We start from the raw sequence: 56,336 nt of genomic DNA on the forward strand, positions 1-56,336 counted from the left end.
GGCGACAAGCCCGAGCGCTGGGTCCGGCAAACCGACTTCACCAACGCCGAGGCGACCGGTTACCTGGCCGACCGGCTGAACCGGCTCGGCGTCGAGAAGGAACTGCTCGAGCGCGGCGCGATGGCCGGCGACGCCGTGATCATCGGCGACGGCCCGAACGCGGTCGTGTTCGACTTCGCGCCCGAGGTCCAGGCCGGCGCCGAGATCCTGGCCCGCCGCGGCGAGGACCACCGGCTCGAGGAGGACCGTCCGGCCGCCCAGCGCAAGAAGGCCAAGGACGAGCTGTACCACGCCCGCCGGGCCGGCGAGATCGAGCCGTCGACCGACCTGTCGGAGTACGGTGCGGGCTGGACCGAGGACGAGGTGGACCTGTCCCCGGCCGAGGCGAAGGCGGCCCAGAAGGCCGCCGAGAAGCTGGCCCGCAAGCAGGCCCGTGAGCTGGAGGCCGCGCAGGAACTGCAGGCCGAGCTCGCGTACGCCGCCGGTCAGGACATCGACGTCGAGGCGGAAGACAACAAGAACGCATAAGCAGTTGCCTTTGGCCCGCAATGGCGCCGGTCGGGGGACTGCGATCCCTGCTGGGAGAGCTGATGAAACGCCGCACGGAGGTCGTCAAGGCTTCCCGCATCGTCGTGAAGGTCGGGTCGTCGTCACTGACCCAGCGCGGCCGGATCGACCTGGACCGCCTCCGCCTGCTCGTCGACGCCCTGGCCGCCCGGCGCGTCGAAGGCACCGAGGTGGTGCTGGTGTCCTCCGGCGCGATCGCCGCCGGTTTGGCTCCGATGGGCCTGCGCTCGCGTCCCCGCGACCTCGCCACCCAGCAGGCCGCCGCGTCGGTCGGACAAGGCCTGCTGATGGCCCGCTACAGCGACGCCTTCGCCGCGCACGGCCTGCGCGTCGGGCAGGTGCTGCTGACGGTGGACGACGTGACTCGCCGTTCGCACTACCGCAACGCCTACCGCACCTTCGCCCGTCTGCTGGAGTTGGGCGTCGTCCCGATCGTCAACGAGAACGACACCGTCGCCACCACCGAGATCCGCTTCGGCGACAACGACCGCCTGGCCGCGCTCACCAGCCATTTGGTGCACACCGATTTGCTTGTTTTGTTGTCGGATGTGGACGGCCTGTACGACGGTGATCCGCGCAAGCCGGGCACGACGATGCTCACGGATGTGCGAGGGCCGGATGACCTCGTGTCGCTGCAGATCGGTCGTACTGGTTCCTCCGGGGTGGGCACCGGAGGCATGCAGACCAAGGTCGAGGCCGCGGCAATTGCTACTGCTGCAGGGATTCCCGTCGTACTGACGTCCGCCGGCCGAGTCGGCGAGGCTCTCCGTGGTGACCCCGTCGGCACTTTGTTCCACCCCACGGGTCGCCGCCGCAAAACCCGTCTCCTGTGGCTCCAGCACGCCACCTCGGGCCAGGGCCGCCTGCAGCTCGACGAAGGTGCGGTCAAGGCCGTGACTGAACGCCGTACGTCGTTGCTGCCTGCGGGCATCAACGCGGTGGAAGGGACGTTCTCCGCGGGCGATCCGGTGGATCTGGTCTCGCCTTCGGGAGTGGTAGTTGCCCGAGGCCTGGTCAACTACGACGCCACCGAACTCCCCAGCCTGCTGGGCCGCTCCACCCGAGACCTGGCGCGCGAACTCGGCGCGGCGTACGAGCGAGAAGTGGTCCACCGAGACGACCTCGTCCTGCTCTGAAAGTTGCCAAGAGCAAAGAACAAGAGCAAAGAACAATTGTAGATAGATCATGGCTGAGGCCGCGACGAACGGCTGAGGTGGGCGTTGCGTCGGAGTCGGAGCCCGAGTTGAGCCAGTGACCGTGTCGGCGCCTGCCGCTACTGCAGCAACCCGATCGGAACCGCCATGCCCAGGAACAGCACGAGCTGATAGGCGCTGTTGATCACAGTGAGTCGACCAGGCTTCTGCTCGAACCCGTTGTGCTGCGCCAGGGTGGACAGTGAGAAGCCGAGCCACGCCGCGAGGCCGACCGCCAGGGCGACCCAGAAGGAGTCGGTGGCGAAGAAGCCGGATGCGATGGAACTGGCGGCTGCGAGAGCCAGTGCCGTGGCGACGATCGACGCCACCAGGACCAGGAACGGTCGCTTGCCGGCTCTCGCCGAGTCCTCCTTGGTCACCCCGGTCAGTTTCCGCCAGACGCCGCCGGCCAGCCCCCAGTCGCTGTACCAGCCCCAGGCCACCGCCATTCCGGCCACGATCGCGGCCGCGACGGCCGGCCAACTGATGCTCAGCTCCACGGGATCTCCTCTTGGTCGACGCTGGGCTCCGTACTTGATAAAATCAAGCGTGGTGGAAAACGTCAATCAGAACGCGAAGGAATCGCGCTCCTACGGCCAGTTCTGCGCCCTCGCGCGCTCTCTGGACGTCGTCGGCGACCGGTGGACCTTGCTCATCGTGCGCGAGCTGCTGCCGGGTCCGATGCGCTACACAGAGCTGAGGACCTCGCTCACGAGCATCGCCACGAACCTCCTGTCCGCGCGGCTGAAGACCTTGGAGGCGAACGGCATCGTCGAGCGCCGCCTCGAGGACGCGGGTGTCGTCTACGCCCTCACACCGTGGGGAGCGGGGTTGCGAGAGCCGATGGAAGCGCTCGGTCGGTGGGGCGCGCCGCTGCTGGCGACCGGCCAGGGAGACGACGTCTTCCAGCCGCGCTGGCTGACCCTGGCGCTGCCTGCCCTGCTCCGAGGCGCGACCGCCTCTCCTCCCGTCGAGCTCGGCATCGAGACGGACGGCTTCCTGATGGCCTTGCGGGTCGACGAAGACGGTCCGAGCGCGTTCGTGCCCGATCGGGACCCGGACTCGGTCTTCACTGCCGCTCCCGACGTGGTCGTCGCTCTGGCCGCTGGAGCGATCAGCATCGAGCAGGCCGTCGCCGCGGGCGAGTTCCGGGGCGACTCGAACGTACTCCGCACCGCGTTCGGCCGGGTTCGTGCGAGTGTGACTCCGCCGACCAACGGCGACTGACGACAACGGAGAAGCGCAGGGTGCCTCGGATGCAAGCATCCTGTCCTCGGCTGGCTGTTGGTCACCTGTCGCAGGCAAACCTGGTGACGTATCAAGTCGACGCATCGTGTCCCAGGTGATGTCATGCCGTCTGGCCAGTGCTTCGACGTTTCGGTCCGACGCCCTCGGGGACTTCCGTGTGCACGTGCGGGATGTACACGAGCTTCTGGGTACGCCCGTCGAGCACGGTCGACTCGACGAGTTCCAGGTCGAGTTCGGCTCCGCCGTGCAGGAGGGCTGCGTCGCCGGCGCGGCCCGAGACGGCGGGGAACATGATGATCTCGAGCCGGTCGACGAGGCCGGCGGCGAGTAGGGCGCGGTTGAGCGTGATGCTGCCGTGCGATCGCATCGGTACGTGCGTGGTGCGCTTCAGGCGTTCGATCGCCGTCACGGCGTCTTCGTTGAGCACCGTCGAGTTCTGCCAGCCGAGCGGCTCTTCGAGGGTGCTGGAGAACACGATCTTCGGCAGCGCGTTCAGGCTGTCGTAGTAGGGCTCGTCGTACTCGGCCACGAACGTACGGAACTCCCGGAACGTCGTCGCACCGAAGACGAGCACTTGATCCTGCGCGAAGGTGCGCACCCGGTCCTCGATGAGCTCAGGGCCCTCCTTTCCCCAGTAGCCGGGCCAGCCGTGGGCCATGCCGTAGCCGTCCAGGGTGCAGAAGAAGTCGACGGTGAAGGTTGTGCTCATGGTGTTGCTCCCTTGTTCGTGTCACCTCCGGTGGGTGACTTCACAACTGCTACGAACACGACTGGACCGATCCGACACCTGTGACACTGGTGAATGTGAGCTTCGGGAGGCAACAGACGGCTGAGTTGGTGCAGCGGCTCCAGGCCGGTGACACCAGTGCGCAGACCCTGGAGTCCCTGCGGGCGACGGTCGAGGAACTGTGTTGCCAGTACAACCGCCGCGGCGCGTTGGAGCTGCGTCAGGAGGCTCATGCCTGGTTGCAGCATGTTGGAAACCTGCTGCGTCGACCGGTAGGGCTCAAGGTGCATCAAGAACTGCTGGTGACCGGCGGTTGGCTGGCGCTGCTGGCCGGCTGCGTCGAGTACGACCTCGGGATGAGCTCGGCCGCGGAGTCCACGCGGACAGCGGCGATGCAGTTGGGTGGCGAGGCGGATCATCCGGAAATCGTCGGGTGGGCCCACGAGATGACGGCGTGGTTCGCCCTGACGCAAGGGCGGTACCGGCAAGCAATGCAGGCTGCCCAGCGCGGGCAGGCGGTCGCGCGGACCAGCAGTGTGCATGTTCAGCTCATTGCCCAGGAAGCGAAGGCTCGGGCGCGGATGGGGGAGAGCGGCCTGCACAACGTGCTCGAAAGCGGCCGGGAGATGCTCGACCGCCTGCCGTATCCCGACCGCCCGGACAATCACTTCAAGATCGACCCGGCCAAGTGGGACTACTACGCGATGGACGTCCATCGGATCGCCGGCGACAACGACCTGGCGGAGCAGTACGCGAACGCCGTCATCCGCGACAATGTCACCCCCGGCGGCACCGAACTCAGCCCGATGAGGGTCTCCGAATGCCGGCTCACGCTGGGATTCCTGGCGGGGCGCCAAGGCGACCTGGAGCAGGCGGTCGGTTTGGGGAAGGCGGGGCTGAGGGACGGCAGGCAGAGCCGGATCCACCTGAAGATGATCGCGGGCGAACTGGACCGGGAGTTGCGCCGAAAGTTTCCGGCTGAGGGCCTGGTGGGCGAGTTCGAGGACGCGCTCCGCAGTTTCTGACCCGGCTCAGCTGGTGACCGGCTCCGGGACCGAGAGCAGGGCCGAGATCCACTGAAGACGCTCGGGCATCGGCCAGTAGTAGACCCACGTACCGCGCCGCTCGCAGTCGACCAGGCCGGCCTCGCGCAGCACCTTCAGGTGGTGGGAGATCGTCGGGCCGGAGACGTCGAAGTGCGGCGTGATGTCGCAGACGCAGACCTCGTCACCGGCGGAGGCGATGATCGACATCAGGCGCAGCCGGATCGGGTCCGACAGGGCCTTGAACGCCGCGGCGCCCTCGGCGGCCTGGGCCGGGTTGAGTGCGGCGACGGAGATCGGGGCGCAGCAGCCACCGCTGCTCAGGAGAGGAATCTGCTGCTTCGACATGTGTCTATCTTGACTCATGTCGAAACAAGGGGCAAGGTGGACATCGTTGATTAGATGAACTTCAAGACAAGTGAGGGGTAAGCGATGAGCGAAGAGAACGCCGTGCCGCCGGTGGTGGTTGTCGGCGCAGGTCCGGTGGGACTGGCGGCAGCGGCGCATCTGGCCGAGCGGGGCCTGGACTTCGTCGTACTGGAGGCCGGTCCCGGGATCGCGGCGGCGATCGACGAGTGGCGGCACGTGAAGCTGTTCAGCCCCTGGCGGTACGACATCGACGCGGCCGCGAAGCGCCTGCTCGAGCAGGCGGGCGGCTGGAGCGAGCCCGACCCCGGCACGCTGCCGACCGGCGGCGATCTGATCGACGCCTACCTCGAGCCGCTGGCGAAGACCCCGCAGCTGTCCGGCCGGATCCGCTTCAACGCCTCCGTCGCCGCGGTGACGCGGGTCGGCTTCGACCGGATCCGCACCGCCGGCCGCGAGCAGGCGCCGTTCCTGATCAGGCTGGACGACGGCAGCGAGCTCCTGGCGTCCGCGGTCATCGACGCCGCCGGCACCTGGCGCCGTCCCAACGTGCTCGGCGGCTCCGGCATCCCGGCCCGCGGCGAGAGCAATCTCGCCGGCAGCATCTCCCGCGCCCTGCCCGACGTACTGGGCCGCGATCGCGACCGCTTCGCCGGACGCCGTACGGCGGTCGTCGGCGCGGGCCACTCGGCCGCGACCACGCTGCTCGACCTCGGCGAACTCGCCGCCCAGGTCCCCGGCACCGAGATCGTCTGGGTGGTCCGCGGCACCGACCAGGCGCGCACGTACGGCGGCGGCGCGGCCGACGAGCTGCCCGCGCGCGGCGCCCTCGGCTCCCGGCTGAAGCAGTTGGTCCAGTCGGGCCAGGTCGAGCTGGTGAGCAGCTTCCGCATCGAGGCGATCGAGCCGACCGCCGACGGACGGGTTCAGCTGGCTGCCGGTGAGCGGCGGGTCGTCGCCGACACCGTGGTGAACTCGACCGGCTTCCGCCCCGATCACGCCATGGTCGCCGAGCTGCGGCTCGACCTCGACCCGATCCTCGGCTCGACCCGCGCGCTGGCGCCGCTGATCGACCCGAACCAGCACTCCTGCGGCACCGTCCCGCCGCACGGCGTCGACGAACTCGCCCACCCCGAGCCCGGCTACTACGCCGTCGGCGCGAAGTCGTACGGCCGCGCGCCGACGTTCCTGCTCGCCACCGGGTACGAGCAGGCCCGCTCGGTCGTCGCCGCGCTCGCCGGCGACTGGGAAGCAGCTCGCGACGTCCAGCTCAACCTGCCCGAGACCGGCGTCTGCTCGTCCAACCTCGCGTACGGCGACAGCGCCGACGAGGCCGCGGGCGGCTGCTGCGGTCCAGCTCCGCAGGCGGTGGAGATCGCGGCTCCGGCCGGACGCGGCCTGGCCACCGGAATCAGCGGCGGACTGCTGACGATGATCGACCAACCCTCCACCGGGCAGTCGAGCTGCTGCAACTGATGCAGCCCAGGACAGCGGCCACCGCCCGTACCCGGTCAACGGGTCGGCGCGGTGGCCGCTTCGGCGTACCCCGACGGCTCGTCGCGGCGCTGGCCGTCACCCAGACAGTCGGGTACGGCGTGCTCTACTACGCGTTCAGCGCGCTGCTCGGCCCGATGAGCCGTGACCTCGGAATCTCCACGTCCACCGCGGCCGGCGCGCTCACGGCCGCGATCCTGACCACGGGGTTGATGGCGGTCCCGGTCGGCCGATGGCTCGACGCGCGCGGCGGGCACGCCCTCATGACCACCGGATCGCTGCTCGGCGCCGCCGCCGTCGTGGCGTGGTCGCAGGTCCACTCGCTGCCGCAGCTGTACGTCGTGTTCGTGCTGATCGGCGTCGCGTCGGCGATGGTCCTGTACGAACCGGCCTTCGCTGTCGTCGTGGCCGTCACCGCACCCGAGGCCCGCACCCGGGCGCTGCTCGGGATCACCCTGGTCGCTGGCTTCGCCAGTTCGATCTTCATCCCGCTCACCGGATACTTGCTCGAGGCCACGACCTGGCGCGACACCTTGCTGATCCTCGCCGCCGGGTACGCCGTACTCGCGATCCCGCTGCACGCCGTCGTTCTGCGCCGGACCGGCCCACGCCACCGCGCCGCACCAACCCGCTCGTCTCCGACGCGATCGTTCCTGCGCGACGCCGGGTTCTGGCTGCTGGCAGGCGGTTTCGTCCTGCACGCCGCGGCGCTCGCGATCGTCGCCGTACATCTCGTGCTCTACCTGACCGGCCTTGGTCACTCACCAGCTGTCGCCGCGAGCTTGGCCGGTCTGCTCGGTCTGCTGTCCGTCACCGGCCGCGTCGTCGCCAGCCTGTCGGCCCGGTGGTTGCCTATGGCTACCATCACGGCGATCGTACTGATCGCCCAGGGCCTCGCGATCTCGCTGCTCCCGTTCACCGGCCGGCACCTGGCCGGCGCGATCGGTTGCCTGACCCTGTTCGGACTCGGCTTCGGCATCGCCTCGATCGCGGCCCCGGCGATCCTGCTCGACCGCTACGGCTCCGACGGCTACGCCACCACCGCTGGGACCTTGGCCACCCCGGCGATCATCGCCAAAGCCTGCGCGCCCCTCGGCGCCGCCGTACTCGCCGAGACGACCGGGTACCAGCCCGTCATCCTGACGGTCGCGTCAGTCTGTGTCGCCGCGGGGCTGTTGATCGCCGCCTCGCGATGGGTACCGCCGCCGACAGGCCGCCGTCCGAGCACCTGATCACAGGCTGTGGTTGGCCGCTACCGTGATCCTCGCCCACGCGGCCGTCGTCCCGCTGGCCGACGCGATCGCCCGCCTGCCGCGTCTCCGGCGGCGCTGAGACGGCCGCGCGGCGAGGTGGCGCGGCGTCCTACGATGATGGGATGAGCGAGATCATCCAGTTGTGCCGGCGGGCGCGGGAGGCGTCGTACGCGTTGGCTTCGGCGTCGCGGGCGACCAAGGACGCGGCGTTGCACGCGATGGCGGCGGCGTTGCGGGCGAACACCGAGCGGATCGTCACGGCGAACGCCAAGGACGTCGCGGCCGCCCGGGAGGCCGGTACGCCGGAGTCGACGGTGGATCGGCTGGCGCTGGACCCGGGGCGCGTCGACGCGATGGCCGCGGGGCTGGAGCAACTGGCCGGGCTGGTGGACCCGGTCGGTGAGGTCGTCCGCGGGTACAACCTGCCCAACGGGCTGGAGCTCAAGCAGGTCCGGGTGCCGTTCGGAGTGGTCGGCATCATCTACGAGGCCCGCCCGAACGTGACGGCCGACGCGGCCGGGATCTGCCTCAAGTCGGGTAACGCGGTGCTGCTGCGCGGCTCGTCGTCGGCGGCCGAGTCCAACGCGGAGATCATCGACGTGCTGCGGACCGCCGTGGTCGAGGCCGGCCTGCCCGCCGACGTGATCCAGGGCGTGCCGGGGGACCGGGCCGCGGTCAAGGAGCTGATGCAGGCGCGCGGCCTGGTCGACGTCCTGATCCCGCGGGGCGGCGCCGGGCTGATCCAGACCGTCGTCACCGAGTCGACCGTACCGGTGATCGAGACGGGCGTCGGCAACTGCCACGTGTACGTCGACGCGGACGCCGATCTCGACCTCGCGCTGACCATCCTGCTGAACGCGAAGACCCAGCGCCCGAGCGTCTGCAACGCGGCCGAGTCGCTGCTGGTGCACGCCGCGGTCGCCGACGAGTTCCTCGCGAAGGCCCTGCCCGCGCTGGCCGAGGCCGGCGTCACCGTGCACGGCGACCCGAAAGTGGTTGCGTCAGGCAAGGACATTAAGTCGGCCACCGAAGAGGACTACGCGGCGGAGTACCACGGGCTCGACCTGTCGGCCGCTGTCATCGACTCGCTCGAGGACGCCGTCCAGCACATCCGCAAGTACAGCTCGAGCCACACCGACGCGATCATCACCAAGTCGCAGGCGGCGGCCCGGCGCTTCGTCCAGGCGGTCGACTCGGCGGCGGTGGTGGTCAACGCCAGCACGCGGTTCACCGACGGCGGCGAGTTCGGGTTCGGCGCGGAGATCGGGATCTCGACGCAGAAGCTGCACGCGCGGGGGCCGATGGGACTGCCGGAGATGACGTCCACCAAGTACGTCGTGATCGGCGAGGGCCAGATCAGGACCTGAAGCGCAGCACGTCGGCCGCGTCGAAGGTGGTGACCTCGATCGGCTCCTCGGTGAGCGCCGCCAACGCGGCGCGGTGACCGGGAGCAGGGGCGAGGTCGACCAGCTGCACCGGCCCGTTGTGGTCCGGCCACTGGAGGACCGCGGCCGGCTGGTCGGGCGCGCTCACCACGAGCTTGGTCAGATCGGCCCGGATCCCATCGCCGGTCGCCTTCACCACGGCTTCCTTCCGGGTCCAGTACGTCGTGAACGCACTAGGCCGGTCCGCGGCGTCGCGCCGTACGAGGTGCTCGGTCTCCTCCGGCGCCAAGCTGACGCGGGCCAGATCGAGCGGGTCGAGCCGGGTGTCGACCTTCTCGACGTCCAGGCCGACCGGCGTACCGGGGTGCAAGGCGACGCCGACCAGGTCACCGGAATGCGAGACCGACAGCTCGGCGCCCTCGGCGCGGACCTTGCCGTGCGGGCGTCCGCAGTCCGGGCAGCGCCGATCCAGCCGGATACTTGCCGGCGGCAACTGCTGCCTTCGCGCGAGTAGCCGGCGCACGATCGTGCAGCCGAGCAGGAATCGGTCGTTGTCCTCCTGCCGCAAGTACGCCGCCAGCCGCTCGCGCTCCACAGTGTCGAGATCGTCGACCCAAGTGGCGTCGATCGGCTGGGTGCTCAGCCGCGCCCACCAGACTTCGATCATGCGGTGCTCAACGCCCAGTCGACGGCGTCGGGGATGTCGGTGACCGGGTAGCGCACCGCGCGGACCACGCGATCGGCGCCCACGATCAGCACGAAGCGTTTGAGGCGCTCCAGGCCGCCGGCGCGGAAGGTCGGCAGTCGTAGCGCCGCGGCGAGCGTCAGGTCCGTGTCGGACAGCAATGGCTGCGCGATCTGCTCCAGGTCCGCGAAGGCGCGCTGCTCGTCGGGGCGCTGCGTGCTGACCCCGTGCACGGCGATCCCGGCGGCGCGGAACTCGTCGTACTTCTCGCTGAAGAGCTTGTTCTCCAGAGTGCATCCGTGGGCTCCGGCGATCGCTCCCCAGTCGTCGGGCAAGGGCGTCGGCCGCCCGGTCGCGGGGAACCCGAACACGACCGTCGCCCGGGCGTCGGGATCCACCACATCGATCGGCGCGCCGCCGCGGCTGGTTGCTGGCAGCAACAGATCGGGTGGGATCCGCCGGCCGACCAACTCGTGCAGCCGATGAGCCGGCGGCTCCGAGGCGTCGTTGGTGCCGGTGAGCTCGCCGTCGCCGAGCAGCCAGCGATCGCCCCAGTCCTGCAGGGCGACGAGCACCGGCAGGAGGGCCTGCCCCCGAGCCGTCAGTCGGTACGCGTACCGCGTCGGCCTCGCCTGGTACGCCGTACGCTCGACGATCCCGCTGTCCATCAGCCCGACCAGCCGCTCGGTCAGCACCTTCCGGGAGATCCGCAGCGACTCGGCCAGCAGGTCGAACCGGTCCAGCCCGCGGGCCAGATCGCGCACGATCAGCAACTCCCAGGGATCGCCGACAACCGCCAGCGACTGCGCGATCGCACAGTCCGGCTCGGGCGAGAAACTGCTCCGCCGCACCGCGCCCTCCCTCGGTCGAATCCGCTTGCCCTCAACTTAGCCGGGCGACTAAGTTCCTGCCAGGAACTCACCCAGGAGGCAGGCGTGACGACGTACTGGCGCCGAGTCGCCGGCCTCCCCGGCTGGCTGAAGGCCGTGATGCTCGGCCAGTTGGTCAGCGCGGCGGGCGCGCTCGCCTGGATCTATCTGACCCTGTACCTGGTCGGGGACCGCGGGATGACCCCGCAGTACGCCGGGTTCGCCGCCGCCGCGTACGGCGTGGGGCTGCTCGGCGGCAACCTCGGTGGCGGCTGGGTCGGTGACCGCTTCGGCCTCCGGACGGCTGCGGTCGGCAGTCAGCTGACCTGGGCCGCCGCCTGCCTGGCGATGCCTGTCGCACCCACCGCCGGGCTGGCAGTGCTGGCTGCGATCGCCGGACTGTGCGGGGGAGCGAGCAGACCGAACCTCAGCGCCCTCGTGGCGACCGCGATGCCCGCCGATCGGCGTCGCGAGGGCATCGCCCTGTCGCGGACCGCCAGCAACGCCGGCTTCACGATCGGGCCGCCGCTGGGAGGGCTGCTGGCGGCGTACGACTTCTCGCTGGTGTTCGTCGTCGACGCGGTGAGCAGTCTGGTGCTGGCGGTCGTGGTGTGGCGGTGGGTGCCGGCGGCCAAGCGGACTGTCGTGCGGCAGGCCTCAGGTGTCTGGCGGGCGCTGCGGCAGGACAGGGCGACTCTGGTGCTGCTCGGTGCGATCGTGGTGGTCGACACGGCGTACCGACAGCTCTTCGCGACGATGCCGCTGCTGCTGAGAGACGCGGGCTCGCCGGCGGTTGCGTACGGCGTACTGATTGGGCTGAGCTCGGTAGTGATCGTGCTGCTCGAGGCGCCGCTGGCAGTGCGGCTGGCTGGGCACCAGGCGCTGCACGTGGTCGCAGGCGGCTTCGTACTGGTCGGAGTGGGGCTGGCGGTGCTGGGAGTGTGGCCGGCGCTGGCAGGTGCGGCCGTGGCGGTGGCGGTGATCACTGGCGGGGAGATGCTCTACAAGCCGACCGCGACGGCTCATGTCGCCGATGCGGCGCCGGAGGGGATGGTCGGGCGCTACAGCAGCCTGTACGCCGCTGCGTCGATCAGTGGGATGTTCCTGGCGCCAGCACTCGGCGGTACGGCGTACGAGCGCGTGCCGGGTCTGCTGTACCCGGCGGCCGCCGTACTGGCGCTGGGGGCGGCCGCTGCTCTGCTGCTGGTTTGGCGGGCTACTCCGTCGGCAGGGGAGCGGGACGCGCTTCCCAGCGGGTCGACAGCACGACCGTCGTCCGGGTCCTGACCACGCCGTTCACTCTGCGGAGCTGGCCGACGACCGCCTCGAGGTGGGTGACGTCGGCGACCCGGACCTTGACCACCAGCTCCTGGTCGCCGGCGACGAACCAGCAGTCCTCGACGGCCTCGATCTCCCGGACCCCGTCGACGATGTCGTCGGTCTCCACGTCGTCGCGCTGGAACAGCCCGATCAGCGCGCTGGTGCCGAGGCCGACCTTGTCCGGTGCGACGACCGCGCGGTAGCCGAGCAGGACGCCACGCTCCTCCAGCCGCTTCACCCGCTCCTGAACGCTCGGTCCGGACAGCCCGACGACCCGGCCGAGCTCGGCCCAGCTGGACCGCCCGTTGGTCCGCAGCGCCTCGACCAGCTGTCGATCGATCACGTCCATGAATCCTCCCGTTCACCGCAGATTCGTAGGGAGATCGTCTGATCTGCCTTTAATTCGTTTGTGTAGAGCCAGCGTACGGCGTACAATTTCGACTAGCTGGAGATGCCCCTCCAGCGACACCACAACCCTGTGAAGGAATCATGATCACCCCCGAAGTCGCCCGTGCCCACATCCACGAGCTGCGCCGCGTCGCCGAGCTGCACAACCGTGTCGCCGCGCGCCCGTCGGCTCTGCGCAGGCTGCTGACCCGCAAGCACTGACCCACCCGGCGCGACCGGCCGGCCCCTCGAAGGCCACCGGTCGCGCTTCCTGGGGGTGGGGCGAGATAGGCTCTGCCCATGGCTCTTCAACTCCTGCCCCAGCTGGCGCCGCTGTCCGAAGCCGCCGGTGAGGCGTCGCACATCTCGCCGTGGTGGTACGGCGGGTTCTCCCTGCTTGTGCTGGTCGCGCTGCTGGCGCTGACCGTGATCATGGGCAAGGGCCGGCCGCACAGCTGAGCGGCGGATCGAGCTGACGTGAACTTACCGGAGCGGGTCCGGCGCCTCGGCGTCATGGGCGGTACGTTCGACCCGATCCACCACGGCCACCTGGTGGCCGCCAGCGAGGTGCAGTCGTACTTCGATCTGGACGAGGTGATCTTCGTCCCGACCGGGCAGCCCTGGCAGAAGACCGACCGGGACGTCTCGCCGCCGGAGGACCGGTACCTGATGACGGTGATCGCGACCGCCTCCAACCCGCGGTTCTCGGTCAGCCGGGTCGATATCGACCGGCCGGGGCCGACGTACACGATCGACACGCTGCGCGACCTGTCCCGGCTCTATCCCGACGCCGAGCTGTTCTTCATCACCGGCGCCGACGCGCTGGCCCAGATCCTGACCTGGCGCGACGTCGACGAGATGTTCAAACTGGCCCAGTTCGTCGGCTGTACCCGGCCGGGGACCGAGGCGACCGAGCTCCCGCTCGACCGGCTCCCGATGGACCGGATCACCCTGCTCGAGGTGCCCGCGCTGGCCATCTCGTCGACCGAGTGCCGGGCCCGGGTCGCCAAGGGCAATCCCACCTGGTACCTGGTCCCGGACGGAATCGTCCAGTACATCGCCAAGCGCGACCTCTACACCAACCATTAGAAGGAACTGCATGCCTGCCTCCGAACGTGCCGTCGAGCTGCTCACCGCGGCAGCCGAGGCGGCCCACGACAAGAAGGCCGAGAACGTGCTCGCGTTCGACGTCTCCGAGCAGCTCGCGATCACCGACGCGTTCCTGGTCGCCTCGGCGTCCAACGACCGCCAGGTCCGCGCGATCGTCGACGCGATCGAGGAGAAGCTGCGCGAGGACTTCGACGCCAAGCCGGTCCGCCGCGAAGGCGCCCGCGAGGGCCGCTGGGTCCTGCTGGACTACCTGGAGATCGTCATCCACGTCCAGCACGACGAGGAGCGCAGCTTCTACTCCCTCGAGCGGCTGTGGCGCGACTGCCCGATCATCCCGCTGCCGTCGCCGGTCCCCGGTTCACCCGAATGACCGCAGGACGCCTGATCGTCTGGCGCCACGGCCGCACCGAGTGGAACCTCCAGGACAAGATCCAGGGCCAGGCCGACATCCCCCTGGATGAGGTCGGCATCGCCCAGGCCCGCGCGGCCGCGGCCCGCCTGGCGTCGCTCGCCCCCACCCGGCTGATCGCCAGCGACCTCCAGCGAGCCGCCTCCACCGCCGCCGAGCTGGCCGCCCTCACCGGCCTCACCGTCGAGTACGACAAGTCCCTGCGCGAGATCGACGTCGACGACTGGGCCGGCCTCACCATGGCCGAACTCGCCGAGACCCACCCCGAAGCCGCCGCCCGCATCCGCGCCGGCGAACCCCAGCGCCGAGGCACCGCAGGCGAAACCGTCGAAGAGGTCGCCGCCCGCTTCGCCCCCGCCCTCCAACGCGCAGTAGAAGACGCCCAGCCCTCCGATACCGTCGTGGTAGCCACCCACGGCCTCGCCGCCCGGGTCGGAGTCTGTCTCTTCCTCGGCATCCCCCAAGAGGCCTGGCCCGCCTTCGGCGGCCTCTCCAACTGCAACTGGATCTCCCTCCTCCCCAGCCGCAACAACCGCTGGCGCATCGAGGAGTGGAACGCCGGCTCCCTCCCCGAACCAGTCATGTCCGACGACCCGCAGCAGTAGCCCTTTCCACTACCGCACCGCTCGCCGCGAACCCCGCACCAACCCGCCCGCCCCACCAGTGTTCAGCATCACCTCGACCCCCACCGGGAACCGATTTTTCTTCCAGGCCCCTCATCCGCTAAGCTTTCCGAGTCGCAAGAACGCGGGGCTTTGGCGCAGTTGGTAGCGCGCTTCCATGGCATGGAAGAGGTCAGGGGTTCGAATCCCCTAAGCTCCACCGCAGGTCAGAGGCCGGTTTTCCTTCTGGGAAACCGGCCTTTCGCATGACCCGGGAGGCTGGTGTCACGGGAGGTCTGCGGTCGGCTTGTCCTTTACCCCAGTTCGCGACTTTCGCCGGCCGTGACGCGCCGGCGGCTAGGCGGGGAAGGCCTTCCAGTGGCCTTCCGAGATGACCTCGACGGTGCCGTCGGTCACCTTGATGGCGGTTTGGTCGTCGATCGCGTACGCCGGACCTGCGATGCCGGCGGCCCATCTCTCCGCGTCGGCCATGGAGTTGCCCGGCATGAGTTCGTGGTCCAGGTGTGGGTAGATCGAGAAGTCGACGACCCCGAGTGTGCGGTCGTCCGGCGCGGAGGGCCAGTTGACGAAGTCGTCGCCGATTCGCGGGGTCATCACCATGCTGCCGGCGCTGAGACCCACCCAGACCGTCCCGGGTAGCGATGAGATGACGTCCGACAGGCCTGACTGTCGCATCCAGTGGTACAGGTAGGCGGCGTCGCCGCCGTCCGCCAGCAGCACGTCGGCCTCTCGGACCCACGGCACCCATCGCTCCTCGCCGATGCTGGGCAGCGCGGTGAGTTCGAGGACGCCCACGGACGCCCAGCCCAGGCTGGTCAGGAGAAACGGAGGCTCGCCGGCGACGGCGCGTCGCACCGATGCGGGTCCCAACATCGGGTGGCCCCACTGTGCCGTGGGGATGCAGAGCGCATGGGACTCGGAGATCGGCTTGCCCAGCAGATCGACCAGCGCATCCCGGATGCTCTGGTTCGTGATGCCCCCGGAGGTGAGGAGGAGCTTCACAACGCCTCTCGAGTCGAGCGCGACGGATTCGTGTGAGGTGCGCACCGCGGACGCGTCATCGTCTGACTCCTTGTCTTGCCCTGGCGCCCTCGAGCGGCCGTGTTCTACGCACACTACGTTCCGGGCCGCCCGGCTGAACGAACCCGCCGCTTCCAGCCGGTACGACGAATCCCGGCGCCGGCTGCTTCTGGTACGGGCGGAGTACGGGCAGGGTCGTGTCATCGGTCACTCGTAGTCTGCGCCAGATCGAGGAGAACCGGCCGGAAGCCTCTTGGCATCCGGCGATCGGTTCCGCACCCCGACGATCCTGGAGGCATCAATGACGAAGTTGATCCAGAGCATGAGTGACGGGCTGCTGTCCGTCTTCGCGCCGAAGGTCCGAGCATCGGCGGCCTGTCCGGCGTGCCGGCTGGTTGGACAGTGTGGCGACTGCAACGGGAATCGCAGGTACCGGACGCGGGTGTGCTACTCGGGTCCGGGGTGCCAGTACGAGACGACTACCTGTGTAGCCGTTGCCTCGTGCGCGCCGTAGATCCGCGGTGACGGGCGGCGGCGTTCGAAGGGACGCCGCCGTCTCGCAGACGCGGGGACACGACGTGGATTGGGGTGAGCGTGGAGTATCTGCAGTTCGGGTGTCAGGTTCTGCTGGGTGGGGTGTTTGCCGTGTCGGCCGGATCCAAGCTGTACTCGCGTACGGCGTTCGCGGAGTTCGCGGCCGCGACGGCCCGGTTGAGCGGAGCGGGGGCGGGACGGGCGCGTCAGCTTGCCGTCGCCGTCGTAGCAGCCGAGATCGCGATCGTGCTCGCCCTGATCGTCCATGCGCTGTGGGGATTCGCTCTCGGCATCGGGCTGCTCGCCGTCTTCTCGGCGGCCATCGTGCGTTCCCTGCGCAAGGGGCAGCGGGCGTCGTGCCGTTGCTTCGGGGCGTCGAACTCGCCGCTCGGCCCGCAGCATGTGGTCCGCAACATCGTCCTCGCGGCGTTCGGAGTCCTCGGCATCGCGGCGAACCTGAGCGAGCCAACGTCATCGACGGACATCGGACTGGCATGCGTTGTCGCCTTCGCCGCGCTGATCGGCGTCGGGCTGACCGCACGGCTGGACGACTTGATGGGGCTGTTCCGAGTTGCGGCAACCACGTCGCAGCTCGGCAAGCAACAGTAGAGAAAGGCTGGATTCCTTGACGACGTTTCTCACCGCGCTGGTCGTCGTGGTCGGCATTGTCGGCGTGCTGAACTTGTTGCTGCTGTTCGGTGTCATCCGCCGGCTGAAGGAACACGATCAGGCGATCGCCAAGATCCCGTACAGCGCGATGCAGAGTCCACCCGCCGAGTCCATGCGTGCTCCGGGCTCGGAGGTCGACGAGTTCACCGCGGTGAGCACGGACAGCGTACCGGTGACCAAGGAGTCGCTGACCGCGGAGACGCTGGTCGGATTCTTCTCCGTGTCCTGCGCCCCCTGCATCGAGAGCGCGCCGAAGTTCGCAGCCCACGCCGCCGGCGTCCCTGGTGGAAAGGACAGCGTTCTCGCGATCGTCATTGCCGACGGCGACGACGATGCGTCCGAGATCGTCGGCGTGCTCGGCGGAAGCGCCCGAATCGTTGTCGAGGGCTACGAAGGGCCGATCGCCACCGCCTTCGGCGTGACCGCCTTCCCGACGTACGGCGTGGTCGCGGGCGGAACGATCACCGCGAGCGCGATCGAGTTCGCCACCCTGCCCGTCCCCACGCCGGCCTGACCGGACCTCGGCAACGCGGTGCTGAAGAGAATTGCCGGCGTCCTCGTCGCGACGACGGGCTTCGTACTGCTCCTGCGGATGCGGCGGCTGGTAGTTGTCGTCGACGTCCAGGGCCCGAGCATGGAACCCACCCTGTACGACGGCGACCGCGTCCTGGTCCGGCGCGCTCCGCTGACCTCGGTCCGCACCGGTGACCTGGTCGTCGTCGCCCGTCCGGGCTCCGCCGACTTCGCGGCGGCGGAGTCCTGGGTGATCAAGCGCGTCGCCGCGACGGCAGGTGAGCACATCCCTGCCGTCATCCGGGACAGCTGGGCCCAGAACGACATCGACTTCGCGGGTTCATTGGTGCCGGAGGGGCGACTGCTCCTGCTCGGGGACAATCCGGCCCGCAGCGGAGACTCCCGGCACTGGGGCTTCACCGCAGGGGACGCCGTACTCGGCGTGGTCGCCAGGTCGATGCGCCGACCCGCAAGGGCCGCATGACGAAGAGCCGGCGCACGGTGCGAGGGCTAGCGCCCGCGGCAACGATGGCCTTTCGGGAAGCACCCGCGCAGCTCGGCCTGCTGAGTGCGATCACCCTGGTCGGGGCGCTGCTGCCAGTCACGGTCACCTGGCTGACCAAGCTGGTCATCGACTCGGTGACCGCAGGCACCGGGATCGACGGACTGCTTCCGATGGCGATCACGCTTGCCGTGCTCGGCGCGCTGACCGCGACGCTGCCGCAGCTCACGGAGTACTTCTCCGCGGAAGCGCAGCGGCGTGTCAGCCGAGCGGCCAAGGACCGGCTGTACCAGGCGGTCAACCGTTTCCCCGGACTCGCCCGGTTCGAGGATCCGCAGTTCCTCAACCAGCTGCGTCTGGCCGAGGCCGCCGACAGTGCTCCGGCGCAGTTGACGATCGCAACGATGCAGCTGGTCAGGAACGTGATCACGGCGCTCAGCCTGTTCGGTGCGCTGTTCGTGATCACGCCGGTCATCGCCGGCATCGTGCTGGTCGCCGCGCTGCCGACCCTGCTGGCCGAACTCGCGCTGGCAAGGCGCCGGGTGAACACCACGATGCGGTTGAGTCCGGACGAACGCCGCGAGCTCTTCTACCAGATGCTGCTGTCCGACGAGCGCGCCAGCAAAGAGATCCGGCTGTTCGGCACCGGCGACTTCCTGCGCGACCGGATGATGCGCACCCTGTCGGGGATTCACGCTGCCCGCCGCGCACTCGACCGCCGGGAATTGTTCGTCCACAGCGGGCTCGAGCTCTTCGCTGCCGTCGTTGCCGGTGCTGGGCTGATCTGGGCGATTCTCGCGGCGGGCCGCGGCGAACTGACCGCGGGCGACATCGCCCTGTTCGTCGCCGCGGTCGCAGGCGTGCAGGTCGCGGTCGGCGGCACAATGGCGTTGCTCGCGCAGATGAACGAACAGTTGATGATCTTCGACCACTACACCGTCGTACTCGGAGCTCCGGCGGAAATGCCCGTGGCGGAACGTCCCGTCGCGACGCCGGAACTGCGCCGTGGGATCGTGCTCGACGATGTCTGGTTCCGCTACGGCGACGACCTGCCGTGGGTGCTGCGCGGGGTGACCGTCACCATCCCGTACGGCATGGCCGTCGGCCTGGTCGGCAAGAACGGCGCGGGCAAGTCCACGATCGTCAAGCTCCTGTGCCGCATGTATGACCCGACCAAGGGCCGGATCACCTGGGACGGCGTCGACCTGCGCGAGCTCGATCCAGCCGAGCTCCGGAAGAGGATCGGCGCGGTGTTCCAGGACTTCATGTCGTACGACCTGACCGCGGCGGAGAACATCGCGCTCGGCGACCTCACCGCGCTGGAGGATTCCGATCGGATCACCGCCGCGGCGACCCAGGCGGACATCCACACCGTCGTCGAACATCTCCCGAACGGCTACCGCACCATGCTCAGCCGGATGTTCGCCGACGACGACGGCTCGGACGGGACCGGGGTCGTTCTCTCCGGCGGACAGTGGCAGCGACTGGCGCTGGCCCGCGCCTTCCTCCGCGCCGACGCGGACCTGCTGATCCTCGACGAGCCGAACGCGGGCCTCGATCCGGAGGCCGAATCCGAGTTGCATGGCAGGATCAGCGCCTTGCGCGCGGGAAGCACCTCGGTCCTGATCTCGCACCGCCTCGGGACTTTGCGCGACGCCGACCTGATCGTCGTCCTGGACGACGGGGCGATCACGGAGACCGGCACCCACACGTCGCTGCTCGCCGGCGGCGGTACCTACGCCCGGCTTTTCACCACGCAGGCGAGGGGTTACCAGAGCCAGTGAGGATCGCCAGGGCAGCGAGCCGGTCGATTGGTAGCTTGACCGGCATGTTCGAAATCGGGCCCTGGCCGCCCGCTCCGATCCAGACCGAGCGGCTGGTGCTGCGGGAGTCCGAGACGCGGGATCGGGCCGCGATCGTCGAGTTGCTTGCTTCGCCGCAGGTCGGCACCTATGTCGGCGGGGCCCAGGCGCGGGACGAGTTGGAGAGCGTCCTGCCCGCGGTGCCTGGGCAGCGGCCCGGGTTCTTCGTGGTGGAGCTCGACGGCGACCTGATCGGCACGGTGACGCTCGATCATCGAGAGTCGGAGCGACCGGGCGGGCCGGAGGGCGGAGAAATCTCGCTCGGCTACCTGTTCCTGCCGAAAGCCTGGGGACGCGGGTACGCCGCCGAGGCGTGTGCCGCGGTGCTCCGATGGTTCGCCGAGGCGCTGCCCGGCGAGCCGGTGGCGTTGTGCACGCAGACCGCCAACGAACGCTCGCTGCGCCTCGCGACCAAGCTGGGCTTCAGCGAGGTCGAGCGGTTCGAGAAGTACGGTGCTGAGCAGTGGTACGGCGTGTGGTCCGCCGGGCCGAGCTGACCGGGCGACGTCCAGGCCCGTGCCGACCGGCGGAGAGACTGTCGCGTGGCAAGATCAGCGGGTGCAGATCGGGATGCTTGGGCCGTTCGAGGTGCGTACCGGCGAGGGCGCTCTGGTCGACGTCCCGGGTGCTCGGCTGCGAGGGCTGCTGATCGCGCTCGCGTTGCGGCCGGGGCAGGTGGTTCCGAAGGGGACGCTGGTCGACTGGATCTGGGGCGAGAACCCGCCGGCGGACGCCGCGAACGCCCTGCAGCGGTTGGTTTCGCGGTTGCGCAAGGTGTTGCCGGACGGCGCGGTGGAGGGACACGCGGAGGGTTACAAGCTCGCGGTCGAGGCCGATGCGGTCGACGCCGTGCGATTCGAGCGGCTGGTGGACCGGGCTCGCCGGCAAGAGGACCCCGAACTGTTGCGCGAGGCTCTCGCACTGTGGCGCGGTGGCGCCATGCAGGACATCGGGCTGCAGGACAGTACGGCGTACGACGCCGCGATCACCCGGCTCGAAGGGCTCCGCCTGGCGGCCCTGGAGGACCGGTACGACGCGGAGATCGCGCTGGGCGACGGCGCCGAACTGGTCACGGAGCTGACCGACCTGGTCGCCGCGCATCCCGTGCGGGAGCGCTTCGTCGCCGCGCTGATGCGGGCCTTGGCCGCCGCCGGCCGCAACGCCGACGCCCTGCAAACCTACGAGCGCACCCGGCAAGCCCTGGCCGACGAGCTGGGAGTCGACCCGTCCCCGGAGCTGTCGGCCGTTCACGTTGCCCTGCTGCGGGGCGAGATGGGGCGCAAGCCGGACGAGCGGAAGACCAACCTGCGCGCCGAGCTGACCAGCTACGTCGGCAAGGACGGCGACATCGCCGTGGTCCGGGACCTCGTCGCCGGGCACCGGCTCACCACCCTGGTCGGGCCAGGCGGCGCGGGAAAGACCCGGCTGGCCACGGAAACCGCCCGCACCCTGCTCGGCGAACTCCCGGACGGCGTGTGGATGGCGGAGCTCGCGCCGATCGGCGTCGACAGCGACGTCGCCCAGGCGGTCCTCACCGCGCTCGGCCTGCGGGACGGGCTGCAGGCCGAGGGGTCGGACCTGGAACCGACGGCCCGGTTCGTCACGGCGTTCCGCGAGCGCGACGCGCTGCTGATCCTGGACAACTGCGAGCACGTGATCGAGTCGGCGGCGGCGTTCGCCCATCGGGTGCTCGGCGAGTGCCACCGGTTGCGCATCCTGGCGACCAGCCGGGAGTCGCTCGGCATCACCGGGGAAGCGCTGTGGCAGGTCGTGCCGTTGGCGTTACCCGCGGGTGACGCCGATCCGGCCGAGATCGAGTCCTCCGCCGCCGTCCAACTGCTGCGGGAAAGGGCGGGCGACGTCCGCAAGGACCTCGCGGCCGATCCGCACACCTCGGCGACGATGGCGCGCGTCTGCCGGGCGCTGGACGGCATGCCGCTGGCGATCGAACTGGCCGCGGCCAGGCTGCGCACGATGTCCCTCGATCAGCTCGCCGACCGCCTCGACGACATCTTCCGGCTGCTGACCGGCGGCAGCCGGACCGCGCTGCCGCGGCAACGCACGCTGCGCGCCGTGATCGACTGGAGCTGGGAACTGCTGAGTGACGCCGAACGGGTGGTCCTGCGCAGGCTCTCGGTGTTCTCCGGTGGCGCCAGCCTGGAAGCTGCCGAGCACGTTTGCAGCGGCGACTCGGTCGAGTCGTGGCAGGTGCTCGAGCTGCTGACCGCCCTGACCGAGAAGTCGCTGGTCGTTGCCGACGGCGACAAAGCTCCGCGGTACCGGCTGCTCGGCACCATCAGGGAGTACGGCGCACAGCGGCTCGCGGAGGCCGGCGAAGCGGACCTCGCCCGTCAAGCGCATCTCGCCTGGTTCACCGAGCTCGCCGAGACCGCGGAGCCGCATCTTCGCCGTGCCGAGCAGCTGGAGTGGCTCGCCGTACTCGCGGCCGATCATGACAACCTCAGCGCCGCGATGCGCGGTGCGATCGCGGCCGGTGAGGCGCAGCAGGCGATGCGGCTCGCTGCGGCCGCCGGGATGTACTGGTGGCTCGGTGGACACAAGGCCGAGGGCAACGATCTGGTGATGGCGGCGACCCGGACGCCCGGTGAGGTGACCGACGAGGTCCGCGCGATGGTGTACGTGATCGTCGTGACGTTCCTGAACTCCGGTCCGGGCGACGAGCACCACGCCGAGGAGTGGATCCACGAGGCGTACCGGATCAGCCGGCGTACTCAGCTCGCTCGTCCCGTGCTCGGCCTGATCGAACCGCTGGAACGCATGCTGCGGTCCCCGGAAGAGGCGCTGACCGCGTGGGAGTCCCCGCTCGGCAGCGAGGATCCCTGGGTCCGCGCGATCGCCCGGCTGCAGCTGGGCAAGGCGCTGGTCGTGTTCGGAAAGGGCGGGCTCGAGGCGGACGCGCACTTCGAGCTGGCGCTGGCCGAGTTCCGGGAGATCGGCGAGCGATTCGGGATCTCGTTCGCGCTCGCGGAGCTGGCCGAGCGGATCGCCGTACGGGGTGACTTCGCGGGCGCTTGCGAGTACTACGACCAGGCGATCGCGGTGGTGATGGAGCTCGGTGCCGTCGACGACGCGGTCCAGAAGTGTTCACGGCAGGCTCAGCTGTACTGGCTGCTCGGGGACACGGAGTCCAGCGACAGGGCGCTCGCCGAGGCGCAACGGCACGCGGAACGCGTCACCTGGCCGGGCGCGCTGGCCATGCTCGCGCTCTCGAAGGCCGAGCTCGCCCGGTGGCGCGGCGACGCGGAGGAGGCGCATCGGCAGCTCGGGGTGGTGGCCACGACGCTGGGCGACGAGGCGGAGCAGCCGCACGTGCGCGCGACGACGGACAGCTTGCTCGGCTACCTCGCCGACGATCTCGCGGTCGCTCGCGAGCACCACGCCTCGGCCTGCCAGGCGGCGGCCCGGTCGGGTCATGTGTCCGTGATCGCGCAGATGCTCGTCGGGGTCGCGGACCTGGCGTTGCGGCGCGAGCAGGACGAACAGGCCGTTCGGTTGCTCGCGGCAAGTATCGCCGTCCGCGGGCTGCCGGACCGGTCCAACCCGGACGAGGCGCGGATCGAGCAGGCAGCACGAAGCCGCCTCGGCGACGCGCGGTACGCCGAGGCGGCTCAGCAGGGCCGGGAGACCAGTTGGCAGGAGTTGGCCGAGGTCACGCTCGCTTCGTGAACGTGGCCGACGCCCACAGGAAGCCGACCAGGGCGATGCCGAGGCACCAGGCCAGCGCGGTCAGCGCGTCGCCGGTGTCCGGCGTACCGTTCAGGAAACCACGCAGGGTCTCGATGATCGGCGTGAACGGCTGGTACTGCGCGAACTGCTTGATGCCCGGCCCCATCTTGTCCGCCGGCACGATCGCGCTGCTGAAGAACGGCAGCATGATCAGCGGCACGGCGGCGAACGCGGCGGTCTCGGGCGACTTCGCCGCCAGGCCGAGCGCGACCGTCAGCCACGCGGTGGCGAAGCCGAGCAGCAGGACCAGACCGATCACGCCGAGCCAGTCGAGCGCACTGGCCGACGGGCTGAAGCCGAGCAGGAACGCGACGCCGACCAGGGCCGCGATGGCGATCAGGTTGGTCAGCACGCTGGCGACGACCTTGCCGGTCAGAACCGCGTGCCGGGGAACGTCCATCACCTTGAACCGGTTGATGATGCCCTTGGTCATGTCGGAGTTCACCGAGACCGCGGTACCGCCCAGTCCGTAACAGACGGCCAGCAGCATCATGCCCGGCGTCGCGTAGTCGATGTAGTCGACCCCGACGCTGAACGCGTCGCCGAGCACGTAGACGAACATGAACAGCATGATCACCGGCATCAGCACGGCGTTGAAGACCGACGTCGGGTTCCGGGCGACGTGCTTGAAATCGCGGCTCAGCATGACCAGCGAGTGGGACTTGGCGCTCATCGCGCTCCTACCTCCGTGGTGTGGCCCGTGAGGGCGAGGAAAACGTCGTCGAGATCGGGGGTGTGCACGGAGAACTCCTCCGCGCTGAGGGAGTACTCGTCGAGCCGGTCGAGCACGTTGCGCAGCGACTTCGTCCCGCCGTCACTGGGCACCCGCAGGGCCAGCGCGTCGTCGTCCCGGCTCGCGTCGGTGAACAGCCGCGCGGCCGCGTCGAGCTCGTCGACACTGGTGAACCGCAGCCGGACGTGCGTCCCGGGGATCTGCCGCTTCAGCTCCTCGGCGGTGCCCTGGGCAACGAGTCGGCCCTGGTCCAGGACGGCGATCCGGTCGGCGAGCTGGTCGGCCTCCTCGAGGTACTGGGTGGTGAGGAAAACGGTCACCCCGTCGGCCACCAGGTCGCGGATGATCGCCCACATCGTGCGCCGGCTGCGCGGGTCGAGCCCGGTCGTCGGCTCGTCGAGAAAGATGATCCGCGGGGTGCCGACCAGCGTCATCGCCAGGTCCAGCTTGCGCCGCATGCCGCCGGAGTACGTCGACGCCGGCTTCTGCGCCGACTCGATCAGCTCGAACCGCTCGAGCAGCTCGGTGACGATCCCCGGGTCAGTGGCCGAGCGGCTCAGGTCCACCATCAGCTGCAGGTTCTCCTGGCCGGTCAGCAACTCGTCCACCGCAGCGAACTGCCCCGTCACACCGATCGCCGCCCGCACCGCCTTCGCGTCGGTCGCGACGTCGTACCCGGCCACCCGCACCGTCCCGGCGTCGGCCTGCGCCAACGTGGTCAGCACGTTCACGGTCGTCGTCTTGCCCGCCCCGTTCGGCCCGAGCAGGGAGTACACCGTCCCCGCCGGAACCTCCAGATCGATGCCGTCGAGCACGACCTTGTCCTTGAAAGCCTTCCGCAGGCCCGAAACCTCGATCGCAGAACTTGTCATGCGAGTACTCTCGGCGCGCCCGCTGACACGCCTCCGCCACGCTGCTGACACGGGTGCTGACACGGCGGGCGCCGCCGTACGTCGTACCGGCAGCAGCCCGAACTAGAGTTCCGCGGCCTTCGACTTCAGTACGGCGCGTTCGGCCTCGTTCGTGCAGAGGTCGGCTGCTTGCAGGTACGCGGCGCGGGCTTCGGCGGGGCGGTCGAGGCGGGTGAGGAGGCCGGCGCGGACGGCGTGCAGGAGGTGGGAGCGGCCGAGGACGCCGTGGGCGAGGTTGTCGACGAGGTCGAGGCCCGCTTGGGGGCCGGAGGCCATTGCCACCGCGGCGGCTCGGTTGAGGTCGATGACGGGGGAGGGGGCGAGTTGGGCGAGGGCCTCGTACAGGCGGACGATGCGGGGCCAGTCGGTGTCGGCGACCGAGACAGCGACAGCGTGGCACTCGGCGATGGCGGCTTGCAGGCCGTAGAAACCGAGGCCTCGGCCGGCTGACACCGCTTGGGCGAGGGCGGCTCGGCCTCGGCGGATGGCGGAGTGGTCCCACAGGTGGCGGTTCTGGTCTTCGAGCAGGACCGGGCGGCCGTCGGCGTCGACGCGGGCGGGGAAGCGGGCGGCGGTCAGTTCCATCAGGGCGAGCAGGCCTTGGACCTCCGGCTCCGGGGTCAGCCGGCTGAGACTGCGGGCCAGGCGGAGCGCCTCGTGCGCCAGGTCGGTCCGGATCCAGGAATCGCCGTGGGAGGCCGACGAGCCTTCGGTGAAGATCAGGTAGATGACGTTGAGCACCGAGCTGAGCCGGCCGGGGCGCTCGGCCGGCTCGGGAACGGCGAACGGGATCTCGGCGGCGGCGATCGTCTTCTTCGCGCGGGTGATCCGGGCCTGGATCGTCGGGACGGGCACGAACAGGGCTTTCGCGATCTCGTCGGTCGTCAGGCCGCCGACGACGCGCAGCGTGAGCGCCACCCGCGCCTCCTTGGACAGGATCGGGTGACACGACGTGAAGATCAGCGCGAGCAGGTCGTCGTCGATCGCGTCGGGGTCGAAGAGGGCGTCCGCGCCGGGAGTCGTGGTGTCGAGATCGCGCGCCAGTACGGCGTACCGCTCGTCGGCGCCGGCGCGCCGCCGGAACGCGTCGATCGCCCGGCGGCGGCCGACCGCCGTGAGCCAGCTGGCCGGCTGGTCGGGGATTCCGCTGGTCGACCAGCTGACCAGTGCCTCGGCGAGGGCCTCCTGCGCGACGTCCTCGGCGAGCGCGAAGTCGCGCGTGTAGCGGGCGAGTGCGCCGACGATGCGGGCGGACTCGCTCCGCCACACCGCCTCGACGGCGCGCCTCGCCTCACTCATCGCTGGCGCTCACAGCTGCCCGGTCGCCTCGCGCCACTTGCGCTCCTTCTGCACCCACGGGTTGTCCTGCGGCAGCTCGTCGATCCCGGTGACACGGCGGATCTCGATCTTCGAGTGCTCGGTGTACGGCATCCGCTTGGCCCACTCGACCGCTTCCTGCCGCGACGCCACCTCGAGGATGTAGTAGCCGCTGAACAGTTCCTTCGTCTCGCCGTACGGGCCGTCGGAGATCACCGGCGCCTCACCGGTGAAGTCGACCACCACGCTCTCCTCGGGGTCGAGCCCCTCGGCGGCCAGCAGCACGCCGGCCCGGATCAACTCGTCGTTGAACCGGCCCATGGTCGTCACGATCTCGTCGAAGTCGACGTCCGCGAAGGTGGCGAACGCCTCGTCGGTCGGCCGCATGATCAGCATGTACTTGCTCATCGGATGTCCCTTTCACTCGGTGGGAGAGGCCACCGCGGCCCCTCTCCACCCCAGGTCGTACGGCCGGAGCCCGAATCGACAGCCCGCCGGAACATCGTGTCAGCTGCTGGTCAGTACGACGAGCTGTCGCGTCGCGCGCGTCATCGCGACGTACCGGTCGACCGCGCCCTCGATGCCGCTGCCGAAGGTCTCCGGATCGATCAGCACGACCAGGTCGAACTCCAGCCCCTTGGCCAGGACCGGCGTCAGGGAACGGATCCGCGGCGTCGCCTCGAAGGCCGGATCGCCGATCACGCAGGCCACACCTTCGGGGTGCTCGGAGGTCCACGCGTCGAGGATCTTGTCCAGGTCGTCGACGGACCCGTGGACGACCGGCAGGCCGCTGGTGCGGATCGACGTCGGCACGTTCGCGTCCGGCAGTACGGCGCGGATGACCGGCTCGGCCTCGGTCATGACCTCCGCGGGCGTGCGGTAGTTGACGGTCAGGCCGGCCAGCTCGACCCGGTCGAGGCCGACACGGTGCAGCCGCTCCTCCCAGCTCTCGGTGAAGCCGTGCCGGGCCTGCGCGCGGTCGCCGACGATCGTGAAGCTGCGCGACGGGTTGCGCAGCAGCAGCATCTGCCACTCGGCATCGGTGAGTTCCTGCGCCTCGTCGACGACGATGTGCGCGAACGGACCGGCCAGCTCGTCCGGGTCTGGCGTCGGCAGCGCACCCTCGTCGACCAGCGCGTCCTGCAGGTCGCCGTGGACCAGACTCTGCACGAGTCCCTCGCCGTCGTCGGCCTGGCGCAGGCGGTCGATCACCTCGGACATCTGCTCGCGTTGCGCCTGAACGGCGGCCGCCCGGCGGCGCTTGCGACGGGACGCTTCCGGGTCGCCCACGCGCTGGCGGGCGGCGTCCAGCAGCGGCAGGTCGGAAACGGTCCACGCGTACGGGTCGTCGCGTTGCAGCAGGCGGACCTCGTCCGGCTCCAGCCACGGAGCACAGCGCCGCAGGTACGCCGGTACGGACCACAGGTCGGCGACCAGGTCGGTCGGCTCGAGCAGTGGCCAGGCCCGGTCGAAGGTGTCACGGAGCTCGTCGTTCAGCAGCAGCGAACGACGGATCTGGTCGACCGACACCTCCTCGTCGTCGTGGTCGACCTTGTCCAGCAAGATCGTCAGCAGCTCCTCCCAGACCAGGTCGCGCGCCTCGTTGTGCGGCGTACCGGCGTCGACGGAACCGAACGCCTCGGCCCAGTCGCCGACGCTGAGGTAGAGGTCGGCCCAGTCGGTCTCGACGACCATCGGCTTGGTCGGCGGCTCCTCGTACAGCGCGGCGGCGGGCTCGATCGCCCCGACCATCGCCGCCGAGGACTTCAGCCGGGCCACCTCGGGGTCGCTCTCGGGACGAGCCGACGCGCCCTCGGGCAGCAGATCGCGCAGCGTGCAGGTCTGGACGCCTTCCTCGCCGAGGCTCGGCAGCACGTCGGACACGTAGGCGAGGTACGGCTGGTGCGGCCCGATGAACAGCACGCCGCCCCGCCGGTGCTCCAGGCGCGGATCGGAGTACAGCAGGTACGCCGACCGGTGCAGTGCGACCACGGTCTTGCCGGTTCCCGGACCGCCGTCGACGACCAGCGCGCCGCGCGAGCCGGCCCGGATGATCGCGTCCTGGTCGGCCTGGATGGTGCCCAGCACGTCGCGCATCCGGTCCGAACGGTTGCCGCCCAGGCTCGCGATGAACGCCGACTGGTCGTCGAGCGCGGCCGCGTGCCCCTCGAAGCCGTCCGAGGTGAACACCTCGTCCCAGTAGTCGCTGATCCGGCCGCGGGTCCAGCGGTACCGGCGGCGGCTGACCAGGCCCATCGGGTTCGCGTGGGTCGCGCCGAAGAACGGCTCGGCGGCGGGGGAGCGCCAGTCGATCAGCAGCCGGCGTCCTTCGGTGTCGGTCAGCCCGAGCCGCCCCACGTACACGGGCTCGTCGTCGCCCTCGGCAACCATGTGCCCCAGGCACAGGTCGAGGCCGAAGCGGCGCAGGGTCCGCAGGCGGGTGGTGAGGCGGTGGATCTCCAGGTCGCGGTCGAGCGCTTCCTGGCCGGTGCCGCCGGGCGTCTTGCGCAGGTCGTCCAGCCGCTCGGTCAGGTCGGTGATCGATGTGTCGAGGCTGGCCGCGATCGCGGCGAAGTGCGCCTCGTCGCGGGCGATCAGCGCGGGGTCGTTCTTGCCCGCGAGGTGGCCGGCAAGCTGGAAGGCACTGGTGGTTCCCAATGACATGGGTGGGGGGTCCCCGTTCACTTGGAAGGTGGTCAGGCCGACGATTGTGAGCCACCAACGGGGCCTTGCGGCAAGTCCCCCCATGAGCTATAAGTTAGACATGGCAAGGAAGATGTCCTCCTTGCCGTTTTTTGTGTCCGCTGTTGTGCGGGCAGCGGAAATATTGCCTCTGGCAAGCTTGATCTGGCGACGGCGCCGCTGATTTCCGCCTGGGGTCAGCGTTCCTGACCCTTGGCGCGGTCGGGCGCGGATGCCGAGCGGGCCGCCCGATCGGACGGCGTGGCGTTGCCGGGTGCGGTGGAGTTGGCAGGCGGACTCGTCGGGTTGTCCGGTGTTCCGAACGCGGCGGTGAAAGCCTTGGTCGTCTGGACGTCCGGCCCGCCGCCGTACTCGCGCCGCTCCCAGGTCGCCGGTTCGTTCAGCTCAGGAATCTCACCGGCGGCCGCGACGCGGTCCAGCCACAGCTCGGTGGACCGCTGCTCCCGCAGCTCCGGGGTCATCAGGGCCTCGAACTCCGGGTCGTTGTAGATCTCGATCGGCGCTCCGGTGAGCGCCTTGGTGCCGGCCACGGTGAGTACGGTCGCGTGCGACCAGCCACCGAAGTACCGGTGGTTGGGATCGGTCCGCTCGACCTCGGTCCCGCGGCCCAGCAGGAGCTTGCGGCTGTCCCGGTCGCTGTTGATCACGACCTTGCCGCCGCGCTGGTACTCGAACCCGGCGCTGGCGAACGGCCGGTCGGGGAACCCGGTGATCCCACCGCCGCGGGCGAGGTGCTTCTTGAGCCACTTGAGGTAGAGCGGCAGAACCTGGGCCGGGTCGGTGATCCGTTCGACCCGGTTCCGGCGGAAGATCTCGAGCGCCATGGCAACTCCTTTCGCTGCGGCCGATGCTACGAACGCCGGAGTTCACTGGCGGTTCTGGTCGAACTGATTGACGTAGGGTCGTCGGCATGGCGACCGACCTGCGTGACGACCTGGCTCCGACCGGTGTTCTGCGGGTTGCGATCAATTTGGGCAATCCGGTGCTCGCGCAGGGCACGCCTGAGGAGCCGACCGGGGTGACGGCCGATATCGCCCGCGAGCTTGCCCGGCGGCTGGAACTGCCGGTCGAGTTCGTGTGCTTCGGCGCGGCGCGGGAGTCGTTCGCGGCACTGGTCGACGGGACGGCGGACCTCGGCTTCCTCGCGATCGAACCGGCTCGCGCCGACCAGGTCGCCTTCACCACGCCGTACGTGGTGATCGAGGGGGTGTACGTCGTACCGGAGGACTCCGCGGTGACCAGCCCGGACGACGTCGACCGGCCCGGGATGCGGATCGGGGTGAAGGAGGGCTCGGCGTACGACCTGTTCCTGACCCGCACCCTCCGGCACGCCACCATCGTCCGCGGCGCCGAAGGCGTCGACCTCTTCGCCGCCGAGAACCTCGACGCCGGCGCCGGCATCCGCCGGCCGGTCGAGGAGTTCGCCGCCCGGACGCCGGGCACCCGCGTGATCCAGGACCGCTTCATGGAGATCCGCCAGGCCGTCTGCGTCCACCGGGACCGCGCCCCCGACACGGTCGTCTGGCTCAGCGATCAGATCGAGGAACTGAAGTCCCATGGTTTCGTCGCGGACTCCTTGCGACGATCCGGCCGCCTGGACGCCACGGTCGCCCCACCCGCCTGACCTTCACCGCCGCGCGGTCACCAGCCCGACACTCTTCCGCACGACGGATACTTCTCGAGCACCACGTCGGTGAAGTGCTCCGCCGAGGGCTTCGTCATCTCCGCATCCAACCACCCTGCCGGGGCCCGTCTGGCCGCCGGGCGGGATTCGGTATACATTGGTGGGTAATAGAATTCCCGTGGAGGGGAGTATTCCCCCGAGCCCGTCCGGTCGTGCCGCGGCACGCCGGGCCGACTCGTCACGGCAGCGTCGTCATCACGGAAGGCCTGGGCGGCCGACCCGGTGCTGCCGGTCCGGACGCGTGCTGCCGGGCGGAAGAGACCTCCGGACCAGTGCTGGCTGTCGTCGTCCGGAGGAACCGTCATGGTCTCTGTCATGTCCCCTGTCGTGTGGGTGCTCACGATCGCCGGTCTGCTGGCGATCGTCGCCTTCGACCTGATTGTGATCGCCCGTCGCAAGCACAGCGTCACGATCAAGGACGCCACCCGATGGGTGCTGTTCTACGTCGGCCTGGCGGCGCTGTTCGCGGTCGGGCTGTTCGTGTTCAGTCCCGGCGCGAGCGGCGGTGAGTTCGTCGCCGGCTACATCACCGAGTACAGCCTCAGCGTCGACAACCTGTTCGTGTTCGTGATCATCATGGCCCGGTTCGCGGTGCCGGCGCCGGCCCAGGACAAGGTGCTCTACATCGGCATCGTGGTCTCGATGCTGCTGCGCGCGGTGTTCATCCTGGCCGGCGCGGCCGCGATCTCGGCGGCCAGCTGGGTGTTCTACCTCTTCGGCGCGTTCCTGGTCTACACCGCGATCCGGCTGGCGCTGGAGGGCGACGACGAGACCGACTTCCAGGAGAACGCCGTCCTGCGCGGCCTGCGCCGGATCCTCCCGCTGACCCACGGCTACGACGGCAGCAGGCTGGTCACCCGCGTCGACGGCCGGCGGATGCTGACCCCGCTGGTGATCGTGATCGCCGCGATCGGCATGGCGAACGTGATCTTCGCGCTCGACTCGATCCCGGCCATCTTCGGCCTCACCCAGGACGCCTACATCGTGCTGACCGCGAACGCCTTCGCACTGATGGGCCTGCGGCAGCTCTACTTCCTGATCGGCGGCCTGCTGGAGCGGGTCATCTACCTGAACGTCGGGCTGTCGGTGATCCTGGCCTTCATCGGCGTCAAGCTGATCATCGAGGCGCTGCACGGCTCGCACATCGACGACATCGGCGCGATCCACCTGCCGCACATCGGCATCGCCACCTCGCTCGGTTTCATCGCCGGCACGCTGCTGGTGACGACGGTGGTCAGCTTGATCAAGTCCGGCTACGACCGCCGCCGGGTGGAGACCGACTAACCCGACCGCGGCTCGGACTCCGGTACGCCGCCCGCCGACTCCGCGACCCCCTCCACCGGTCGAGGCCGCAGCCGAAGATAGAGGAACGGAATCGGCAGCAGGATCAGGCCCGACACCAGCAACGCCGTACGGACCGAAGCGCGACCGGCCAGGGCGCCGAGCGGGGGACCGCCGGCGACCTGGCCGATCGCGTTCGCCTGCGACACCATCGAGATCACCGTGGCGCGCGACGCCGAGTCCAGGTTGCGGTTCAGCCAGGCGGACTCGATCGGTACGGCGATCGTCGTCGCGATCCGGCTCAGCCACATCGCGGCCAGCGCGAGCCAGAGGTTGCCGAGCAGTGCGAACGCGGCGACGCCGGCGAGGTGGATCAGGGCGAGCAGCGCGAGCAGGCCGTTGGGGTGCAGTGCGTTGACGCGCTCGGGGGAGACGCGGTTGACCACGAGCGATCCGATCAGCGACAGCAGGGTGCCGACGAGCGCGAGCGCGGTGAACCAGAACGCCGGGTCCGTCGTACCGAACCAGTCGGGGAAGCTGTGGTCGAGCACGTGCACCGTCCACAACCGGTCGAAGGCCTCGCTGGACAGGCCGCCGATCAGGCTGATCACCACCATGATCCGCACCACCGGTCGGCTGCGCGCGACGCGCAGGCCCTCATGGAACGTGCGACCCAGCTGCCGGAAGGTCTCGCGTTCGGCCCGCGGGGTCGGATGGAAGTTGCGTTCGGGCATGAACAGCGCCAGCCCGAGCGCGAGCAGGATCATCCCGCCACCGGCGACGGCCAGCGGGAGCGTCAAGCTGATCAAACCGAGAGCCCCGGCAGCGACGGTTCCGGCGATCGTCGCGCCGAGCTCCAGCTGCTGACAGCGGACGAACACCCGCCCGACGCGTTGCTCACCGATCTCGTCGGTGATCCAGGCCTGGTCCGCGCCGGAGGTGAAGGTGTAGCCGATGCCCCAGAGCACCTGCGCGACCAGGATCGCGCCGAACGCCGGCACCAGCGCCTGCAGCAGGAATCCGGCGCCGATCAGCACGAACCCGATCACGATCGACAACCGCCGGCTGAACAGGTCGGCGACGATCCCCGTCGGCACCTCGAACAGGAAGCACGCGATCTCGAGCGTCGTACCGACCAGCACCAGTTGCAGCGGATCGAGCCCGACATCCTTGACGTAGTAAACCGCGCTCAACGTGAAGCACAGCGCGAACAGGAAAGCCCACACCGCTTTGAAGGTGTAGTAGGTACGGACCGGCTCGGCGGCCCGGATGCGCATGCCGAGCAGAGTAGGCGAAAACGCCCGGCTCCGCGCCCGAAATAAGCCGGTTGTGCCGCCCACCGAGGGGTACCATCAAAGTGCCTGGCCCGGCCGTTCCCCCGTGATGGTCGGGTCAGGTCTTGTCGTGGACCTGGATCGGTTTGCGGTAGCGGGGCTGGCGGGCGCTGCGGCGGTAGCCGAGGGATTCGTAGAGCGCGACGCTGCCGTTGGGGTTCTCCTCCAGGGTCCAGATTCCGCTGGTGTGAATGCCGTGGTCGAGCAGCTGGGCGTGATTGACGCGCAGCAGCGCGGAGGCGAGACCCTGACGCCGGTACTCCGGCCGTACGCCGACCCACGGGGTGTCGGCGACGCCTTCCTCCTCCTCGGCGCTGATCACCCAGCCGGCCAGCTGATCCCCGGCGTACGCGAGGGTCCACAGTTCGTGGTCGGAGAAGTCGTCGGCGGCCTCGCGCTCGAACTCCTCGAAGGTGTCCTGGACGTAGCCGAGAGACCGGTCGTTGAAGACCGCGGCGTTCGCCTCGAAGATGTCGCGGTGGTGGTCCGCGGAGGCCGCGCGCAACTCGATCCCCTCCGGCAGGTCGACCAGCGGGGCGCCGTCCAGCTCCAGCGTGAGCTGGATCCGGGTGAACGCGATCTCGTAGCCGGCCGCGCGCAGCAGAGCCTCGATGCCCGGGTCGTCGTCGCGGGGGTTGCCGCCATACATCGCGGGTCCGGCGGCGGGATGGGCGGCGAGGTGCTCGCGCGCCTGGTTCTCCTGCCAGGCGAGGATCTCGCGTCCGTGTCCCCGGCCGCGGAAGACCGGTTCGACCCAGCCGAGCAGCAGGTACAGGCGGGTGCCGTCGGCCTCGTCCCACCAGCGCAGCGCCGTACAGCCGACGAGCTTTCCGTTGTCAAGGGCAACGAACTCGGGAGTGAAGCCGGCCCGGACGGCGTCCACGCCGTCGGTCACCTCGATCGCGCGCAGGTCCATGCCCGGCGATTATCCGGGCGCGCGAAGCGGTCCGCACCTGGATAATGGATCGATGCCCACCACGCCGTACGACGTCGCCGCCCAGCTCGGTCTCCCGGTCGTGAAGCTGGAGGAGATCCAAGGCACCGACCTGGCCCATCCCGGCAACGGCAACTGGTTCTTGTGGACCGGCGAGGAGGAGCGCGTCGTCCTGCGCCGATACCACGTTCTTCGCACCGAGCTGGATCTGCTCTTCGAGGCGAAGGTGCTGGCCCACCTCACCGACCGCGGCTGGAACGTGCCCAGCACGGTCGCCGGCCCGATCCGGTACGACGAACGCTTCTGGGCCGCGACCCGGTTCGTCCCCGGGCGGCCCCGGCGCAGCGAGACGCCCGAGCAGCGGGCCGAGCGCGGCGCGGTCCTCGCCCGGCTGCACGCCGACCTGCGCGATCTCGTGCTCGACCTGCCCCAACGCGAGGGGTTCTTCCAGGGCTGCGACCTGGCGGCGATGGGCGACTTCCAGGGCTGGGACCCCGGGGTCGTCGCGCTGCGGGAGCTCCGCCCCGATCTGGCCGACTGGGCCGACGCCGCGATGGCCGCCGGCCGGCAACTCGTTGCCGAGCGCAACCTGCTGGAGCTGCCGCAGGTGATCGTGCACGGCGACTTCGCCGAGTGGAACCTGCACTTCGAGGGTGAGCGGGTCGGTGTGATCGACTTCGACCTCGCGCACCTGGACAGCCGCAGCTGGGAGTTCGTGATGGCGCGCGTGCACCGCTCACCCGAGCTGGTCACCGGTTACCAGCAACAGGCGACCGAGCTCGGCATCCCGTTGTCGGACGAGGAGATCGCCGCGACCGAGCCGCTGGAGCGGGTGTTCCGGGTCAACATGGTGATGGCCGAGCTCTGGACCGGACAGCACACCGGCCGCTTCGACCTGCCGGCGATCGAGAAGCAGCTCGGCCACACCGGCACACCGCGTCCCTGACACACTGCGTCCATGCCGAACCTGAGCACCCCGGTCCTGGCGGCCGGGAGGCTGTCCCGGATGACCCAGCCCCGGCTCGCCGGGACTAGGCGCCACGGTGGAGCGCGCCGTTGGACGAACGGCCTTGGCTCCTTGCGACCGTGGCGCGCCGACGACGTCGCGGCGGTGCGCGAGGCCTTCGGTGACGCGGACATCCAGCGCTGGCACGTCCTGCGGATCGACGACGACGCCGAGGCTCTGGCCTGGGTCGCTCAGTGGGCCCGCCGCTGGTCGGCGGAGGAGGCGGCCAGCTGGGCGATCGTCGGCGACGACGACCGGGCGCTCGGCCAGATCGGCCTGCGCGGCATCGACCTTCCGGAGGCCAAGGCGCACCTTTCGTACTGGGTGCTTGCTTCCGCTCGCGGCCGAGGTCTGGCCGGTCGGGCTGTGAAGGTGCTCACCGAGTGGTCCTTCGGCACGCTCGGGCTGCACCGGCTCTCCCTCGACCACTCGGTGCACAACGAGCAGTCGTGCCGCGTCGCGACCAAGGCCGGGTACCCGCTCGAGGGTGTGCTGCGCGGCTCGATGCTGCACGCCGACGGCTGGCACGACGCCCACGTTCACGGCCGCCTCGCCGGCGACTGACCCGCACGGCATCTCACGCAACGGGAAGTTCTGATGACTTGGGTCCGCAAGTCTTGACATTGAGGCCCCCGGCACAGTTGACTGCGACATAGTTAACGGTAGAAACAAACTGGTCCGGACCGGAGACGACCCACCCAGAACGCCTCCGCCGCCGCCCGTCGTGACGCTCAGATCCCCGGTGCCGCCGCGGGATCCATTGGCGTTTCCCGGCCAGGTCATTTGCTGTCGGCAACTGCTCGGATCCCTTGCCAGGCAGGGTTTCCGCGGGCTTGGTCAACATCGGATAACCACCCGCGTGGTGGCTCTTCCGCAACGCCCGGTTCTGTGTCATTCTCCCGGAGAAGAGTTCCGAGATCCTATCGGATATCGGTTCTGGCGCAGACGGTGCGCACGTCGTCACAGCACGTGGGGGACCAGGAAAGGGATTCGGCGAGTGAGTGGAACGATCGAGGTGAACCCGGCGCCACCGGCTCCGGTGGTGCAGCAGGCGGTGACCAGTGTCCGCCGCCGGCGGCCGAGCCGCCGGACAGCAGCGCGCCGGAGTTTCCGCCGGCACTGGCAGCTTTACCTGCTGATCGTGCTCCCGCTCGCCTACTTCGTGATCTTCAAGTACATCCCGATCTCCAACGCGGTGATCGCGTTCAAGGACTACAGCCCGGTCAAGGGCCCGTGGGGCAGCGAGTGGGTCGGCTTCAAGAACTTCGAGCTGTTCTTCGCCAACCCGGTGTTCTGGACGCTGCTGAAGAACACCTTCGGCCTGGCGCTCTACACCGTGCTGGCCAGCTTCCCGATCCCGATCATCCTGGCGCTGGCACTGAACGAGATCCGCCAGGGCGTGTTCAAGAAGACCGTGCAGCTGGTCACCTACGCGCCGTACTTCATCTCCACCGTCGTGGTGGTCTCGATGACGCTGCTGGTGCTGTCGCCGCGGCTGGGCTTCGTCAACGACGCGATCGGGCTGTTCGGCGTACCGGCGATCGACTTCCTCGGTGATCCGGACTACTTCCGGCACATCTACGTCTGGTCCGACGTCTGGCAGACCACCGGGTACTCCGCGGTGATCTACCTGGCCGCGCTGGCCGGCATCGACCCGGCGCTGCACGAGTCGGCCCGGATCGACGGCGCCAGCCGGCTGCAGCGGATCTGGAACGTCGACCTGCCCGGCATCATGCCGACCGCGGTGATCATCCTGGTGCTCGGCGTCGGCAACATCATGTCGATCGGGTTCGAGAAGGTGTTCCTGCTGCAGAACCCGCTGAACCTGGCCCAGTCCGAGATCATCGCCACCTACGTCTACAAGACGGGTCTGCTGAACGCCGACTTCTCGATGGCGACCGCGATCGGGCTGTTCAACTCCGTGGTCAATCTCTTCCTGCTGGTCGCGGTGAACTTCGCCGCCAAGCGCATCACCGGAAACGGACTCTGGTCATGAGCCTTACCTCGCAAGCCTCCCGCCGGAACCGGGCGAACTCCTCCGAACGCACGACGATCGAGGAGACCCGGACCGACAAGATCTTCCTGATCGGCGTCCGGGTGATGCTCTGGATCGCGCTGATCGCGGTCGCGCTGCCGCTGATCTACATCGTCGCCAGTTCGTTCAGCAGCGCGTCGGCCGTCTCGGCCGGGCGGGTGTTGCTCTGGCCGGTCGAGCCGAGCCTTCGCGCCTACCAGGAGGCGCTCGGCGACCCGGCGATCGTGCGCGGCTACGTCAACTCGATCATCTACGCCGTCGGGGGCACGCTGATCAGCGTCTCGCTGACGATCGCGATCGCCTACCCGCTGTCGCGCAGCACGTTCTTCGGCCGCAACGTGATCATGACCGGGCTGATCTTCACCATGCTGTTCTCCGGCGGCCTGATCCCGACGTACCTGGTGGTGCAGGACCTGCACATGCTCGACACCCGGTGGGCGATGGTGATTCCGAGCGCGATCGGCGTCTGGCAGGTGATCATCGCGCGGACCTTCTTCCGCTCGACGATTCCCGACGAGCTGTACGAGGCGGCCACCCTGGACGGCGCGAGCGACCTGCGATTCCTGTGGTCGGTGGTGCTGCCGCTGTCCAAGCCGGTGATCGCGGTGATCGCGCTGATGTACGTGATCTTCCAGTGGAACAGCTACTTCGACGCGCTGGTCTACCTGAAGGACCCCGCGCTGTACCCGTTGCAGATCGTGCTGCGCAACGTGCTGATCCTCAACAAGTCGGGCGCCGACGCGTCCGACCTGGCCGGGAAGTTGGAGCAGCAACAACTGGCAGCAGTCCTCAAGTACGCGCTGATCGTCGTCTCGACGCTGCCCGTACTCGTCATCTACCCGTTCGTCGCTCGCCACTTCACCAAGGGCGTGATGGTCGGCGCTGTCAAGGGCTAGTCGCCCAGCGGTAGTAAGTCCCCGAGAAAGGAAACAAGGCACATGCGCTCAACCATGGGCAAGGTGGCGGCATTGGCGGTGGCCACCGCACTGGCGGTCGCCGGCTGTTCGTCCGGCGACGACTCGCAGGACGGTGCGGCCAACGAGGTCAGTGCCGATGGCAAGACCGTCATCGACGTCTTCGCCCCGGCCGACCCGACCACGAACCTGGACAGCAACCAGGTCACCAAGATCATCAGCGACAAGTTCAAGATCCAGTTCAAGTGGCAGACCACCACGTTCGACGCCGGCCCGGCCAAGGAGAAGCGGCAGATCGCGCTGGCCAGTGGTGACTACCCCGACCTGTTCCTGCTGATCCCGTGGGTCGACGGCTTCACTCAGGCCGAGGTGCTCAAGCTCGGTGGGCAGGGCGTCGCGCTGCCGCTGGAGCAGCTGATCAAGGACAACGCGCCGAACATCCAGAAGGCGCTGGACTCGAACAAGACACTGAAGGAGATGTCGACCGCACCCGACGGTCACATCTACGCACTGCCGCAGTGGTCGGACTGCTTCCACTGCACCTACCCGGACAAGCTGTGGATCAACAGCGCCTGGCTGAAGAAGCTCAACCTGCAGGTGCCGAAGACCACCGAGGAACTGCGCACGGTCCTGCGCGCGTTCAAGACCCGGGACCCGAACGGCAACGGCAAGGCCGACGAGATCCCGATGAGCACCGACGTCCAGGACAGCAGCCTGCTCGGCTTCTTGATGAACGCCTTCACCTACAACCCGGTCGGCGCGAACAACGGCGTCCGCTCGCTGCTCACGCTGGACGGCGACAAGGTCGTCACGCCGGTGAACAAGCCGGAGTGGAAGGAAGGCCTGAAGTACATCAACTCGCTGTACAAGGAAGGCCTGATCGACCAGGGATCGTTCACCCAGAACGCCGAGGCGCTGCAGGCCCTGGGCAACGACCCGAAGGCGGTCCGGCTCGGTTCGGTGCCGGTGCTCTGGCCCGGGATCTTCGTTCAGCTGGGCTCCAAGGACGGCCGCGACAAGCAGTACGACGCGGTGCCGCCGCTGACCGGTCCCGGTGGCAAGAGCTACACCGGCTACAACTACCCGAGCTCGACCGGCTACACCTTCATGCTGACCAACAAGGCCAGCAAAGAGGCGCAGGTCGCCGCGATCAAGATGCTCGACTACATCTACAGCGACGAGGGCCGCAAGGTCAGCGTGATGGGCCCCGAAGGTGTGGGCTGGGTCAAGCCGCGGCCTGGTGACGTGGCGCTGGACGACAAGACCAAGGTCGGCTACTACCGCAAGGGCGAGACCGAGAAGCCGAAGAACATCTCCTGGGACGCGATGGCGCAGTACAACATCACCCTGCTGTACCGCAACGAGCAGGCCGTGCCGACCGACATCTACAGCGACGCCGGCCTCGAGCGGCGCCTGTTCCAGGCCACCAAGCAGTACGAGGGTCACGAGGACAAGGCGCAGTGGTTCCCGCAGACGTCGGTCTGGCCGGACCCGAACCTGGCCGGTGAGCTCGCCACCCTGCAGACGAACCTGAACAACTACGTCACGCAGAACCAGCTCGCCTTCATCACCGGGTCGAAGAACATCGACACCGGCTGGGACGAGTACGTGAAGGGCCTGGAAGGGACTGGTATGCCGCGGTACCTGGAGATCCAGCAGCAGGCCTACGACAAGTACAAGTCCGGCCCCAAGTAGTTATCTCTGAGCCCCACCCCGGCCGTACCCGGGGAGCCGCCGTCCTGGCTCCCTGGGTACGGCCGCATCTCTGTCAGGCCCCTGGAAGGACACCTGTGATGTCGCACGAGCTGTGGTTCCGTACCCCCGCGCCGGACTGGTTCGAGGCGTTGCCGATCGGCAACGGGCACCTCGGCGGCATGGTGTTCGGGCGGGTGGGCGACGAGCGGATCGCGCTCAACCTGGACGATGTCTGGTCCGGCGACGGGCCGCGCACGCTCCAGGTGACCGACGGCCCGGCCGTGCTGGCCGACGTACGCCGGCTGCTGCTGGAGGACGGCGACCGGCTCGCGGCGACGGAACGGACGCGCGCGTTGCAGGGACCGCTGGTCGAGTCGTACCAGCCGCTAGGCGATCTGCTGATCACGACACCGCACGGCGAGGTCGAGAACTACCGGCGCAGCCTCGACCTGCGGACCGGGATCGCCGCGATCGACTACACCCAAGGCGGCGTGGAGTTTCGGCGGGAGAGCTACGTGTCGACGCCCGACCAGGTCCTCGTCTGGACGGTCACCGCCGACGCGCCGGGATCGGTCGACCTGGCGGCCGCGCTGACCAGTGTGCACCCGGTCGATCCGTCGGTGGTGGACAGCCGAACCGTGGGGATCACCGGGCGGGCGCCGTCCGACCTGACGATCGAGTACCGCGACAGCCCGGACCCGATCCGGTACGAGGACGGCCGGGGGATCGGGTTCGGCGTCGTGCTGCGGGCCTTCACCGAGGGTGGCACGCTCAGCGTGGGACAGGACGGCATCACCGTCGAGGGTGCGGACTCGGTCACGCTGGTGCTGTCCGCCGCGAGCAGCTTCCGGGGCTGGTCGATCCCGCCGGGCCGGGAGTTGCCGCTGCCGGAGGCCGTACGGCTGGTGGATGCCGTTGCCTTGGACAAGCTTCGGCAACGACACCAGGACGATCATGTCGCACTGTTCGACCGGGCCGGACTCACCCTCGGTACGCAGGTCGACCTGCCGACCGACGAGCGTGTGCGCGCGGTCGGTGCCGGAGGCGATGACCCCGACCTGGCCGCGGTGATCTTCGCCTTCGGCCGGTACTTGCTGATGGCATCGTCACGCCCGGGAACCCAGGCAGCCAACCTGCAGGGGATCTGGAACCAGGACCGGCGCCCGATGTGGGCCAGCGACTGGACCAACAACATCAACACCCAGATGAACTACTGGCTCGCTGACGTGACCGGGCTGGGTGAGTGCTTCGAACCGCTGACCGGCCTGCTCGAAGGGCTCGCCGAGTCGGGCCGCGAGACCGCCCGCATCCTGTACGACGCGCCGGGCTGGGTGTCGCACCACAACGCCGACCTCTGGCGCGCGACCTGGCCGGTCGGCGACGGGGGAGACGACCCGGTGTGGTCGATGGCCGCAACCTGCGGAGTCTGGCTGTCGGCCCATCTGATGGAGCACTACCGGTTCCGCCCCGACGAAACCTGGCTGCGTGACCGTGCCTACCCGATCCTGGCCGGCGCCGCGGAGTTCGTGCTCTCGATGCTCGTCGAGGACCGCGACGGGCGGCTGCAGTTCATCCCGTCGACGGCGCCCGAGCACCACTTCCTGCTGCCGTCGGGGGCCAAGGCGTCGGTCGACCTGACCTCGACGTACGACCTGTGGCTGATCCGTGAGTTGATCGCGAACCTGGTCGAGGCGGAAACCGCGCTCGGCCTGTCCTCCGACCTCGCGGCCCGTGGCTCGGCGGCGGTCGCCCGGTTGCCCGATATCGGATTCGCCGAGGACGGACGGCTGCTGGAGTGGCCGACCGACTGGCCGCCCTCGGAGTTCGACCACCGGCACCAGTCCCACCTCTACGGGCTGTACCCGGGCGCCCAGATCGACCCGGCCCGTACGCCGGAGTGGGCGGACGGCGTCCGCAAGTCGCTCGCGCTGCGCACCTCCGGCCGACCGGCCGGCGGCTGGACGAGCGCCTGGCTGATCGCGCTGTACGCCCGACTGTACGAGCCGCAGAAGGCGGCCGACGTCGTCCGCGACTACACCAGCCGCCTGGTCGCCGGCAGCCTGCTCCACCGCGACGGTGACATCTTCCAGATCGACGCCAACCTCGGCCTGACCGGGGCGATCGCCGAACTGCTGATCCAGAGTCATACCGACGTGATCCGCCTCCTGCCGGCTCTTCCCGCCGAGTGGCCTGACGGCTCGTTCCACGGCCTTCGCGCCCGCGGCGGCCTCTCCTTCGACGTGACGTGGCGCGACGGACGGATCACCGAGGCGATGGTCCGGGCCGACGGTCCCGGCCGCTTCCGGATCGCCGTCGGCGCGACCGCCGAACCGGTCGAGCTCGATCTGGTGGCGGGGCAGCAGGTTCGGGTGGTCGGTGCCGCGGAATAACCGGTCCGTTGCTAGAGTTGACGTGTCAACCTAGTATTCGAGACGAGAAGGCGGCAGCCGGTATGCAGATCGGGATCTTCGGGGTGGGCGACGTCGCCAACGACCCCGTCACGGGGACAGCGGCGACCGAGGGCGGCCGGATCAAGGCCGTGGTCGAATACGCCCAGCGGGCCGAGGAGGTCGGGCTGGACGTGTTCGCGATCGGCGAGCACCACAACCCGCCGTTCATGCCGTCGTCGCCGACGACGCTGCTCGGGTACGTCGCGGCGCGGACCAGCCGGATCCAGCTGTCCACGTCGACGACGCTGATCACCACCAACGACCCGGTGAAGATCGCCGAGGACTACGCGATGCTGCAGCACCTCGCGGACGGCCGGGTCGACCTGATGATGGGGCGCGGCAACACCGGGCCGGTCTACCCGTGGTTCGGCAAGGACATCCGCGACGGCATCGGGCTGGCCGTCGAGAACTACGCGTTGCTGCGCCGGCTGTGGCGAGAAGACGTCGTCGACTGGGAGGGCAAGTTCCGCACGCCGCTGCAGGGCTTCACCGCGACGCCGCGGCCGCTGGACGGCGTACCGCCGTTCGTCTGGCACGGGTCGATCCGTAGCACCGAGATCGCCGAGCAGGCGGCGTTCTACGGCGACGGGTTCTTCCACAACAACCTGTTCTGGCCCAAGCGGCACGTGCGGCAGATGGTCGGCTTGTACAGGCGGCGGTTCGAGCACTACGGGCACGGTGCGGCCGACCAGGCGTACGTCGGGCTCGCGGCACAGCTGTTCGTCCGGAAGAACTCCCAGGACGCGATCCGCGACTTCCGGCCGTACTACGACGGCTCCGCGGCGTACGGCGGCGGCCCCTCGCTGGAGGAGACCAGCCGCGACACGGCGCTTCTGGTCGGCAGCCCGGAGCAGATCATCGAGCGGGTGCTGGAGTTCCGCGAGTACGCGGACGGCGACTACCAGCGGCAGCTGTTCAACGTGGACGGCATCGGGATCCCGCACCGGACCGTGCTGGAGCAGATCGACCAGCTCGGCGAGATCGCGCAGGTGCTGCGCAAGGAGTTCGCGGTCGGACGTCCGGCCCACGTGCCGGACGCGCCGACGCACCAGTCGCTGAAGGCGTCTGCGGAGGTGCGGTGATGGTTCGCAAGGTGGTTGTCCTGTCGGCCGGACTGCGCCAGCCGTCCTCGACCCGGTTGCTGGCCGACCGCCTGGCGGCGGCCGTCGTCCGGGAGCTCGGCGAGCTCGGCGCCGAGGTCGAACTCGAAGTGATCGAGGCGCGCGACCACGGCCACGACCTGGTGAACAACCTGCTGGTCGGCTATCCGTCGGAGGAGCTCGAGGCCGTGCTCGGCCGCGTCGCCGCCGCGGACGGGTTGATCGCGGTCACGCCGACGTTCAGTGCGTCGTACAACGGGCTGTTCAAGATGTTCGTCGACGTGCTCGACGACGAGGCGCTGGCCGGCAAACCGGTGCTGATCGGTGCGACCGGCGGTACCGGGCGGCACTCGATGGTGCTCGACCACGAGCTGCGGCCGTTGTTCAACTACCTGCGGGCCGACGTCGTGCCGACCGGTGTCTTCGCCGGGCCGGAGGACTGGGCGGCGGGGGAGGCGACCGAGCTCCCGCTCGTCCGGCGAATCGATCGCGCTGCCCAGCAGCTGGCGCGCGAGATCGTTCTGCGCGATCCGGTCAAGAGCGTCGACCCCTACGACGCACCGACGCCGTTCGCGCAGTTGCTGGCCGGCGACTAGCCGGCGGACAGGTGGAATCCGCAACCGGATGAGGGTTGCCTAACCAAACTCAGGTAATGTCCGCTACGGATCGACCGCCCGAGGAAAGGGACATGACATGAGGAGCCGATGGAGCGCCGCCGTCGCGGGACTCGCCGTGCTCGGCCTGGCACTGGCCGGCTGCGGCAGCGACGAGAAGTCGGCCGACACCGGCGTCGGCGACACCGAGGTGGCCACCGGCGGGCGGCTGTTCTCGACGGCTGACGCGGAGACGGCCAAGCTCGGCTCGGACGCCGCGGACGGCGCCTTCCCGCGCACGGTCAAGCACGCGCTCGGCGAGACCAAGCTGGACAAGAAGCCCGAGCGGGTTGTGGTCCTGGACAGCGGCGAGCTGGACGGCGTACTGGCGCTCGGCATGACGCCGGTCGGGATGGCCACCAACGCCGGGCAGAGCGGCGTGCCGAGCTACCTGGCTGGCAAGGCGCAGGGGATCCCGACCGTTGGTGGAGTGACCGAACTCAACCTCGAGGCGATCGCCAACCTGAAGCCCGACCTGATCCTGGGCAGCAAACTGCGGGCCAACGACCTGTACCCGAAGCTGAGCGCGATCGCGCCGACCGTGATGAGCATCCGGCCCGGGTTCCCGTGGAAGGAGGACTTCTTGCTGGTCGCGGACGCGCTCGGCGAGGAGGCCAAGGCGACCGGGCTGCTGAACGACTACCAGAAGCGCGCCACCGAGGTGAAGAGCAAGGTCCAGGGCTCGCCGACGATCTCGCTGGTCCGGTTCCGGCCAGGCGACATCCGGCTGTACGGCAACCTGTCGTTCATCGGCGTGATCCTCAAGGACATCGGCCTGCCGCGGCCCAAGGTGCAGGACATCCAGGAGCTCGCCCTGGAGATCTCGCAGGAGAACATCGGCCAGGCCGACGGCGACTGGATCTTCTACTCCAGCTACGGCAAGCCCGAGACGACCGCCGAGAACACGGTGGTCAACGGCACGCTGTGGAAGTCGCTGTCCGCCGTGAAGGCCGGTCACGTGGCGCGGGTCGACGACGAGGTCTGGTTCCTCGGGCTCGGACCGATCGGCGCCCAGGCCACGCTGAACGACCTGGAGAAGCTGCTCACCGCCAAGAGCTGACTCCCGTACGCCGGCCCGCCGCTTCGTCGGTGGGCCGGCCTCAGTCGGGGACGCGGCCTCGGTCGGTGACCGCGACGTGCGGGGCATACCGGCGTACGGCGGACTCCAGCTCTTCGAAGGACAGCGTCCGGGTGAGCAGCCCCCCGGGCCAGTCGCAGGACGGGCCCCAGTTCTTGGACAGCTTGGGCAGTTCGGCGTCCGGGACCTTCTGGACGACCAGGTACGACGACCAGGTCTCGTCCTCCTCCTCGCCGTGCACCTCGCGCCGCTCCACGCGGCAGATGCCGTGGACCTGGTCCCACGGCAGCTTCTGCGGCTGGTCGCCGCCGAGGTAGACGCCGTCGGCGTCGATCGCGAGCAGGATCTCCTCGCCGTCGTCCTCGTGCCGCGACTCCGCGGTCGTCACCCAACCGACGCCGAGCAGCACGGGGAGCCCGACCGCGAAGATCAGCGGCATCCCGCCGAGCGACAGCCAGACCGCCTCGAGCGGGCCGCGGATCGGCTGGTCGGTGGCCAGTGCGTACACGACGCAGCCGATGGTCAGTGCGACCATCAGCCCGAACACCACCAGGCCGACGTACAGCAGTCCCACCGGGCTCTCCCAGCGGCTCCGGCGCACCACGAACGAGGGCGGCGGCTCGGTCTGCGTCATACCCGCATTGTGAGCGCTGCCGGGGGCAGGCACCACCCTCGCGGGCGCGTCGGTCTCACTCCGTGACGATCAGGCGGAGCCCGGCCGCGGGCGGACCAGCAGCGTGCTGGTCGCCGTCGCGACCAGGTCCCCGGCCGCGGTCTTGACGTTGCCTTCGGCAAATATCACCGAGCGGCCGCCCTTCACCACCCAGCCGGTGCCGACCAGCTCGCCGGTGTCGGCGAACACCGGGCGCAGGTAGTTCACCTTGATCTCGACCGAGGTGTAGCCGACGCCGGTCGGCAGTGTGCTGTGCGCCGCGCAGCCGGTCACCGTGTCCAGCAGCGTGCAGACCAGCCCGCCGTGCACCATGCCGATCGGGTTGTACGTCGCGTGCGAGGGCTTGCAGCTGAACGCCACCTTGCCCAACTCCGCGCTCACCGGCCCGAACTGCATCAGCACCCCGATCGGTGGCGGCGGGATGATGCCGTCGATCAGCCCCTGCATGTACTCCAGGCCGCTGAGCGTCGCCGTCTCGGCCAGCACCTGCTCGGGATCGGTCCACTGGAACGTCTGTTCACCCATGGCCGCAGCGTAGACAGCGGCTGGTCATTTCGGTCGGGCGGTCCTCCGATCGGTGCGGCCTGGACCGGTGTGCGGGTGCGGTTCGTCGTTCGGACGGATGAATTACCCGCCGCTTACGTGTCCCGGGCTTTGGTCCGGACCGGCTGTCCGTAAGAATCGACGACATGCCGGACCGCCAGACCGCTCTCGCCAACCGTTCGCCGCGTACTGCCGCCCGCCGGCGTCGCGATGGTGGATCGCGCCGCGCCGGTGGCAAGTGGCGTCGCGGCAAGGTGATCGCCGTACTGGCCGTGCTGTCGGCGCTGCCGCTGCTCTTCCACCGCTACGTGCCGAACTCGATCGGCAACCTGGGCAGCCTGCTGGACACCTTCCTGCCGTGGGTCGGCCTCGCCGTCCCGGTGCTCGCTGTCGCCGCGCTGGTCCGCCGCTCGGCCACGGCCGGCGTCGCGCTGCTCGTGCCCGCGGTGGTGTGGGGGCTGATGTTCGGCCACCTGCTCATCCCGAACGGTTCCGGCGGCCCGCACGACCTGCGGGTGCTCTCGCACAACGTCGACGCGGCCAACCCCGACCCGGAGAAGACCGCGGCCGAGCTGCTCGCCGCCGACGCGGACGTGATCGCGCTGGAGGAGATCACCTCGGCCGACCTGAAGATCTACAAGCGCGAGTTCGCCGCGGCGTACCCGCACGTGGTCTCTCGCGGCACGGTCGCGCTGTGGTCGAAGTTCCCGGTCGAGGAGGGCAAGGCGGTCGACGTCGGCTTCGCCTGGACCCGCGCACTGCGCGCCGAGGTCAGTACGCCGGAGGGCAAGGTCGCCTTCTACGTCGCCCACCTGGCGTCGGTGCGGATCGGCACGAGCGGCTTCACCTCGAACCAGCGCAACGAGACGATCAAGCAGCTCGGCCAGCAGATCGCCGCCGAGAAGCGCGCCGGCGTCGTCGTCATGGGCGACTTCAACGGCACCGCGAACGACCGCAGCCTGGCCCCGATCACCGCCGGCCTGCGCTCGGCCCAGGGCGCGGCCGGCCAGGGCTTCGGCTTCACCTGGCCTTCGAAGTTCCCGATGGCGCGGATCGACCACATCATGGTCCGCGGCGTCACACCGACGAAGGCGTGGGTGATGGGTCCCACGGGGAGCGACCACCGGCCGGTCGTGGCGGAACTCACCATCTGACCTCCGTCCCCTGAGGGGGTCAGACGCTCAGGCTTCGGCGATGCCGTGGCGGTAGGCGTACCGGACGGCTTCGGCGCGGTGCCGGGCGCCGATCTTGGCGAAGGTGTTGTTGATGTGCGTCTTCACCGTCGCCTCGCCGATGAACAGCAGCTTGGCGATCTCGGTGTTGCTGAGCCCCTGGGCGATCAGCCGCAGTACTTCGGTCTCACGGGCGGTCAGGCCGTCCTTCGCCGCGGTCGGCGTGGGGGACAGGCCGGCGATCAGCCGACGGGAGACCTCGGGGTCGAACGTCGACTGTCCGGCGGCGGTTGCGCGCAGGGCTGCGCCGATCTCGACCCGCCCTGCGTCCTTGGTCAGGTAACCACGAGCGCCGGCGCGCAGGGCCTGCGCGATCGAGGTGTCGTCGGCGTACGTCGTCAGCACCAGTACGGCGACCTCGGGGTGATCCGCGGTCAGCCGGGCCGTCGCCCGCACGCCGTCGAGCACCGGCATCCGCAGGTCCATCAGTACGACGTCGGCATTGCCCTTGGCAACCAATTCGATCGCCTCGACGCCGTTCGCGGCGGCACCGGTCACCTCGATGCCGTCGAGCAGCCCGAGCAAGGCGACCAGCCCTTCGCGCACCACCTGCTGGTCGTCGGCCACCACCACGCGAATCCGCTCACTCATCGTCCACCTCCGCCAGCACCACCCAATCCTCCCCAACCGGCCCTGCCGACACCCTCCCACCCACCAAAGCCAACCGCTCCCGCATCCCAGCCAACCCGAACCCCGCCTCGCCCGCGGCTGCGCCGCGAGCATCGGCGGGGGAAGAGTGAGGGGCGGAAGCCGCGCCCTCGTCGGCGGGGCTGAGCGGTGCTGCATCCTCCGAGCTCCCGGCTTCGCCGTGGCCGGCTCTCGCGGCGCCGCCGTGGTCGCGCATGCCGACACCTCCGTGCCCGCGTCTCCCGGCTTCGCCGTCCTCCAACTTCCCGGCGTCATCGGGCTGCGCCGCGAACCCCAGGTGATTCCGCACCTGCAGGCGCACACCGGTACTCGAATACTCCAGTTCGACCTGGACCGCCTGGCCCGACGCATGCCGGGCCGCGTTCGTCAGCGACTCCCGGGCAGCCCCGAGCAGCGCGACGACCACGCCGGAGTCGAGCTGGCGCGTGTCGCCGGTGACAGTCAACCGGACAGGAGTGCGGTGGTCTTTCTGGTGCTGGTCGGTCAGGGCTTGGAGGGCGACCGGTAGGGCCGGGACGTTGTCCTGGCGGAGGGTGGCGACCGCGTTGCGGGCCTCGGTCAGGCCCTGGACGGCCAAGCGGCGGGAGCGGCGGATGCGGTCCAGGGCGGCCTGGCGGTCGTCGGCCTCGGCGAGCAGGGCTTCGGCTAGTTCGAGTTGCACGCTGAGGGCGCCGAGCGAATGCGCCAGTACGTCGTGCAGCTCGCGTGCGATGCGGCTGCGTTCGTCGAGGGCGGCGGCTCGGGCGTGTTCGCGCTGGGCGAGCATCGTCTGGTCGAGCAGCTCGGCGGTCTGCTGCGCGCGGAGTTCGTCGTACCGGCGGTTGAGGCCGAAGAGGACCAGGACGGCGGTCCACAGCAACTGGCTGAGGTACCAGCTCTGGGACCGGTCGAACCACTGTGCCGACAGGGCGTACGCGATCGCGCACCCGATGCCGACGGCAATGATCGGCTGGTTGCGGCGCAGCCTGGGCGTCCGGCGGAACGTCATCACGGTGAGGTCGGTGATCGAGACCAGCGCCAGCACCAGCGCGTTCGCGCCGGGCATGCCGGTCAGCGCCGCGGCGCTCAGCGTGGCGTACGCGAGCAGACCGAGCGCCCACACCTCGCGCGTGTCCATCAGGAAGGTGCCCGCCAGGAAACAGAGCAAACCGGTGCCCAGCACGGCCCAGGCCCACGGCTCGGCCGGATCCGCGGTGACCAACACCACGATCGTCACCACGCAGATCAACGGCCGGGCCAGCGGACCGCTCCAGCCGAGCAGTCCGGCTCCCGGTTCTCGCTTCCTCGTCAACAGCACTCCCGCCTCCGGTCCGCCGTCGATCGTCGCACGGGCACCCGGCCCGCGACGTGGCCCCGAGGGTGGAGATCGGGTGGAGAAAACGCCCGGCGCGGCTGAGCGGGTCTGTGGTTGCAAGCAGGAGTAACCTTCCTGACCGGTAACAAAAATCTTGCGTCATGTGACGATGCGGAGGCCGGATGCTCGCGCAAGAATCGGTCCTGAGGCTCGATGCCCAGGCGATCGACTACATCATCATCGCGTTGTACTTCGTGTTCGTACTCGGAATCGGGTACCTGGCCAAACGCGCCGTCTCGAACAGCCTCGACTTCTTCCTGTCCGGCCGGTCGCTGCCGGCCTGGGTGACCGGTCTGGCGTTCATCTCGGCCAACCTGGGCGCGATCGAGATCATGGGCATGTCCGCCAACGGCGCGCAGTACGGCATGCCGACCGTGCACTACTTCTGGATCGGCGCGATCCCCGCGATGCTCTTCCTGGGTGTCGTGATGATGCCGTTCTACTACGGCTCCAAGGTGCGCAGCGTGCCGGAGTTCATGCTGCGCCGGTTCGGCAAACCGGCGCACCTGGTGAACGCGATCAGCTTCGCGCTGGCCCAGGTCCTGATCGCGGGCGTGAACCTGTTCCTGCTCGCCACCATCGTCAACGTGCTGCTCGGCTGGCCGATCTGGATCTCCACGGTCGTTGCCGCGCTCATCGTTCTCAGCTACATCACGCTCGGTGGTCTGTCCGCGGCGATCTACAACGAGGTGCTGCAGTTCTTCGTGATCGTGGCCGCGCTGCTGCCGCTGACGCTGGTCGGCCTGCACAAGGTCGGCGGCTGGCAGGGGCTGGTCGACAAGGTCAGCGCCGGGCCGGGAGGCGCCGAGCAGCTCAGCGCCTGGCCGGGCAACGAGCTGAGCGGTTTCACCAACAGCACCCTGTCGGTGATCGGCCTGGTCTTCGGTCTCGGCTTCGTGCTCTCGTTCGGCTACTGGACAACGAACTTCGTCGAGGTCCAGCGGGCGATGGCCAGCAAGAACATGTCGGCGGCCCGGCGCACCCCGATCATCGGCTCGTTCCCGAAGATGTTCGTGCCGTTCATCGTGATCATCCCCGGCATGATCGCCGCGGTCGCCGTACCGGAGCTGCAGGCGGTCAAGGCCGGCACCGGCTCCGAGGTGACCTACAACGACGCGTTGCTGCTGCTGATGCGCGACCTGCTGCCCAACGGCATGCTCGGTCTGGCGATCACCGGTCTGCTGGCCTCGTTCATGGCCGGTATGGCGGCCAACCTCAGCTCGTTCAACACGGTGATGACCTACGACCTGATCGAGCGCTACGTGATCAAGGACCGCAGCGACGACTTCTACCTGCGGACCGGTCGCTGGGTGACCGTGATCGGCACGCTGGTGGCGATCGGTACGGCGGCGATCGCGGCCGGCTACAGCAACCTGATGGACTACCTGCAGCAGCTGTTCTCGTTCTTCAACGCGCCGCTGTTCGCCACCTTCATCCTCGGTATGTTCTGGAAGCGGATGACCGCGACGGCGGGCTGGGTCGGCCTGGTCTCCGGTACGGCGACCGCCGTGGTCGTCTTCGTGCTGTCCGAGACCGGCGTGATCGACCTGCCGGGCCAGGGCGCGAGCTTCGTCGGCGCCGGTGCGGCGTTCGTGGTCGACATCCTGCTCAGCGTCGTGATCAGCTTGATGACCAGGCCGAAGACCGACGAGGAACTCAAGGGGCTGGTGTACTCGCTGACCCCGAAGGCCGACCGGACCGAGGCGGCCCAAGAGGGAGACCACGGCTGGTACCGCAAGCCGACTCTGCTGGCAGGGATCTCGCTGGCGATGGTCGTCGTGCTGAACATCGTCTTCGGCTGACCCGGAAAGGAACGAGAAGATGGCAGACAAGCAGAAAGCCGGAGCGTTCGACATCCGGGTGGTGATCGCGGCGCTGATCGGTGTGTACGGCCTGGTGCTGACGATTCTCGGCATCATTGCCGACCCGGCCGAGGTGGCGAAGGCCGACGGCCTGAACATCAACCTGTGGGGCGGCATCGGGATGCTCGTCTTCGCAGCGCTGTTCGTGCTCTGGTCCAGGCTGCGCCCGATCGTCGTACCGGCCGACCCGGACAAGACTCCGGCTGACTGAGCAGTGACCTCCGGCGTTGGTGGTCGTTGTAAGACCACTAGCGCCGGTGGTCCTTCGCGGTGGGACGCCGGTCGCGCCCCCGTTCCGCCGCGAAGGACCACGTATGCCTGCAGATCCGTTGTCCCGCCGGGCCTTCCTGGCCCGGATCGGAGTGCTCGGCGCGGCCCTGGGCGGAGGCGGCCTGCTGGCGCGCGGTCTGCTCGCGCCGGCCGACGCCGCCACCGGTAACCCGCTGCTGCCGCCGGCCGTCGACCTGATCCGTCCGGTGCTGGCCGAGCTGGCCCGGGACACGCTGAACGGCCTGACCGTGTTCGCGATGCCCGGCCCGGACGCCTACTCCCGCACGCAAGGCACCCCGAGCAGTACGCCGGGGGCGCTGGAAGCGCGCGCCACCGACTTCATGATCGAGGCGCTGGACAACTTCGTCCCGTTCCCCGACGCGATCGCGCAGCCGATCAGCGCCGCGCTGGTCACCGGTCTGGCCGGCAGCGGGATCGCACTGCCCGGGCTCGAACTGCTGCCGCCCGAGCTGCGCCGGCTGGACCGCGCGCTGGCGGCGTACCTGCAAAGCGACGAGGCGATCCCGCTGTCGTTCCCGATCGCCGGGCTGCTCAACCTGATGGCCACGCAGGTCAACCCGCTCGCGGTCAGCGGCCCGCACCTGTCGCCCTTCGCCCGGCTCACCTACGCCGAGAAGGCGGCCGCGTTCGCGCTGATCGAGAAGACCGACGCCGACCTGGTCGCGCTGCTCGACGTGCACTTCCCCGAGCCGTTGAAGGAGTCGGTCTCCGGGCTGCTCAAGTTCGTCGGCGGTGCGCTGATCGAGTTCGCCACCTTCGGCGCCTACAGCGAGTACGGCGTACTCGACAAGGCCACCAGGACCCTGCGCGCGCGTCCGGTTGGCTGGACCCTGTCGGGTTACCAGCCGGACGGCCCGGTCGAGGGCTGGGACGACTTCATCGGTTACTACCAGGGACGCAAGGAGGTGCACGACTGATGCGCGACGTGATCGTGATCGGGGCCGGCGGTGGGGGCCCGGTGGTGGCCAAGGAGCTCGCCGCGAAAGGGCTCGACGTCCTGATGCTGGAGGCCGGTCCGCGGCACGCGAAGCCGCGGGAGGAGTGGAGCACCTTCGAGGAGGACGCGAACAACCCGCTGTCGGGTTACTTCCGGCTCGGTCCGGGCGACCGCAGCAAACCGGCCTGGTACCGGGAGTGGCCGCAGAACTCGTTCGTCTGGCAGCTGTCCGGGGTCGGCGGCACGACGCAGCACTTCTACGGCAACTATCCGCGTGCCTATCCCGGCGTCTTCAAAGGCTACGACGGTGCCGACCGCAACGAGTACGACGTGCAGCACCGGTTCCCGTTCACCTACTCCGAACTCGTGCCGTACTTCGAGTGGGTCGAGGCGACGATGCCGGTGAGAACCGCGGCGATGGGCACCAAGGAGCAGATGTTCTTCAAGGGCGCCGAGACGCTCGGGCTGCCGGTGCAGACCACCAAGACCACGCACCGGCCGTCGTACCGGCCGCAGGAGAACGCGATCCTGCAGCCGGGCGGCACGGCGGGCAAGACGTCGGACAAGAACCTGCTGAGCTACCCGCAGGCCACCGGCTGCACGTTCTGCGGTTACTGCTTCCAGGGCTGCATGCGGCCGAAGGGGGCCCCGCGCAACCAGTTCGCGAAGCGCTCGACCGACAACAGCTACGTGCCGATGGCGTTGACCGCCAACGTCTGGGCCCGCGGCGGCAAGCCGATCGAGCTGATCGCCGACGCCTACGTGACCCGCGTGCACAGCGAACGGCGTAACGGCGAGCTGACCGCGACCGGCGTCACCTGGCGGGACAACGTGACCGGCGAGGAGCACCGGGAAGACGCTCGTGTCGTGGTGATGGCGGGCGGCTGCACCGAGAACCCGCGGCTGTGGTTCAACAGCGGCCTGCCGAACCCGAACGGCTGGGTCGGCCGCGGCTACACCGACCACTTCTTCGACTGGATGATCGGCTCGTTCGACGACTACACCGGCAACCCGAAGGGCGTCGGGTCCAGCGCGCGGCTGGACTTCCCGCCGTACGGGGGACTGGAGAACGTCGGCCTGCCGCCGGCGCTGAACGCGTTCTCCGGCACGCTGTCGGACAGCGGGATCCGCGGCCAGTACAAGAACGGGCGCGGCAAGACCGGGCCGTGGGACGGGCCGGCCGGGCGGGTGATGGGTCCGGAGCTGAAGGAGCTGATGGCCGGCGGGCTCGACCACCTGCTGACCGTGCTGGTGATCACCGACGACGACGTGGAGGCGCAGAACCGGGTCACCCTGTCGGCGCTGCCGGCCGACGAGAACGGGCCGATCCCGAAGGTCACCTTCAAGCAGCGCCAGCGGACCAAGCGCACGCTGCGCAACCGCGAGTTCATGGCCCGCAAGGCCGCCGAGCTGCTGCGCGGCGCGGGCGCGAAGAAGGTCTACCGGATCGACTGGGCGCCGCTGATCCTGCACGTCCAGTCGTCGATGCGGATGGGGGAGTCCGAGCGGACGTCGGTGCTCGACGCGCGCGGCGAGGCACGGGCGGTGAAGCGGCTGTTCGTCGCCGACAACTCCGCGCTGGCCAACGGGCTCGGCGGGCCGAACCCGACGCTGACCAGCCAGGCGGTGGCCACCCGGACCGCGGAGAAGATCTTCCAGACCTACTTCGGCGGCGATCCCTGGGTCCGGTCGGAGTCGCCGGTGGTGTCCACCGATCCGCGGATCAGCGTGCGGCTGGGGCAGCTCGGGCTCTGAGTGCATGTCCGTCTCGCGAACATCGGCGTCCGGCCCGGTCCTGCCGTCCGGGCGCCGGTGTTCCTAGGCTCGAAGTACCCCGACCAGGAGGACTTCGAGATGACGATCACTACGGACCGCCCGGAGCTCGCGGCCCTGGCTGAGCAGTACGCGTCGCAAGGCTTTGTCTTGGTGAAAGGCCTGCTCAGCAAGGAGGAAGCGGCGGCGTACCGGGAGCGCAGCCACGCGTTGCTGGCGCAGCTCAACCGCAACGACGACCCGACCTGGAAGTCGGCGATGGGGCTGTCGGACGGCGCCACCCGGCTGCAGCACCTGCACGACGCGCAGTTCTACGACGCGGCCTTCTCCCGGCTGCTGGTGGACCCGCGGTTCACCGACGTGGCCGCCGCGGTGATGGGTGTCGAGAACGTCCAGCTGCACCACACGAAGCTGTTCGTGAAGCCGCCGGAGAACGGTTCGCCGTTCCCGCTGCACCAGGACCACCCGTTTTTCCCGCACACCCACCACCGGGTCGGCGCGGCGATCTTCCACTTCGACGACGCGCCGGAGGAGAAGGGCTGCGTCCGGGTGATCCCGGGCAGCCACCTGGACGGACCGCGCGAGCACGATCCGGAGGGGTCGTTCCACCTGCCCGACGTACCGTTCGAGTCGGCGGTTCCGCAGCCGGCCGAGGCGGGCGACGTGCTGTTCTTCACCTACCTGACTGTGCACGGGTCCGGGGTGAACGTGAGCGACGAGGCGCGGACGACCTGGCTGGTGCAGTACCGCGACCCGGGCGACCCGCCGTCGGTGAAGACGCACGACCATTCGCTCGGCCAGGGCATGATGCTGCGAGGGGTCGACCCGACCGGCAGGAGCACCGTTTGAGCTTGTCGTCCGTTGCGGCGGCTGATCGCTTCGTCGACCTCGCAGGGCTGCTGGAGTCCTGCGAGGTCGACGGTTTTCGCGCGGACTTCGTCAGCTGGGGGCACTACCGGCCGGAGTACTGGCGCAACTACTGGCACAGCCACTCCTTCCACGAGGTCTGCCTCGCGTACGCCGGTGAAGGCCGCTTCAACTCGGGCTCCACCGAGTACGCCGTGAGCCCCGGGACGGTGTTTCTGGCCCGGCCGGGTGACGTGCACGAGATCGAGTCGAGCCGAACCGACCCGCTGGGCATCGCTTTCTGGGGCTTCACCTTCCGCTCGGTGAGTGCTGCAGCCGCGTCCACGGGCTGGTGGTCCGGGCTCACCCGGTCCGACGGTCCGGTCGTGTCGACGCGCGTCGGCGGTCTCGCCGCGACCATCGCCGGCCTGGCCGCGGAGGCAGCCGCTCCGCAGTCCGGCTATCAGGCATCCCTCAGCGCGCTCGGCTCGGCGCTGGTGCTCGACACCGCTCGCGCTTTCGCCCTTGACGAGGACCTGGCGCTGGACGCCGGTGATGCTCTCTCCCGGTCGCGTGACCGGGTCCGGGTGCTGGTCGACCTGATGCAGCGCCACCTGATGGACAACCTGGCCCGTCCGGTCACCGTGAGGGACGTCGCGGCCGCCGTACACCTGTCCGAACGCCACACCGAGCGGCTGTTCCAGCAGCAGACGGGGGAGTCGCTGATGGCCGCGCTGCGCCGGATGCGGCTCGACTTGGCGGCTCAGCTGCTACTGGACCGCAGTGTCACGGTGGGGGAGGTCGCGAGGGCCTGCGGGTACTC

At 69.3% G+C, this 56,336-nt stretch carries 55 protein-coding genes and 1 tRNA gene (2 of these 56 cut by a window edge); 37 read left to right on the forward strand and 19 right to left on the reverse strand.

The window, feature by feature from the left end:
• Positions 1-528: the 3' portion of a GTPase ObgE gene (gene obgE, locus BWI15_RS04530; RefSeq protein WP_077013015.1), read on the forward strand. Its footprint begins 1,113 nt before the window's first position; the window shows 528 of its 1,641 coding nt (coding positions 1,114-1,641); its start codon lies beyond the left edge, outside the window; the stop codon is at positions 526-528.
• A 62-nt stretch (positions 529-590) separates the two neighbouring features.
• Positions 591-1,703 carry a glutamate 5-kinase gene (proB, locus tag BWI15_RS04535; protein WP_077013261.1) on the forward strand — a complete coding sequence of 371 codons (1,113 nt, stop codon included), beginning with the start codon at positions 591-593 and terminating at the stop codon, positions 1,701-1,703.
• Between the two features lie 137 nt (positions 1,704-1,840).
• Here proB and BWI15_RS04540 read toward each other — a convergent pair whose 3' ends face one another.
• Entirely contained in the window at positions 1,841-2,260 is a 420-nt protein-coding gene (locus BWI15_RS04540) for a DUF1761 domain-containing protein (RefSeq protein WP_083750554.1), read from the reverse strand.
• Positions 2,261-2,312: 52 nt separating this feature from the next.
• Between BWI15_RS04540 and BWI15_RS04545 the strand changes: the two genes are divergently transcribed.
• Positions 2,313-2,987: a winged helix-turn-helix transcriptional regulator gene (locus BWI15_RS04545; RefSeq protein WP_077013016.1), complete on the forward strand. Its 675-nt coding sequence runs from the start codon at positions 2,313-2,315 to the stop codon at positions 2,985-2,987.
• Positions 2,988-3,108: 121 nt separating this feature from the next.
• On the opposite strand, the gene BWI15_RS04550 is transcribed toward BWI15_RS04545, so the two are convergent.
• Positions 3,109-3,717 (reverse strand): dihydrofolate reductase family protein, encoded by a 609-nt coding sequence (locus BWI15_RS04550; RefSeq protein ID WP_077013017.1) that lies wholly within the window; start codon positions 3,715-3,717, stop codon positions 3,109-3,111.
• A gap of 95 nt (positions 3,718-3,812) precedes the next feature.
• On the opposite strand from BWI15_RS04550, the gene BWI15_RS04555 reads away from it, so the two are divergent.
• Positions 3,813-4,760, forward strand: coding sequence for an XRE family transcriptional regulator (locus BWI15_RS04555; RefSeq protein WP_077013263.1), 948 nt, complete (start codon positions 3,813-3,815; stop codon positions 4,758-4,760).
• A gap of 6 nt (positions 4,761-4,766) precedes the next feature.
• Here the strand turns inward: BWI15_RS04555 and BWI15_RS04560 are convergent, their stop codons facing one another.
• Positions 4,767-5,126 (reverse strand): ArsR/SmtB family transcription factor, encoded by a 360-nt coding sequence (locus tag BWI15_RS04560; RefSeq protein WP_077013018.1) that lies wholly within the window; start codon positions 5,124-5,126, stop codon positions 4,767-4,769.
• 84 nt (positions 5,127-5,210) lie between these two features.
• Here BWI15_RS04560 and BWI15_RS04565 point away from each other — a divergent pair, with 84 nt between their 5' ends.
• From BWI15_RS04565 to BWI15_RS04575, 3 genes are all read left to right on the forward strand, one after another.
• The gene (locus BWI15_RS04565) at positions 5,211-6,620 is read left to right on the forward strand and encodes an FAD-dependent oxidoreductase (RefSeq protein ID WP_077013019.1); all 1,410 of its coding nucleotides are present in this window, start codon (positions 5,211-5,213) and stop codon (positions 6,618-6,620) included.
• Positions 6,620-7,870: an MFS transporter gene (locus tag BWI15_RS04570; protein ID WP_077013020.1), complete on the forward strand. Its 1,251-nt coding sequence runs from the start codon at positions 6,620-6,622 to the stop codon at positions 7,868-7,870. The genes BWI15_RS04565 and BWI15_RS04570 overlap by 1 nt, the downstream gene beginning before the upstream one ends.
• 143 nt (positions 7,871-8,013) lie before the next feature.
• Positions 8,014-9,258: a glutamate-5-semialdehyde dehydrogenase gene (locus BWI15_RS04575; RefSeq protein ID WP_077013021.1), complete on the forward strand. Its 1,245-nt coding sequence runs from the start codon at positions 8,014-8,016 to the stop codon at positions 9,256-9,258.
• On the opposite strand, the gene BWI15_RS04580 is transcribed toward BWI15_RS04575, so the two are convergent.
• Positions 9,248-9,943: a 4'-phosphopantetheinyl transferase family protein gene (locus tag BWI15_RS04580; protein WP_077013022.1), complete on the reverse strand. Its 696-nt coding sequence runs from the start codon at positions 9,941-9,943 to the stop codon at positions 9,248-9,250. The two genes, BWI15_RS04575 and BWI15_RS04580, sit on opposite strands and share 11 nt — an antisense overlap.
• On the reverse strand, positions 9,940-10,812 hold the full coding sequence (locus BWI15_RS04585; RefSeq protein WP_077013023.1) for a winged helix-turn-helix transcriptional regulator: 873 nt from the start codon (positions 10,810-10,812) through the stop codon (positions 9,940-9,942). The genes BWI15_RS04580 and BWI15_RS04585 overlap by 4 nt, the downstream gene beginning before the upstream one ends.
• Positions 10,813-10,896: 84 nt before the next feature.
• On the opposite strand from BWI15_RS04585, the gene BWI15_RS04590 reads away from it, so the two are divergent.
• Positions 10,897-12,117 (forward strand): MFS transporter, encoded by a 1,221-nt coding sequence (locus tag BWI15_RS04590; protein WP_083750555.1) that lies wholly within the window; start codon positions 10,897-10,899, stop codon positions 12,115-12,117.
• On the opposite strand, the gene BWI15_RS04595 is transcribed toward BWI15_RS04590, so the two are convergent.
• Complete coding sequence (locus tag BWI15_RS04595) at positions 12,047-12,499, reverse strand: Lrp/AsnC family transcriptional regulator (protein WP_077013024.1); 453 nt, start codon at positions 12,497-12,499, stop codon at positions 12,047-12,049. The two genes, BWI15_RS04590 and BWI15_RS04595, sit on opposite strands and share 71 nt — an antisense overlap.
• Positions 12,500-12,837: 338 nt before the next feature.
• On the opposite strand from BWI15_RS04595, the gene BWI15_RS39240 reads away from it, so the two are divergent.
• The 5 genes from BWI15_RS39240 (at position 12,838) to BWI15_RS04615 (ending at position 14,878) form a co-directional block, all read left to right on the forward strand.
• Positions 12,838-12,996, forward strand: a complete 159-nt coding sequence (locus tag BWI15_RS39240; RefSeq protein WP_168197262.1) for a hypothetical protein — start codon at positions 12,838-12,840, stop codon at positions 12,994-12,996.
• Between the two features lie 18 nt (positions 12,997-13,014).
• Positions 13,015-13,626, forward strand: a complete 612-nt coding sequence (nadD, locus tag BWI15_RS04600) for a nicotinate-nucleotide adenylyltransferase (protein ID WP_077013025.1) — start codon at positions 13,015-13,017, stop codon at positions 13,624-13,626.
• 10 nt (positions 13,627-13,636) lie between these two features.
• Complete coding sequence (gene rsfS, locus BWI15_RS04605) at positions 13,637-14,017, forward strand: ribosome silencing factor (RefSeq protein WP_077013026.1); 381 nt, start codon at positions 13,637-13,639, stop codon at positions 14,015-14,017.
• A complete protein-coding gene (locus BWI15_RS04610) occupies positions 14,014-14,661 on the forward strand; it encodes a histidine phosphatase family protein (protein WP_077013027.1) in 648 nt (215 codons plus the stop codon). Before rsfS ends, BWI15_RS04610 begins: the two co-directional genes overlap by 4 nt.
• Before the next feature lie 144 nt (positions 14,662-14,805).
• Positions 14,806-14,878 (forward strand) — tRNA-Ala (locus tag BWI15_RS04615).
• A 137-nt stretch (positions 14,879-15,015) separates the two neighbouring features.
• Here the strand turns inward: BWI15_RS04615 and BWI15_RS04620 are convergent.
• Positions 15,016-15,681, reverse strand: coding sequence for a Type 1 glutamine amidotransferase-like domain-containing protein (locus tag BWI15_RS04620; RefSeq protein WP_077013028.1), 666 nt, complete (start codon positions 15,679-15,681; stop codon positions 15,016-15,018).
• Between the two features lie 606 nt (positions 15,682-16,287).
• Here BWI15_RS04620 and BWI15_RS04625 point away from each other — a divergent pair.
• The 6 genes from BWI15_RS04625 to BWI15_RS04650 all read left to right on the forward strand — a co-directional run bounded on the left by BWI15_RS04625 (position 16,288) and on the right by BWI15_RS04650 (position 23,466).
• The gene (locus tag BWI15_RS04625) at positions 16,288-16,842 is read left to right on the forward strand and encodes a MauE/DoxX family redox-associated membrane protein (protein WP_083750556.1); all 555 of its coding nucleotides are present in this window, start codon (positions 16,288-16,290) and stop codon (positions 16,840-16,842) included.
• 16 nt (positions 16,843-16,858) lie between these two features.
• Entirely contained in the window at positions 16,859-17,416 is a 558-nt protein-coding gene (locus BWI15_RS04630; protein WP_077013029.1) for a TlpA family protein disulfide reductase, read from the forward strand.
• 18 nt (positions 17,417-17,434) lie between these two features.
• Positions 17,435-17,899, forward strand: a complete 465-nt coding sequence (locus BWI15_RS04635) for a S26 family signal peptidase (protein WP_202817571.1) — start codon at positions 17,435-17,437, stop codon at positions 17,897-17,899.
• A gap of 17 nt (positions 17,900-17,916) precedes the next feature.
• Positions 17,917-19,701, forward strand: a complete 1,785-nt coding sequence (locus BWI15_RS04640) for an ABC transporter ATP-binding protein (RefSeq protein ID WP_202817572.1) — start codon at positions 17,917-17,919, stop codon at positions 19,699-19,701.
• 44 nt (positions 19,702-19,745) lie between these two features.
• Positions 19,746-20,276, forward strand: a complete 531-nt coding sequence (locus tag BWI15_RS04645; RefSeq protein WP_077013031.1) for a GNAT family N-acetyltransferase — start codon at positions 19,746-19,748, stop codon at positions 20,274-20,276.
• A 61-nt stretch (positions 20,277-20,337) separates the two neighbouring features.
• Entirely contained in the window at positions 20,338-23,466 is a 3,129-nt protein-coding gene (locus BWI15_RS04650; protein ID WP_077013032.1) for a BTAD domain-containing putative transcriptional regulator, read from the forward strand.
• Here BWI15_RS04650 and BWI15_RS04655 read toward each other — a convergent pair.
• The 6 genes from BWI15_RS04655 to BWI15_RS04680 form a co-directional block, all read right to left on the reverse strand.
• Positions 23,450-24,199 carry an ABC transporter permease gene (locus BWI15_RS04655; protein WP_077013033.1) on the reverse strand — a complete coding sequence of 250 codons (750 nt, stop codon included), beginning with the start codon at positions 24,197-24,199 and terminating at the stop codon, positions 23,450-23,452. The two genes, BWI15_RS04650 and BWI15_RS04655, sit on opposite strands and share 17 nt — an antisense overlap.
• Positions 24,196-25,131, reverse strand: a complete 936-nt coding sequence (locus BWI15_RS04660) for an ATP-binding cassette domain-containing protein (protein WP_077013034.1) — start codon at positions 25,129-25,131, stop codon at positions 24,196-24,198. Before BWI15_RS04660 ends, BWI15_RS04655 begins: the two co-directional genes overlap by 4 nt.
• Positions 25,132-25,233: 102 nt before the next feature.
• Positions 25,234-26,469, reverse strand: a complete 1,236-nt coding sequence (locus BWI15_RS04665) for an RNA polymerase sigma factor (RefSeq protein WP_077013035.1) — start codon at positions 26,467-26,469, stop codon at positions 25,234-25,236.
• 9 nt (positions 26,470-26,478) lie between these two features.
• A complete protein-coding gene (locus BWI15_RS04670) occupies positions 26,479-26,895 on the reverse strand; it encodes a YciI family protein (protein ID WP_077013036.1) in 417 nt (138 codons plus the stop codon).
• Positions 26,896-26,994: 99 nt separating this feature from the next.
• Positions 26,995-29,151 carry an RNA polymerase recycling motor ATPase HelR gene (gene helR / locus BWI15_RS04675; RefSeq protein WP_077013037.1) on the reverse strand — a complete coding sequence of 719 codons (2,157 nt, stop codon included), beginning with the start codon at positions 29,149-29,151 and terminating at the stop codon, positions 26,995-26,997.
• Between the two features lie 215 nt (positions 29,152-29,366).
• Positions 29,367-30,014: a hypothetical protein gene (locus tag BWI15_RS04680; RefSeq protein WP_077013038.1), complete on the reverse strand. Its 648-nt coding sequence runs from the start codon at positions 30,012-30,014 to the stop codon at positions 29,367-29,369.
• Positions 30,015-30,100: 86 nt separating this feature from the next.
• Between BWI15_RS04680 and BWI15_RS04685 the strand changes: the two genes are divergently transcribed.
• Positions 30,101-30,814: a transporter substrate-binding domain-containing protein gene (locus tag BWI15_RS04685; protein WP_077013039.1), complete on the forward strand. Its 714-nt coding sequence runs from the start codon at positions 30,101-30,103 to the stop codon at positions 30,812-30,814.
• A 375-nt stretch (positions 30,815-31,189) separates the two neighbouring features.
• Entirely contained in the window at positions 31,190-32,158 is a 969-nt protein-coding gene (locus tag BWI15_RS04690; protein WP_077013267.1) for a TerC/Alx family metal homeostasis membrane protein, read from the forward strand.
• Here the strand turns inward: BWI15_RS04690 and BWI15_RS04695 are convergent.
• Positions 32,155-33,432: an MFS transporter gene (locus BWI15_RS04695; RefSeq protein WP_077013040.1), complete on the reverse strand. Its 1,278-nt coding sequence runs from the start codon at positions 33,430-33,432 to the stop codon at positions 32,155-32,157. The genes BWI15_RS04690 and BWI15_RS04695 overlap by 4 nt on opposite strands.
• Positions 33,433-33,547: 115 nt before the next feature.
• Positions 33,548-34,405 carry a GNAT family N-acetyltransferase gene (locus tag BWI15_RS04700; protein WP_077013041.1) on the reverse strand — a complete coding sequence of 286 codons (858 nt, stop codon included), beginning with the start codon at positions 34,403-34,405 and terminating at the stop codon, positions 33,548-33,550.
• Between the two features lie 52 nt (positions 34,406-34,457).
• Between BWI15_RS04700 and BWI15_RS04705 the strand changes: the two genes are divergently transcribed.
• The 9 genes from BWI15_RS04705 (at position 34,458) to BWI15_RS04745 (ending at position 45,336) form a co-directional block, all read left to right on the forward strand.
• Positions 34,458-35,369 carry a phosphotransferase enzyme family protein gene (locus BWI15_RS04705; protein WP_077013042.1) on the forward strand — a complete coding sequence of 304 codons (912 nt, stop codon included), beginning with the start codon at positions 34,458-34,460 and terminating at the stop codon, positions 35,367-35,369.
• Positions 35,370-35,381: 12 nt separating this feature from the next.
• The gene (locus BWI15_RS04710; RefSeq protein WP_077013043.1) at positions 35,382-35,993 is read left to right on the forward strand and encodes a GNAT family N-acetyltransferase; all 612 of its coding nucleotides are present in this window, start codon (positions 35,382-35,384) and stop codon (positions 35,991-35,993) included.
• A 433-nt stretch (positions 35,994-36,426) separates the two neighbouring features.
• Positions 36,427-37,425 (forward strand): ABC transporter permease, encoded by a 999-nt coding sequence (locus BWI15_RS04715; protein ID WP_083750557.1) that lies wholly within the window; start codon positions 36,427-36,429, stop codon positions 37,423-37,425.
• Positions 37,422-38,360: a carbohydrate ABC transporter permease gene (locus BWI15_RS04720; protein WP_077013044.1), complete on the forward strand. Its 939-nt coding sequence runs from the start codon at positions 37,422-37,424 to the stop codon at positions 38,358-38,360. The genes BWI15_RS04715 and BWI15_RS04720 overlap by 4 nt, the downstream gene beginning before the upstream one ends.
• A 42-nt stretch (positions 38,361-38,402) precedes the next feature.
• A complete protein-coding gene (locus BWI15_RS04725; protein WP_077013045.1) occupies positions 38,403-40,073 on the forward strand; it encodes an extracellular solute-binding protein in 1,671 nt (556 codons plus the stop codon).
• 98 nt (positions 40,074-40,171) lie between these two features.
• Positions 40,172-42,463 carry a glycoside hydrolase family 95 protein gene (locus BWI15_RS04730; RefSeq protein ID WP_077013046.1) on the forward strand — a complete coding sequence of 764 codons (2,292 nt, stop codon included), beginning with the start codon at positions 40,172-40,174 and terminating at the stop codon, positions 42,461-42,463.
• Between the two features lie 62 nt (positions 42,464-42,525).
• Positions 42,526-43,605, forward strand: coding sequence for a CE1758 family FMN-dependent luciferase-like monooxygenase (locus BWI15_RS04735; RefSeq protein ID WP_077013047.1), 1,080 nt, complete (start codon positions 42,526-42,528; stop codon positions 43,603-43,605).
• Entirely contained in the window at positions 43,605-44,219 is a 615-nt protein-coding gene (locus BWI15_RS04740; protein WP_077013048.1) for an FMN reductase, read from the forward strand. The genes BWI15_RS04735 and BWI15_RS04740 overlap by 1 nt, the downstream gene beginning before the upstream one ends.
• Before the next feature lie 97 nt (positions 44,220-44,316).
• Complete coding sequence (locus BWI15_RS04745; protein WP_077013049.1) at positions 44,317-45,336, forward strand: ABC transporter substrate-binding protein; 1,020 nt, start codon at positions 44,317-44,319, stop codon at positions 45,334-45,336.
• Between the two features lie 40 nt (positions 45,337-45,376).
• Here the strand turns inward: BWI15_RS04745 and BWI15_RS04750 are convergent, their stop codons facing one another.
• Positions 45,377-45,988 carry a hypothetical protein gene (locus BWI15_RS04750; RefSeq protein WP_077013050.1) on the reverse strand — a complete coding sequence of 204 codons (612 nt, stop codon included), beginning with the start codon at positions 45,986-45,988 and terminating at the stop codon, positions 45,377-45,379.
• Positions 45,989-46,057: 69 nt separating this feature from the next.
• Positions 46,058-46,552 (reverse strand): PaaI family thioesterase, encoded by a 495-nt coding sequence (locus BWI15_RS04755; RefSeq protein WP_077013051.1) that lies wholly within the window; start codon positions 46,550-46,552, stop codon positions 46,058-46,060.
• A 164-nt stretch (positions 46,553-46,716) separates the two neighbouring features.
• On the opposite strand from BWI15_RS04755, the gene BWI15_RS04760 reads away from it, so the two are divergent.
• Positions 46,717-47,724: an endonuclease/exonuclease/phosphatase family protein gene (locus BWI15_RS04760; RefSeq protein ID WP_077013052.1), complete on the forward strand. Its 1,008-nt coding sequence runs from the start codon at positions 46,717-46,719 to the stop codon at positions 47,722-47,724.
• A gap of 27 nt (positions 47,725-47,751) precedes the next feature.
• Here BWI15_RS04760 and BWI15_RS04765 read toward each other — a convergent pair whose 3' ends face one another.
• Together BWI15_RS04765 and BWI15_RS04770 are read right to left on the reverse strand one after the other, a co-directional pair.
• Entirely contained in the window at positions 47,752-48,393 is a 642-nt protein-coding gene (locus tag BWI15_RS04765; protein WP_077013053.1) for a response regulator, read from the reverse strand.
• Positions 48,386-49,741 carry a sensor histidine kinase gene (locus BWI15_RS04770; protein WP_143465401.1) on the reverse strand — a complete coding sequence of 452 codons (1,356 nt, stop codon included), beginning with the start codon at positions 49,739-49,741 and terminating at the stop codon, positions 48,386-48,388. Before BWI15_RS04770 ends, BWI15_RS04765 begins: the two co-directional genes overlap by 8 nt.
• Positions 49,742-49,926: 185 nt before the next feature.
• Here BWI15_RS04770 and BWI15_RS04775 point away from each other — a divergent pair, with 185 nt between their 5' ends.
• The 6 genes from BWI15_RS04775 to BWI15_RS04800 all read left to right on the forward strand — a co-directional run.
• Positions 49,927-51,606, forward strand: coding sequence for a sodium:solute symporter family protein (locus BWI15_RS04775; protein ID WP_077013055.1), 1,680 nt, complete (start codon positions 49,927-49,929; stop codon positions 51,604-51,606).
• 19 nt (positions 51,607-51,625) lie between these two features.
• A complete protein-coding gene (locus BWI15_RS04780; protein WP_077013056.1) occupies positions 51,626-51,877 on the forward strand; it encodes a hypothetical protein in 252 nt (83 codons plus the stop codon).
• A gap of 103 nt (positions 51,878-51,980) precedes the next feature.
• Entirely contained in the window at positions 51,981-52,874 is an 894-nt protein-coding gene (locus tag BWI15_RS04785) for a hypothetical protein (protein WP_077013057.1), read from the forward strand.
• Complete coding sequence (locus BWI15_RS04790; RefSeq protein ID WP_077013058.1) at positions 52,874-54,649, forward strand: GMC family oxidoreductase N-terminal domain-containing protein; 1,776 nt, start codon at positions 52,874-52,876, stop codon at positions 54,647-54,649. The genes BWI15_RS04785 and BWI15_RS04790 overlap by 1 nt, the downstream gene beginning before the upstream one ends.
• A 99-nt stretch (positions 54,650-54,748) precedes the next feature.
• The gene (locus BWI15_RS04795; RefSeq protein ID WP_077013269.1) at positions 54,749-55,516 is read left to right on the forward strand and encodes a phytanoyl-CoA dioxygenase family protein; all 768 of its coding nucleotides are present in this window, start codon (positions 54,749-54,751) and stop codon (positions 55,514-55,516) included.
• On the forward strand, positions 55,513-56,336 hold the 5' portion of the coding sequence (locus BWI15_RS04800; RefSeq protein WP_077013059.1) for a helix-turn-helix domain-containing protein. The gene runs 100 nt beyond the window's last position; only the first 824 of its 924 coding nucleotides appear in the window; its start codon is at positions 55,513-55,515; its stop codon lies off the right edge, out of view. Before BWI15_RS04795 ends, BWI15_RS04800 begins: the two co-directional genes overlap by 4 nt.

This window comes from Kribbella sp. ALI-6-A (assembly GCF_001984195.1).
GTDB lineage: Bacteria > Actinomycetota > Actinomycetes > Propionibacteriales > Kribbellaceae > Kribbella.

Bases quoted from the DNA above. Each gene is read 5' to 3' on its own strand.
- BWI15_RS04750 (WP_077013050.1), bottom strand. From the start codon at position 45,988: ATGACGCAGACCGAGCCGCCGCCCTCGTTCGTGGTGCGCCGGAGCCGC.
- BWI15_RS04700 (WP_077013041.1), bottom strand. From the start codon at position 34,405: ATGGACCTGCGCGCGATCGAGGTGACCGACGGCGTGGACGCCGTCCGG.
- BWI15_RS04550 (WP_077013017.1), bottom strand. From the start codon at position 3,717: ATGAGCACAACCTTCACCGTCGACTTCTTCTGCACCCTGGACGGCTAC.
- BWI15_RS04765 (WP_077013053.1), bottom strand. From the start codon at position 48,393: ATGAGTGAGCGGATTCGCGTGGTGGTGGCCGACGACCAGCAGGTGGTG.
- BWI15_RS39240 (WP_168197262.1), top strand. From the start codon at position 12,838: ATGGCTCTTCAACTCCTGCCCCAGCTGGCGCCGCTGTCCGAAGCCGCC.
- BWI15_RS04565 (WP_077013019.1), top strand. From the start codon at position 5,211: ATGAGCGAAGAGAACGCCGTGCCGCCGGTGGTGGTTGTCGGCGCAGGT.
- BWI15_RS04735 (WP_077013047.1), top strand. From the start codon at position 42,526: ATGCAGATCGGGATCTTCGGGGTGGGCGACGTCGCCAACGACCCCGTC.
- proB (WP_077013261.1), top strand. From the start codon at position 591: ATGAAACGCCGCACGGAGGTCGTCAAGGCTTCCCGCATCGTCGTGAAG.
- BWI15_RS04745 (WP_077013049.1), top strand. From the start codon at position 44,317: ATGAGGAGCCGATGGAGCGCCGCCGTCGCGGGACTCGCCGTGCTCGGC.
- BWI15_RS04580 (WP_077013022.1), bottom strand. From the start codon at position 9,943: ATGATCGAAGTCTGGTGGGCGCGGCTGAGCACCCAGCCGATCGACGCC.
- BWI15_RS04790 (WP_077013058.1), top strand. From the start codon at position 52,874: ATGCGCGACGTGATCGTGATCGGGGCCGGCGGTGGGGGCCCGGTGGTG.
- BWI15_RS04710 (WP_077013043.1), top strand. From the start codon at position 35,382: ATGCCGAACCTGAGCACCCCGGTCCTGGCGGCCGGGAGGCTGTCCCGG.
- BWI15_RS04695 (WP_077013040.1), bottom strand. From the start codon at position 33,432: ATGCGCATCCGGGCCGCCGAGCCGGTCCGTACCTACTACACCTTCAAA.
- rsfS (WP_077013026.1), top strand. From the start codon at position 13,637: ATGCCTGCCTCCGAACGTGCCGTCGAGCTGCTCACCGCGGCAGCCGAG.
- BWI15_RS04660 (WP_077013034.1), bottom strand. From the start codon at position 25,131: ATGACAAGTTCTGCGATCGAGGTTTCGGGCCTGCGGAAGGCTTTCAAG.
- BWI15_RS04685 (WP_077013039.1), top strand. From the start codon at position 30,101: ATGGCGACCGACCTGCGTGACGACCTGGCTCCGACCGGTGTTCTGCGG.
- BWI15_RS04775 (WP_077013055.1), top strand. From the start codon at position 49,927: ATGCTCGCGCAAGAATCGGTCCTGAGGCTCGATGCCCAGGCGATCGAC.
- BWI15_RS04690 (WP_077013267.1), top strand. From the start codon at position 31,190: ATGTCCCCTGTCGTGTGGGTGCTCACGATCGCCGGTCTGCTGGCGATC.
- BWI15_RS04645 (WP_077013031.1), top strand. From the start codon at position 19,746: ATGTTCGAAATCGGGCCCTGGCCGCCCGCTCCGATCCAGACCGAGCGG.
- BWI15_RS04795 (WP_077013269.1), top strand. From the start codon at position 54,749: ATGACGATCACTACGGACCGCCCGGAGCTCGCGGCCCTGGCTGAGCAG.
- BWI15_RS04730 (WP_077013046.1), top strand. From the start codon at position 40,172: ATGTCGCACGAGCTGTGGTTCCGTACCCCCGCGCCGGACTGGTTCGAG.
- BWI15_RS04655 (WP_077013033.1), bottom strand. From the start codon at position 24,199: ATGAGCGCCAAGTCCCACTCGCTGGTCATGCTGAGCCGCGATTTCAAG.
- BWI15_RS04760 (WP_077013052.1), top strand. From the start codon at position 46,717: ATGCCGGACCGCCAGACCGCTCTCGCCAACCGTTCGCCGCGTACTGCC.
- BWI15_RS04740 (WP_077013048.1), top strand. From the start codon at position 43,605: ATGGTTCGCAAGGTGGTTGTCCTGTCGGCCGGACTGCGCCAGCCGTCC.
- BWI15_RS04680 (WP_077013038.1), bottom strand. From the start codon at position 30,014: ATGGCGCTCGAGATCTTCCGCCGGAACCGGGTCGAACGGATCACCGAC.
- BWI15_RS04665 (WP_077013035.1), bottom strand. From the start codon at position 26,469: ATGAGTGAGGCGAGGCGCGCCGTCGAGGCGGTGTGGCGGAGCGAGTCC.
- BWI15_RS04570 (WP_077013020.1), top strand. From the start codon at position 6,620: ATGCAGCCCAGGACAGCGGCCACCGCCCGTACCCGGTCAACGGGTCGG.
- BWI15_RS04755 (WP_077013051.1), bottom strand. From the start codon at position 46,552: ATGGGTGAACAGACGTTCCAGTGGACCGATCCCGAGCAGGTGCTGGCC.
- BWI15_RS04780 (WP_077013056.1), top strand. From the start codon at position 51,626: ATGGCAGACAAGCAGAAAGCCGGAGCGTTCGACATCCGGGTGGTGATC.
- BWI15_RS04670 (WP_077013036.1), bottom strand. From the start codon at position 26,895: ATGAGCAAGTACATGCTGATCATGCGGCCGACCGACGAGGCGTTCGCC.
- BWI15_RS04610 (WP_077013027.1), top strand. From the start codon at position 14,014: ATGACCGCAGGACGCCTGATCGTCTGGCGCCACGGCCGCACCGAGTGG.
- BWI15_RS04725 (WP_077013045.1), top strand. From the start codon at position 38,403: ATGCGCTCAACCATGGGCAAGGTGGCGGCATTGGCGGTGGCCACCGCA.
- BWI15_RS04785 (WP_077013057.1), top strand. From the start codon at position 51,981: ATGCCTGCAGATCCGTTGTCCCGCCGGGCCTTCCTGGCCCGGATCGGA.
- BWI15_RS04560 (WP_077013018.1), bottom strand. From the start codon at position 5,126: ATGTCGAAGCAGCAGATTCCTCTCCTGAGCAGCGGTGGCTGCTGCGCC.
- BWI15_RS04705 (WP_077013042.1), top strand. From the start codon at position 34,458: ATGCCCACCACGCCGTACGACGTCGCCGCCCAGCTCGGTCTCCCGGTC.
- helR (WP_077013037.1), bottom strand. From the start codon at position 29,151: ATGTCATTGGGAACCACCAGTGCCTTCCAGCTTGCCGGCCACCTCGCG.
- BWI15_RS04595 (WP_077013024.1), bottom strand. From the start codon at position 12,499: ATGGACGTGATCGATCGACAGCTGGTCGAGGCGCTGCGGACCAACGGG.
- BWI15_RS04575 (WP_077013021.1), top strand. From the start codon at position 8,014: ATGAGCGAGATCATCCAGTTGTGCCGGCGGGCGCGGGAGGCGTCGTAC.
- BWI15_RS04720 (WP_077013044.1), top strand. From the start codon at position 37,422: ATGAGCCTTACCTCGCAAGCCTCCCGCCGGAACCGGGCGAACTCCTCC.